This window comes from Bacillus cereus group sp. N24, assembly GCF_016483345.1.
Lineage (GTDB): Bacteria > Bacillota > Bacilli > Bacillales > Bacillaceae_G > Bacillus_A > Bacillus_A toyonensis.
The window spans coordinates 1-57,671 of record NZ_JAEHCA010000027.1 but is presented as its reverse complement, the minus strand read 5'-3'; the positions used below and the strand labels follow the sequence as shown (position 1 = coordinate 57,671).

The window sequence follows — 57,671 nt, the reverse complement described above, 5'->3', positions numbered from 1 at the left end:
TCGTCTTTATGGAATTGGAGGAGAAAGCGTCATGGATAAGTTAATGGAGAATCATTGGTTTTTAAAAGGAATCTCATTACTATTGGCGTGTATGCTTTTTATGTCCGCAACTTTAACTGAAAAGAATACGACATCGGGTATATTACCTTTCGCAAATGATACGAAAGAAACATTAACTAATCATGCTATTAACCTTAAGTATGATGAAGATAAATATATTGTAAGTGGTATTCCGGCAGAGGGCGTTAAGGTGAAGTTAGAAGGCCCAAAAGCAGCAGTTGCTACAGCAAAAGCAAAAAAACAATTTGATATAACGGTTGATTTGCGAGATAGTCCAAAAGGGACTTATGAAGTTTCTTTGAAAACGAACGGGCTTCCAGATGATGTGAAGGGAACAGTTCAGCCATCAACAATTAAAGTTACTCTTCATGAAAAAGCGAGAAAATATGTTCATGTAGACTTAAAATTATCAAATGAGGATCAGATGCCAGCTGGTGCTACTCTCGAAAAATCAAACATTAAACCTGATACTGTTGAGGTAGTTGGGACGAAAGAAGAAATCGAAAGTATTTCATCTGCTAAGGCGTATATTGATTTAAAAGGTGTTAATAAAACTGTTACAAAAACAGCTGAAGTTACATTATACAATAAAGAAGGAAAACGTTTAAATGTAAGAACAAGTCCATCTAAAATTAGTGTAACATTGAATGTGGCGACGCAAGCTACGGCCAATAATACGGAAAAAACTGTTCCTGTAACGTATACGAAAAAGGGGAGTTTACCAGAAGGATTGGCCGTTACAAATATTAGCGTTGAACCGAGAGAAGTAACGATAGCGGGTCCAAAAGATATTTTGGATAATATACAATCGATAGAGGGGGTCGAAGTAGATCTTAGTCAATTGACTGAGTCTACAACATTCGATACCTCTGTTTTATTGCCAAAGGGTGTAACGAGTTCTAAACCAAATCAAGTGAAGGTTTCCGTAGGGGTACAAAAAGTAAAACAAACGAAAACTAGAACAATTGAAGGTGTCTCGATTCAAAAAAATGGAGTTTCTAAAGATGTCACTGCTCAGCTACTTTCGCCACAGGATGGAAAGATAAGCGTTGATATTTCAGGAGAAGCAAGTATAGTAGATAAAATAACAGCTGCTCAAATAACAGCGGTAATTAATTTGCAAAATGTATCGCCAGGGACGAAGGATGTTTCGATTCAAGTGAGCGGTCCTGGTAATATTTCAATAGAGCCAAAACAAAAAAGTGCTAAAGTTACTATTGTGAAGAAAGAAAAGCCAGATCAAGAAGTACAGGGTAATGGTGAACAACCCGATTCAAATAATAATCAAGATAATCAAACTGAAAAACCAAAAGATCCTGAAACTAATCCAGAAAAAGACCAGGACAAAGAAAAAGAAAAAGACAAAGATAAAGATAAAGAACTTAGTCAAGAACCAACAGTAGATAATCAAAAAGAGCAAGAAAAAGGAGCGAATCATAATGGGTAAATATTTTGGTACAGATGGAGTACGTGGAGTTGCGAATGAGGAATTAACACCTGAATTAGCTTTCAAAATTGGACGTTTTGGTGGTTATGTATTAACAAAAGATACAGATCGTCCAAAAGTAATTATCGGTCGTGATACACGTGTATCTGGTCATATGTTAGAAGGAGCTTTAGTAGCAGGTCTATTATCAACTGGAGCAGAAGTAATGCGCCTTGGTGTTATTTCTACACCGGGTGTTGCTTATTTAACAAAGGCGTTAGGTGCACAAGCGGGTGTGATGATTTCTGCATCTCATAATCCGGTACAAGATAACGGAATCAAATTCTTCGGTTCAGACGGTTTTAAATTAACAGATGAGCAAGAAGCAGAAATCGAAGCTTTATTAGACAAAGAAGTTGATGAATTGCCACGTCCAACAGGTACTAACCTTGGACAAGTGAGCGATTACTTTGAAGGTGGACAAAAATATTTACAATACATTAAACAAACTGTAGAAGAAGATTTCTCTGGTTTACATATCGCTTTAGATTGTGCACATGGTGCAACGTCTTCTTTAGCGCCGTACTTATTTGCGGATTTAGAAGCTGATATTTCAACAATGGGAACTTCACCGAATGGTATGAATATTAACGCTGGAGTAGGTTCTACGCATCCTGAAGGCCTAGCAGAATTAGTGAAAGAAAAAGGTGCTGATATCGGTCTTGCTTTTGATGGTGATGGTGACCGTTTAATCGCTGTAGATGAAAAAGGAAACATCGTTGATGGCGATCAAATTATGTTTATTTGCGCGAAGTACATGAAAGAAACTGGCCAACTAAAGCACAATACAGTTGTTTCAACTGTTATGAGTAACTTAGGTTTCTACAAAGCACTTGAAGCAAACAATATTACAAGTGACAAAACTGCAGTTGGTGATCGCTACGTAATGGAAGAAATGAAACGCGGTGGTTACAACTTAGGCGGAGAACAATCAGGTCACATTATCTTACTTGATTACATTACAACTGGTGATGGAATGTTAAGTGCACTTCAACTTGTAAACATCATGAAAATGACGAAAAAGCCATTATCTGAGCTTGCAGGAGAAATGACTAAATTCCCACAATTACTAGTAAATGTTCGTGTAACAGATAAAAAATTAGCATTAGAAAATGAAAAAATTAAAGAAATTATTCGTGTTGTAGAAGAAGAAATGAACGGTGATGGCCGCATTCTTGTTCGTCCATCTGGAACAGAACCGCTTATTCGTGTAATGGCAGAAGCACCGACACAAGAAGTTTGTAATGCATATGTACATCGTATTGTAGAAGTTGTTAAAGCTGAAGTTGGCGCTTAATAATTTGTTGAATTTATTTTAAAAGGAGCACAAGAAGTGCTCCTTTTTCATATGTTTTAAAGACGATGAAAAAAATTTCATTGACGGTTTATAATGTTTGTTATAAGATTGTCTTGTTCTTTTTCTCAAAGTAAATGTTGTAAATTATAAAAGCGCCAGAACTACAAGTAGTGTAGTTGACGAGGTGGAGTTTTATCGAGATTTCGGCGGATGACTCCCGGTTGTTCATCATAACCGCAAGCTTTTACTTAAATCATTAAGGTGACTTAATGGACAAAGGTGAAAGTGTGATGAGAGAAAAGGAACGGATGAAAACTAGCTGTATAAGTATATACGGACTTAAACCCAATCGAGAGGAAGGTGAAAGCCGTTACAAGCTTACAGGGCTAGCAATATGTAATCCGTTTTTTAGTATAAATAAAAATGGTATCGGACTATGTCGTTACATGTTCGCAGAGCAGTGTAAGCATTTGTAACGGCGACTAAACATGTGTGGAATCGTAGGATTTATTGGAGAACAAGATGCAAAGGAAATTTTATTAAAAGGTTTAGAAAAACTAGAATATCGTGGATATGATTCAGCAGGTATTGCAGTACAAGCAGAGAACGGTGTTGTTGTGTACAAAGAAAAAGGCCGTATTGCAAAACTTCGCGAAATCGTAGATGAGAACGTAGCAGCAAGCGTAGGTATCGGACATACACGCTGGGCTACACACGGTGTTCCAAGTAAGGTAAACGCGCATCCGCATCAAAGTACATCAAAGCGCTTTACACTAGTTCATAACGGTGTAATTGAAAACTATGAATTAGTGAAAAAGGAATATTTACAAGATGTAACGTTCGTAAGTGAAACAGATACAGAAATTATCGTACAGCTTATGGAACAACAAGTGAGCACAGGATTAAGTGTAGAAGAAGCGTTCCGTAATACGCTATCTCTTTTACATGGCTCTTATGCAATCGGATTACTTGATGCTGAAAATCCAAACATGATTTATGTTGCTAAAAACAAAAGCCCGCTATTAGTAGGTGTTGGTGACAACTTTAATGTTGTGGCGAGCGACGCTATGGCGATGTTACAAGTTACAGATCAATTTATTGAGTTAATGGATAAAGAAATCGTAATCGTAACGAAAGAAAGCATTACAATTAAAAACTTACAAGGTGAAACGATTGAACGTGCACCGTTTACAGCGGAATTAGATGCAAGTGACATTGAAAAGGGAACATACCCTCATTTCATGCTTAAAGAAATTGATGAGCAACCACTTGTAATCCGTAATATTATTCAAAAGTATCAAGATGAAAATGGCGAAATTGAATTAGATCAAGATATCCGCAACGCGATTTTAGATAGCGATCGTATTTACATCATTGCATGTGGAACGAGTTATCATGCAGGTCTTGTTGGAAAACAATTTATCGAGAAGTTTGCAAAAACACCAGTTGAAGTACACGTAGCAAGTGAATTCTCTTACAACATGCCATTATTAACAGAAAGACCATTCTTCATTTACATTTCACAAAGTGGTGAAACAGCTGATAGCCGTGCAGTACTTGTGCAAACAAATGAAATGGGTCATAAAGCATTAACAATTACAAACGTACCTGGTTCTACGCTTTCTCGTGAAGCTGACTATACACTTCCACTATACGCTGGACCAGAAATTGCGGTTGCATCAACGAAAGCTTACACAGCACAGCTTGCAGTACTTTCAATCTTAGCGGCTGACATTGCTAAAGCGAAAGGTGAAGTTCTTGATTTCGACTTAACACACGAACTAGGAATTGTAGCAAATGCAATGATAGAACTTTGTGATCAAAAAGAAGAAATGGATGCATTAGCAAAACAATTTTTAGCAACAACGCGTAACTGTTTCTTCATCGGACGTAGCGTAGACTTCTACGTAGGATTAGAAGGTGCGTTAAAACTAAAAGAAATCTCTTACATCCAAGCAGAAGGATTTGCTGGAGGAGAATTAAAACACGGTACAATCGCTTTAATCGAAAATGGTACACCAGTTATCGCACTTGCTACACAAGAGCACGTAAACCTTGGAATTCGCGGTAACGTGAAAGAAGTAGTAGCACGCGGAGCTAACCCATGTATCATCTCAATGAAAGGCTTAGAAATGGAAGGAGACAGCTTCGTATTACCAGCTGTACACGAAGCACTAGCACCGCTAGTAGCAGTTATTCCATTACAACTTATCTCATACTACGCAGCACTTCACCGCGAGTGTGACGTTGATAAGCCACGTAACTTAGCTAAATCTGTTACGGTTGAGTAGGAGATTGGTAGATTGGAAATAAATTTGTGAAGCCTCACCCCTTTGGATATTTTTATCTAAAGGGGTGTTTTTGTGTCCAAAAGAAAGAGAACATTTAAAATCGATAAGTGGATTAAAGAGGAGAAAGGAACTAGCAGTGGGAATGGACAGAAGCCCTACTGATTAAAGGTTCACTTTATCGGATTTGGAACGAAATCACTTTTGTTTATCTGAATTTTCTAGTAATATTTTAAGTATTCATGAACAGTTTTCTTTATTACTACAAGAAAAGACGATTGTTATTGCTGAAGAGCTTGGGATGAAACACCTAGCTGATCCAATTGAACGGGAATCTTGGGAGTGTAGATGCATTAATTGACTAGACATGACGAGGGGGGGTTATTAATGAAAGTGAAAGAAAAAACATATTTAAGTATAGAAGAGATTATTTCATTACCGGCCTTATCAAGTACAAATATAAGTGATGATGGCAAAAATGTAGCGTTTGTTAAAAAGACAGCTAACTGGAAAGACAATACATATAGAAATCATGTATGGATATATGAAAAGGAAAAGGGGAAGAGTTACCCATTAACAATTGGAGATATAGATAGTACATATCCATTATGGTCTCCAGATTCTAAGGGTATCGCATATCTTAGCCCTGTTGGAGATGGGAAAAATCAGATCTTTTTTAAGTCACTAGACGGCTATAGTGAGGTTCAAATTACTGATGAGAAAGAAGGAGTCAGTAATTTCAAATGGGAGCCTACTGGTAAAGGTTTTTATTATATTGCACAGTCAAAAGAATGTGAGGAGATAAAGAAACGTAAGGAACGATATGGAGATTTCCATCATGTAGGTAAGGAACATCAGAATAATTGTTTATACTACATTGAAATAGAAAAAGTGAAACAAAATGATAAACAGGAACAGAAGGTTAGCGGTGTTTATCAACTAACGGACGGTAAGGATTTTTATATACATAACTTTGATATTTCAAATGATGGGAAAAAGGTTGTATGTATGGCTACACCAAGCCTAAACGATTATATGAATGGTGATCTATATATATTAGATGTTGAAGCTGGGGAACTACAAAAGATGAATATAGATACGTTGTTAGGAGCGAGCATCTGCTTTTCTCCTGAGGGCGATAAAATATGTTACTCAGCAAGCATAAGAGAGAAGGATTACTATAGAAATCATATACAAGATAATACATTAGAGATATATGATATGAATACTGGAGAGGTAATTCAGCCTCTAACAAACTTTGATAGTACGGTTACGCCATTACAGTGGACAGCTAAAGGAATTTTAATTAGATGGCAGGATAAAACGAATTATCGTATTGGATTACTAGCTGAAGATGGCACTGTGGAAGCATTAAGCGACAAGGTAGATGGCTTTATAATGGATGCCTCTATAACAAAGGATGGAAATCATATAACCTATAATAAGGCTATAACAAATGAAACCTTTGAAATCTATTTGGATGATAAAAGAATAACGGATGAAAATAGCTTTTTCGAAGACAAGCTTAAAAGTAATAGGGAAATCATCTCATGGAAAAGTAGTGATGGCCTTGAAATTGAGGGTGTGTTATCAACCCCAGCAGAGTTTGACTCAAATAAAAAATATCCCTTATTAGTGGTAATTCATGGTGGTCCAGCTTGGGCATCCTTTCCGATATTTTCAGACTGTTTTAATGAGAAATATCCGATTGAACAGTTTATCGAAAAAGGCTTTATCGTTTTAGAACCAAACTATAGAGGAAGTTCTGGTTATGGTAATGAATTTTTAAAAGCAAACTATAGAAAACAGGGAATTGCTGATTATGATGATGTTATATCTGGAGTAGATGCACTAGTTGAAAAAGGGATTGTAGATAAAGATAGAGTAGGAGTTATGGGATGGAGTAACGGAGGATATATATCAGCTTTCTGTTCTACATTTAGTAGTAGATTTAAAGCTATTTCAGTTGGAGGTGGAATTACGAACTGGAGTACTCATTATGTAAATATAGATATCCCTTACTTTATTAGAATGTATTTAGGAAATGCGCCATGGAATGATCCAGAGATATATAAGAAGACATCACCAATGACATATATTAAATCAGCCTGTACGCCTACCTTAATTCAACATGGGGAAAAGGATGTAAGGATTCCAATTACAAATGCATATGAGCTATATGAAGGGTTAAGAGATATGGAAGTTGATACAGAGTTAATTATATTTAAAGGAATGGCATATAGTCCTAATCAGCCAGGAGTGAATGTAGCTATTATGAAGCAGAACTTGATGTGGTTTTCACATTATATTCTTGGGGAAAGTATGGATGGATTTCGTACTATATAATGGATATTCGTACAGGGATTTTTCGTTGTGCAATCGGGTCATATTGTTGAAAAAGAGATACAACAAATTATATAATTTGTTGTAAACTGCATGCAAATCATTATGATTATAAGGAAATGTAATTCGGAGGACTAATATGACAGAAAATAAAAATGTGTTACCAGTAGAACAGCGTGAAGAATTATTCAAAGTATTGAAAGCTCGTTTTGAGAAGAATATGAATCGTCATGAAGGTCTTGAATGGGCTAAAGTTGAAGCGAAGCTGGATGTTAATGCTGAGAAATTATGGTCACTTAATGAAATGGAAGTAACTGGCGGTGAGCCGGATGTTGTTGGTTATGATAAAGAGAAGGACGAGTATACTTTCTATGATTGTTCAAAGGAGAGTCCTAAAGGCCGCAGAAGTCTTTGTTATGATCTTGAAGCGTTAGAAGCAAGAAAGAAGCATAAACCAGAAAATAATGCTATTGATGTGGCAGCCGCTATGGGTATTGAACTATTAACGGAAGAACAATATCGAGAGTTACAACAACTTGGAGATTTTGATATGAAATCATCGAGTTGGGTACAAACACCTTCAGACATTAGAGAACTTGGTGGTGCTCTATTTTGCGATTACCGCTTCGGACACGTTTTCGTGTACCACAATGGAGCAGATTCCTATTATGCTGCTAGAGGGTTTCGCGGTTCGTTAAGAGTTTAAATTTGGAGTAAGTAAGAAAAGAGCCTATACTTAGGCTCTTTTCTTACTTATATTTTAAAAGTAAACTGTTACTACGCAGTTTTACTTAATTTATATGTTTCGTGGTTGTTTTTCCGGAAAAGTTTAGGGAAAACATAACCGTCTAATCCAATACGTCCAGCATTATGACCTGCAATTAAAATGAACATAGTTAAAACAAGCATGTTTGGGTTTACACTAACAGTTCCACTTAATAAGAATGAAAGATTCATTATGATTCCAAAGAATGCAGCAGTTTTTGTTAATCCACCTAAAATTAAACCTAAACCTACTAAGATTTCTCCCCATTGTACGAAAAAGCTAAATAAGTCTGCGTGCGGAAGAACAAAGTTTTGAAGGAAATCCGCCCACCAGCCTTGTACTGCGGGGTGATCGCCTGATGCTTGGGCGATGGCGCCTTTGAGGAAACCGCTGGCATCAAAAGATTGTCCTAAAACTTTCCCTATTCCAGCAGTAATCCAAGAATATCCTATGTAAAGACGTAAAAGTAATAATATGAAAGTAGCACGTTTATCAGTTCTTAAAAAATTGATAACCATTGAAATCCCTCCAATATTGTATTTACATGTTTATTATATATCCATTGTGAATAAATTCACAATGGAGGAAATGTGAACGAATATATGTTGTGAGTAATTGTTTTATTTTTTGTAACATTTCATCTTTTTTGATAGACTAATAATAGAGATATATCAAAAGGAGGCAAAGACTAGATATGTGGATGAACTTGTAATGATTAGCAATTGGATAGATTATTTTTCTCTCATAAGTGAGGGTTTATTTAGCTATCTGTAAGTCATTCAAGGACTGCATATTTGGCGTAGTCATTCCTTCGGTAAGGATAGGCCTATTATGTATCTATCTTTTTTGTGGGGAAATTTATATCTCTCATATAAAATATGCGTCCTTTAAAATTGGAGGAGTATATGATGAATCAATTAAAAAATAAAGTAGCAGTTGTTACAGGTGTAAGTCGTCTAGACGGTATAGGAGCAGCTATTTGCACAGAGTTAGCAGAGGCTGGATACGATATATTTTTTACGTATTGGACAGCTTACGATAAAGAGATGCCTTGGGGCGTTGAGCAAAATGAACAAATACAATTAAAAGAAGAGCTAATACAAAAAGGTGTTAAAGTATCGAGCATGGAGTTAGATTTAACTCAAAATGATGCACCGAAAGAGCTTATAAATAGGGTTACTGAACAACTAGGCTACCCTCATATATTAATTAATAATGCAGCGTATTCTACGAATAATGATTTCTCTAATTTGTCTGCTGAAGAGTTGGATAAGCATTACATGGTAAATGTTCGTGCGACTACATTGTTAAGTAGTCAATTTGCCCGAGGATTTGATAAGAAATTTGGTGGTAGAATTGTGAATATGACTTCGGGGCAATTTCAAGGGCCTATGGCAGGAGAACTGGCGTATGCAACAACGAAAGGAGCTATTGATGCTCTTACTAGTACGTTGTCAGCAGAAGTAGCCCATTTAGGAATAACAGTGAATGCAATTAACCCAGGTCCAACTAGTACAGGATGGATGACTGAAGAGATAAAGCAAGGATTAAAGCCGATGTTTCCTTTTGGCAGGATTGGTGAGCCAAAGGATGCAGCTAGACTCATAAAGTTTTTAGTAAGTGAAGAAGCAGAGTGGATTACGGGACAAGTGATTCATTCGGAAGGTGGATTTAAAAGGTAAAAAGAAGGCATCTCCTTCCGGTGAGATGCCTTCTTTCTAATCTTTCTTCAATCTTCGTGCAACACCATTCCCTAAAGATTGTAATCCTTGAACGAGGATAATTAAAATAAAGACGGTTGCATACATTACTTCAGGTTCATAGCGTAAATGTCCGAAGCGATATGCCAAGTCCCCTAGCCCGCCAGCGCCTACAAGACCAGCCATCGCTGTTGCGCCAATTAAGCCGATTGTTGCGATCGTTAATCCGAGCACAAGAGATGGGCGTGCTTCTTTAACCATGACGTGCCAAATGATTTTTATAGTAGAGACTCCCATTGCTTGGTAAGCTTCAATAACACCACGATCCACTTCTAGTAAAGCTGTCTCCATTAAGCGTGCAATATAAGGAGCTGTGAAGACGACAAGTGGTACGATAACACCTTGTACGCCAATGGATGTTCCCATTAGGAACTTCGTAAAAGGTAAAATGAAGAATAATAGAATGATAAATGGAAGAGAGCGAATGACATTAATAACTGTATTAAGAATAGGATAGATAAGTTTATTTTCTCGCTGTCCACCGGGTCTCGTCAAAACAAGTGTAACGCCGAGCGGTAATGCGATAAGGATAGAGATAAGTAATGAAATAGATGTCATTTGAAATGTTTGAATTGTTGCTTCCCATATGACTTCACCCCATTCATCCAAAAAGGACTTGTTTTCCATAGTCTGTTTTCCCTCCCTCTACGATGATACCTTTCTCTTGTAAGAATGCTAAAGCACGGTTTACTTCATTTTTTTCACCTTGCATATGAACGACAAGTTTCCCATATGCCTCATGTTTTAACTGCGTAATATTACCGGATAAAATATTTGGATATACTTGGTAACGTTTTGTAGCGACAGCTAGTGCTGGTTCTCCTGAAGAACTTCCTATAAAAGAAAGTGTTACAATTTCTCCAGTACCTTGTAGTTCTTTCTGTACCTCTTCTGGAATTTTAGCTGCAAATGCGCTATTTACAAACTTCTTCGTTGTTACATGTTGTGGGTTTGTGAAAATATCTTTTACAGTCCCACTTTCGACTACAGATCCATGCTCCATAACGGCAACCTGGTCACAAATACGCTGGATGACATTCATTTCATGTGTAATGAGTAAAATCGTGATGCCAATTTCTTCATTAATTTTTAGTAATAAATCAAGAATAGAATCAGTTGTTTCTGGATCTAATGCGCTCGTTGCTTCATCACTTAATAAAACCTCTGGTTCATGTGATAGTGCACGAGCGATGGCAACACGTTGTTTCTGGCCGCCAGAAAGTTCGCTTGGATAAGCATCTTTACGGTTAAAAAGATCCACGATGCGTAAATATTTTTCTACTCTTTTTTCAATTTCCGCTTTTGGAATGCCAGCAAGGCGTAACGGCAATGCGATATTTTCATAAACGGTAACAGTTTTAAGTAAATTGAATCCTTGAAAAATCATTCCGATTTTTTGCCTCGCTTTTGCTAGTTCTTTTGTTGATAAAGTGGTTAAGTCTTGGTTGTTTACGATGATGTTTCCTGTCGTTGGTTTTTCTAATAAATTTACACAGCGAATTAATGTGCTTTTACCAGCGCCGCTATACCCAATGATTCCAAATACCTCGCCTTTTTCTACTTTAAGGGAAGTAGACTTAAGAGCCTCAACAGTCCCTTTTTTTGTTGTAAATACTTTGGAGACGTTTTTTAATTCAATCATTATCGTCAGCTCCTACCAAGATGGTAAAACTGAACCATCAAATTTTTTCTCGATAAATTCTTTTACTTCTTTAGATTGATAAGCTTTCTTTAATTTACTTACAACGGCATCATCTTTATTTTCAGTACGAACAACGACCCAGTTCACGTATGGTGAATCTTTTCCTTCGCGGAAAATGGAATCTTTCGCTGGATTTAGTTTTGCACCTAATGCAAAGTTTGTGTTAATTGCAGCTGCTTTCACTTCACTTAATTGCGTTGGTAATTGAGAAGCTTCTAATTCAACAATCTTTAAATTTTTCGGGTTTTCAATTACATCCTTTGCAGTCGCTTTTTCTGTAGCCTTTGGATCAACTTTTAAAACCCCTGCTTTTTCAAATAATTTTAAAGCTCGAAGTTCATTCGTTGGGTCATTTGGTACAGCGATTGCATCGCCCTCTTTTAATTCTTTTACATCTTTTAAGCTTTTAGAATATACGCCCATTGGGAATGTTACTGTTGAAAATACTTCAGTTAATTTCATATTGCGTTCGGCTTTAAATACATCTAAATATGATTTCGTTTGATAGCTATTTACATCAAGACTTTTTTCATCTAACGAAACGTTTGGTGCTACGTAATCATTAAATATTTTTATATCAATGTCGAGACCGTCTTTTGCCGCAACTTCTTTAACCTTCTCAAAAATTTGTTCATGTGGTCCACCTGTTACACCGACAGTAATCTTTTTCTCGTCTAATATTTTTACATCTTTATCTGAATTTGCGCCACATGCGCCTAATAATAGTACTGCTCCACTTACAATGCTCAATAATACTTTCTTCATCTATAATTCCCCCTTAATATACGTTCCAAAATAAAAAGCACCTCTCAAAATAAGAGAGGTGCCGAATAGACGAAATAGGTTCCTCTCTTATCTTCCAAAACGAAAACTCGTTTTGCAGGAATTAGCACCTTAGCTTATACGTTATAAGCTCGGTTGCCGGGCATCATCGGGCCAGTCCCTCCGCCACTCTTGATAAGAGTATGTATATGTAGTTTTTAAATATGGTACTAATAGTAAATCTAACAAAAGGAATTGTCAACTTTATTTTCTGAATATATTTTATTTTAAGATAATCGAAACATTTCCTTTCTTATGGCCCATTTCTACATACGTATGGGCTTCTGCAACTTCTTCTAATCGGTAAGTTCTATCAATAACAGGTTTTAGCTTTTCTGTTTCAACTAGTTGTTTTAGTAGGTTCATATCTTCTTTACTGACCTTTGCCATCATTCCGTTAACAGATACATATTTTCCATTAGGCATTAATGCGTCTGTACAAAGAGACTTTTTATACTTTCCAACTGCATCAAATATAATATCGTAGTGCTCGCCCTGCTTAGTAAAATCTTCTTTCGTATAATCAATTACTTTATCAGCCCCTAAAGATTGCACTAGTTCAAAATTTGAATTACTACAAACAGCTGTAACGGTCGCGCCGAAATATTTAGCAAGTTGTACAGCAGCTGTTCCTACTGATCCAGAGGCGCCGTATATGAGCACTTGTTGCCCTTTTTTTATACGGCCCTTCCTCAGAAAATGCAATGCTGAAGTTCCGCCAAAAGGAATAACGGCAGCTTCTTCATATGTCACATTGGTAGGTTTTAATGCTATTAATCCACTTTCATGCACGCATGTGTATTCGGCATAACCACCAAGGTTTAGTTCTGTTAATGCAAAAACTGGGTCTCCTTTTTTAAATTGAGTTACATCTGTTCCAATTTCTTCGATTTCACCGGATAACTCTACGCCGAGTATAGGTTTTCTCGGTTTTCTAAAACCTAATATGATCCGCATAGGAACCCAAAATAAGAGGGGACTATTAAAGCCACGTATTCTACAATCTCCAGTCGATACACTTGTTGCGCGAATTTTAACTAATACTTCGTTCTTTTTAGGTTTAGGTTTTTCTACATTTTGAAGCTGGAGAACGTTTGGTGGTCCATATTGTGTACAAATAATCGCCTTCATAATAACCTCCTGAAATGAGTTGTTATTATTTACATCATATTTAAGATCTTCATTAAACATGTCGCTATATAGAGAATATAGATTAAAAATTATATAGATTTCATAGGAAAAGAGGTGATATTATTTTGGGAAAGGGGGCGACATTATGAAAAAAATTATTTTTGTTTCAAGTTTAGTACTTGCAATCAGTCTAGGGGTAGGGTGTAGTAATGAGAAAACAGCAAAGACGGATGAACCGAAAAAAGAATCAGTTCAAAAAGAAAAGGAATTAGCAGCGAAGGATGTTTTCAAGAAAACGAACGAAGCTTTTAAAAATGAAGAGCATGTAACGATGACATATGGTGTAGGGGTAAAAGCTGAGGGAACAGAGATGGATATATTAAAGGCTAAGATGCAATTAGAGCCAAAGACAAAGAATTCTCGTTCTGAAATGAATATTTCCGGTACAGATGTTGTAGTGTATACTGTGGATGGTAAAGTTGCTGGTGAGGTAAAAAACCCTAATACAGGAGAAGTTATAACCGTACCAGAGGAGCAATTAAACGCTGGTGGAATGAAAGCGACTCAAGATATTATAGATAAGTTAGAAGTACCAGCAGTAGTTTTAGATAAAATGAAGATGGAGAAAAGCGGAGATAAATATAAACTGAAATTTACATTAAAAGGGCAAGAAACAGAAAGTATGTTAACTAGCATGGATGAAACACAGAAGAAAATGTTACAAGCACAAAATGCGAAGATAGAAGAAGTGGATGCAGAGTATATCATTACAAAAGATTTTAAATATGAATCAGCAAAGATAGACATGATTATGAGTAGTAACGGCAAGGATAAAGCACACATTATTACGAACGCAAAATATACGTCGTACGAAAAGTTTGATCCAATACAATTGCCGGCAGCAAAGTAATAGTTTCGATGAGGGGGGACCTAAAATAAGGTGCCCTCTTTTTTGTATACTTTCTTCATAGGAAAATAGGTACAATATGAAGAGGGAAAACTGTAGAAGAGGAGAGTGTCATTTGAAAAAAAGAAAGATAGCGGTGGTCATTGTGGCTTATACAGTGTTGCTTGCAACATCTGTAAATACATATAAAGAGCAACTAAAGCACCCTATTATGAGCGATGTAGGAAAGTTGCTTCCAACGAAAATTAAACGTGTTGAACATGCTGAGGATGAACGTTCATTAAAACAGGTAGTGAAAGATGCAAATACTTCCGGAGAGAAAATTTCTATTGCAGGTATGCAACATAGCCAAGGCGGACAGACGTACTATCCGAACGGTACGATGCTTGATATGAAAGAGTATAATAAAATATTAGCATTCGATCCAGAGAAGAAGCGGATTACAGTTCAAAGTGGTGTCACGTGGAATGATATCCAGAAGAAAATTAATCCATACGGTCTTGCAGTTCAAGTGATGCAATCTCAAAACATTTTTACTGTTGGTGGTTCATTAAGTGTAAATGTACATGGGCGTGATATTCGTCATGAAGCATTGATTGATACAGTAGAGTCATTCAGATTGTTAATGGCAGATGGCACGGTACGTAATATAAGTAGAGAAGAAAATGCAGAGTTATTTCCATATGTCATAGGTGGTTACGGGTTATTTGGTGTCATTTTAGATGTGACATTAAAGCTAACTGATGATGAATTATATGAAATGCATACGAGAATGATAGACTATAAAGAATACACGTCTTACTTCAAAGAGAAAGTGAAAAAAGATGAAAATGTTCGTATGCACTTAGCACGTATTTCTGTTGCTCCAAACTCATTTTTAAAAGAGATGTATGTGACGGATTATGCATTGGCACAAAATCAAAATATGAGAGAAGAGTACAGTGAATTAAAAGAAGAAAATATTATAGCTGCGCCGAAATTTTTGCTTGGATTATCACGTTATAGTGATTGGGGAAAGAATACATTTTGGGATATACAAAGAAGTTATTTTGAACGTACAGATGGACAGTTTGAGACGCGAAATAATGTTATGAGATCAGATAGTGCTTTTATGGAATATGAAAATCCGAACCTTACAGAAGTGCTACAAGAATACTTTGTGCCTATAGATTCCTTCACGGAATATATAGATGATTTACGTGCCGTATTAAGTGAAGAAGAACTGAACTTGCTCAATATTACGATTCGTTACGTGGAAAAGAATGAAAATGCAGTTTTATCCTATGCAAAAGATGATATGTTTGCACTGGTGCTTTTAATTAACCAAGGACGCTCCGAGAGTGAGGTGAAGAAAACAGAGGATGTCATTCGGAAGATGATTGATGTTACTTTAAAACATAGCGGTAGTTATTATTTACCGTATTATTCTTATCCAACGAAAGAACAGCTAAAGAAAGCATATCCTCGTATAGAAGAATTTCTTCAGAAGAAGAAGGAAGTGGATCCAGAAGAGAGATTTGTGAATTTATTTTATAGGGAGTATACGAAATGACATATAGAAGATTTGTAGCCTCACAAAGCATCATTATGATGGCAGGAAGTATGGTATTTCCTTTTTACATTCTATTGCTTCGGAATGTTGGAAATAGCTTCTCACAGTTTGGGTGGGCTTATGGCTTATTTGCTTTAACTTCAGCACTTGTATATCCGTTAGTAGGGAAGGCGTCTGATAGAGTAGGTGATCGAAAATTATTAATACTATACGCTTGGTCCATGGCGATATTAATGCTTTGTTTTCCAATTGCCACGGAAGTCTGGCATGTGTATATTCTTCAAGTTGTAATGGGAGTTTTAGGTGCTGTGCAGCGTAATACGGAGAAAACGTCATTAGCACGAAAGGTTGTGCAGGAAAAGGCTGGTTATGAGATTGGAAAATACCATGTGTGGACATCAATTGGAGGCGCAGTAGCGGTTATTGTAACGGGGTATTTAGTAGATTTCTTTACGATTGGTACGATTTTTTATATTGCATCTATCTTATATGTAGTAAGTGGAGTTGTATTAAGTAGTAAAAAAATATAACCATTCCTATTTTTACCTAAATACCCTTTGTTTGTTATACTAAAGGGGAAGACAAAAGAAAAGGGGACATTGCCTTTGATGAAATTTTTAGTTTTAGCTATTCTCACTTTGTTTTTGATTCCATGGACAAGAAGCGGTAGTAAACTTCGAGCAGTGGATAAGAAGGGGGATGAGAAGGTTGTAAAGGGTAAGAAATCATCCATTTTAGTTATTCCTGTTTTATTTTGGATAGGTATTGTAATCTATGAATATTTTTGGCTAATTGATGATCGAGCAGATTCGATTCTTACTCATTATTCTGTTGCAGTAGCAATTTTAATTGGGCTTGTTTTATTTTCACAAGATCAGATAGGGAAATTAGAAGGTACATTAAAAGGGCTTCTAATGTTTGTTTTACTTGCAAGTTACGGCTATTTTGGTTATTTGCACGATATAGTAATTACGCAAAAGAAATATGATTCTGTTGTTAAGGTAGAAAAAGATATTTCAGAGCCATTTACTGAAAATGATCAACCGTTTACAGTGCCACCAAAGACTGCAGAAAATAAGATGAAAAAAGTATTTGGGGATATTCCGAAAGTAGCATATTTTGAGCTAGGTGAATTAACGCCACAAATGGTAAATGGTGAGGCTTTATATGTAGCGCCAATTGAAGTTTCAGGCTTCTTTAAAGCTCGAAAAGCTGAGACGATTCCAGGTTATGTAACGATGTCAGGTACGAATCCTGACGCAGAGGCGAAACTGCACCTCGGTTATAAGATGAAATATGTGCCGAGTATGTTTTTCGGGAATAAATTAGAGCGTGTTGTACGAAAAGCAGAACCAAATTTAATCTTTAAAGGGAAACCTAAATTTGAAGTTGATGATAAAGGGAAACCGTATTATACAATGACGTATGGTGAATTTATTTCAGGGAGATCTGGATTTGAGGTAGAGGGTGTTGTTGTAGTAGATGCACAAACAGGTGAAGTGAAAAGATATGATAAAGGAAAGGCACCTAAATTTGTTGATGGTGTATTGAATCATGAGACCGCATCTACGCTAAATACGTATTTCGGTAAATATATTCACGGATTTTGGAATACAAAATTCTCGCAAACTGATATGAAGATTCCTACTGAGTGGGGGACGAAAGAAGGAGTGACACCAATCTTTGGTAAGGATGGAACGCTATATTACTTTACTGATTTCACCTCTCCAAAAGAAGGAGTAGATTCTGCGTTAGGTTATTCACTTATTGATGCACGTACAGGTAAGTTGTATTACTATAACGGAAAAGAAGTAAAGGGAATTATGGATGGTTCAGCTGCTTCAGAAGTGGTGGATAATTCCTTTAAAAGAGAGAAATGGCATGGAACGATGCCGGTTATTTATAACGTGTACGGTAAACCTTCTTGGATTGTACCTGTTATTGATGACGGGGGATTAGTACGTGCTCATACTGTCATCTATGCTTCTAATGCAAAAATATTTGCAACAGGTTCGACGCAAAAAGAAGCTCTTGAGAATTATAAAAATGCGCTAAGCGGGAGTGGAGATTCATTTAGGCCAACTTCGAGTGGAAAAGAAGCGCAAAAAGAAGGTATTGTACAGCGAGTATATAAAGAAAAATCAGGTGAAAATACAATTGTGTACGTACTGTTAGAAAATGAACAAAAAGTATTTATGATACCTGCGAAAAAATTCCCATATGCTATGTTTACAGAAGTGGGAGATCCAATTCAAATCACATACCTAGATACAGGAGAGGCGATGTCTTCCGTATCTAAATTTACAAATAGCAACTTGAAAAAGTAAAGCGATAGAATTTCTATCGCTTTTTTTACATTATGACAGAGGAAAATGCGCTATACTTGACGTATGTTTATGTTGTAACTATAATTGTTACGATTCAGTATGTATACGAAAGGGTGAATGGAAAAAGTGAATGAAGTTAATCACGAAATATATAAACCTGTAAAGATGAACAGGTTATGGATGATTCTTGTATTAGGAACACTTACGGCGATTGGGCCGTTATCTATTGATATGTATTTGCCTTCGTTACCGAAATTAACGGATGATTTACAAACGGGTGCATCCCTTGCGCAGCTTACGTTGACAGCATGTTTACTTGGGCTTTCAGTAGGACAATTATTTGTCGGTTCAATTAGTGATATTTACGGAAGGCGCAAACCTCTTATTATTGCTCTTATTATTTATGTTGCTTCTTCATTACTTTGTGCTGTAGCACCGTCTATTTGGACTTTAGTGCTTTTACGTTTCTTACAAGGCGCTTCGGGCTCTGCTGGTATCGTTATATCCCGTGCAATGGTAAGAGATATGTACTCAGGTTCTGAAATGACGAAGTTTTTCTCACTACTTATGTTAGTAAACGGAGCAGCACCTATTTTGGCCCCGATTATCGGGGGGCAATTATTACAGTTTACAACGTGGCGTGGTGTTTTTATCGTTCTTGGAGCAATTAGTGTATTTATGTTAATCTCGGCTACTTTCGTATTACGTGAAACATTACCTCCTGAAGAAAGAGAGACAGGTGGTTTGTCAGGAACATTGGCGACATACGGAAAGCTTCTGAAAGATCGCTTGTTTATGGGATATGCATTGTCACAAGGATTAGTAACAGCGGCAATGTTTGCCTACATTTCGGGATCACCATTTGTGTTGCAAAATATATACGGGGCATCACCACAGCAGTTTAGTTTATTCTTTGCGATTAACGGTATCGGTATTATTATTGCCAGCCAAGTTACTGGTCGTTTAGCAGGAAAAGTGAATGAGAAAACATTATTTGTTTCCGGTATTATTATCGCCGCTGTTGGTGGCTTATCTCTACTACTTACAATCGTATTAGGAATAGGTTTCATTGGTGTTTTATGCTCGTTATTCCTTGTTGTATCAAGTGTTGGGGTTGTATCGACAACCGGCTTCTCGTTAGCAATGAGAAATCAAAAACAAGCGGCAGGAACAGCATCAGCTTTACTAGGCTTATTACAGTTTATTTCAGGGGCACTTGTTGCACCATTAGTAGGTATTGGTGGAAGTAATACGGCATTGCCGATGGGTATTGTTATTGCGCTTTGTGAAGTGGGAGCCGTGTTATGTTACCTATTTATGGCGAAACGAAGTGAAAAACAATTTGATTTGCAAAAAGGGTCAAATATAGAAGTATAGAAAAGTAAAAAGCGATGACACTTTGTCATTGCTTTTTATTTTAGGGTTATAAATCCGATTATTCTGTAATTTTATTGTTTTCAGTTTATTATTTACTTATAATGGATATTGGGCCTGTCTTATATTCTCTAAAGAGTATAGGATGGTACAGATAATAGAATGGTATCAATAATAGGGGAGGAATATTTTTTATGTTTAAAAAGGTAAGTGCAATAACTCTTGTATCACTTTTAGCTTTATCTCCTGTTGTAGCGTTAGCGGCACCGGAAGGTAATAATGTGAAACAAGGAAATGTGGAAAAAGTAGATAAGGAAGCTGGAACTGAGAATAAAGATGCGAAATTAAAAGAATTAGAACAAAAGAAAGATCAGAATCAAGGAAATAAAGAAGTTTCTAAAGAAATAGGGCAGACAATAAAGCCGGAAGAAAAGAAAGAAATAAAAGAACCAAAACCTAATGTAGAAAAGAAACTGGAACTAGTAGAAGAAAATAAACAAGAGCAAAAGAAAGAGAATGTAGGACCAAAAAATGTAACACCTGCAAAACCGGTAACACCGTCAGAGCCGGTGACTAATAAACCGTTAGCGCCATCTTCTTCAAAAGTAGATGAAGAGGAGGCAATAGATGTATCTAATTTTAGTGGGAATGTAGTAGGGAAAGCGAAATGGAATTCTAAAGAAAATCATTATGTATTAGATATAACAGTATCTGTAACAAATAATTCTAAGGAAAAAGCAAGTGATCTTTATCTAGGTATAGCTATACCAAAGGGATTAGATGGAGATTTTAAAAATGTCCATGGAGTAGAACTTGAGGACGGTTCTGAGGCGATTGCAATTCAATTGCCAGAAATGGATGCAGGCAAAACAGTTACAAAAAATATTAAGATTCCTGTTCTTGGCAATGTAGCAGGTGAAAAAGTAAGTAAAGATATTGAATTATATTTAATTGATCATACGAATAATGAATATGAGCCGCTTGGAAAAATTACAGGAAGTGCCAATATTGACTTCTCAGAAATGAACAAAGATATACGTTTTGATGGGAAAGTAAAGGCAACAACATGTGTACCAAATTTAAAGGAAAATCAATTTACGCTAGATTTCTTATTAACAACTCAGAATTTAACAATTGAGGAATTAAAGGGATTTGATGTGGAAATTGATGTTCCAAAAGATATTAAATTAACAATTCCTGATTATTATAAGCAAGCGGAAATTCCTGATTATTTAAAAGATGCTTCTTTACAAGAAGGGCTTCATGAAGGGGCAATGAATCTAGATATTAAATGGAACGGAAATACAGCGACAATCCCAGTACAAGCAATGATAGCAGGAGAAGGATCTGTATTGTACTTCCAAATTGTTGGTGAAACAGTTAAAGATTTAAAAGATCTAAAAGTTACGTTTACTGCAAAACGTGGAGATCAAACTGTAAAGAAACAAGTAGCGATTGAAAAAATAGAAAATAAAGACTGTAAAAAACAAGATGATAAAAATACGGCAGGAAATAATAATGGTGAGGGGAAAGGAACTGGAAATAATACATCTAATACAAAAGGAACAAATTCAAATCAAGTAGTTAATAAACCGAACCAAGTTACACCGACACCAGTTACGCCAACAAAAGTAACTCCAACACCAGTAAAAGTGAGTGATAAAGTATCTTTACCAAAAACCGGTGCTTCACAAACTGATAATTTACTTACATTAGTGGGTGTTGTTATGCTGGCGGGAAGTGTTCTCGTATATAAGCGTAGTCGTATGAATGTGAATAAATAAAAAAACGGTAAAGATACATAGTAAATTTTCCGTTTGAAAAGACCTGGTAAAGTTATTACCAGGTCTTTTTATTATGCTTACAGTTTTTGTAATGTGGTGTAGTAAGGTGATGCAAAAGTTATTTGCATAAAGTGACGATACTGTGACAAAAATGTTGGTATGTATATTAAGATATCGTCTTAAGTGTAAAAAGTAGGGCGTTCTCGGTATAATAACAAGTGGAGATAAAAGAAACTATAATTAGTAGTAGCTGTAGATAAAAGGAGAATTCGAGATGAAGAAGGTTTTGGGTATTGCTGTAATGGGAAGTATGATCCTTCTAGCAGGATGTAATGGAAATAAAGATACGAAAGAACCGAAAGAAAAGGTAGAGCAATCTACAGAACAAACAGAAGAAATGAAAGAATACAGCGCAGTACATGAAAAATATGATATAAAAATGAATAAAGAAATCAATAAAGCACTGCAGTTATTTGAAGTGGCAAAGGAAAAGGGCGGTAAGGAAATAACGAATGCTGCATATAAAGAAGATGTGCAAAAAGTAACAACGAGCATGTTAGAAGATATTGATAATATACGTAAAGAAATTCATGTTCCGAAGTCGAAAGAGCAAGAACATGAGGTATATGTTGGTTTCTTGAATGAATCGGAACAAGCGATGAAAAAATTACAGAAGTTAGCTAAAGAAGAAGATTCATCATTAATTCGTGATATAGAAATTAATTTTGCAACAGCATCGACATACTATAAACGTTTTCAAACAGAAACGAAAAAATAACCTTGCACATGCAAGGTTATTTTTTCCTCTTACTACCGCCTACTTCTTTATTTTATTTCTCGTTTATATTCTTTTTTCGTTCCGTCAGAGAAGACAACTTCTAAATCGAATTTTTGATAGTCTTTATCAAGTTTGAACACATTTACTACTTGATCGATTACTTCTTGGTCAGGAGTATCTTTATCAAATTTTAATTCTTGTAGAAGTGGGCTTAATTTTGTAATAGCCTCGTCACCTGTCAACTTCGCATTTGATTTATGGTCTTCAAGTTTTGCTTCCATTTTCTTATCAGCTGCTACATTTTTGTAATCAGCTTCGTAGTCTTTCTTCGTATCTTGATAGTCTGCATCCAAACTAAATTCATTAAAGTTAAGTTTTAAATCTGCAGGAGCTTCATTTTTTGCTTCTTCAGTCGTCTTTTTATTAGAAGTTGCATCTTCTTTTGCAGGAGCTTTACATCCTGTTAATGCAGGTACTAGCATAAGAGCTAATAAAATTGATAGTAAAATTCTCATTATAAATTCCTCCTTATGTACATTTGTTCTATACAAGTTTTTCCCAAAATCATGTAATTATGTATGTGTTGAAAATAAATTATTATCTTATAGTCACAAGGGTTAATCCGCAATTTAAATCAAAAATAATTTGTATGTATATGGTAAATTGAAGTTGTGAGGAGGTACTAACATGCATGAAGAATATAAAGAGATAATAAAAAAGGCAATTGAATATATAGAGGATCACTTACATGAGGAGCTTACAACAGAAGGGGTGGCATCTCGCAGTGCAGTATCGATGTACCACTTTCATCGTATTTTTCAAAGGTATATTGGGATGAGTGTAACGGATTATATTCGAAAGAGAAGATTAACTCATGCTGCACAGGCTTTAGTATCGACTGAAAGAGCTGTTATTGATATTGCAGTGCAATACGGTTTTTCCTCACAAGAGGCATTTACTAGAGCTTTTAAAAAAATGTTTCAATTGCCACCAAAGAAATATCGAAAGTACTTCCAGTCATTTTATATAGAAAGAGAGGGTGTTTCAATGCAAAAAGGTATACCGAAAGGATGGATCTTAAGTGGAAGTCATCCTGCTGAATATGAGATGGGTTTAGATTATGAAGTTGTTCATCAAGGAAAAGTATCTGCATACATAAAAGCAAAAGAGAATGTTACGCACGGAGGATTTTCAACATTAATGCAAATGTTCCGAGCGGATAAATATGTAGGAAAGAGATTACGTTTAACAGCATTTATTAAGAGTGAGAATGTAAAAGATTGGGCAGGATTGTGGATGAGAGTAGATGGAAAACATACAGAGCCGATTGCTATGGATAACATGCAAAATCGTCCAATTAAAAATACGAATAACTGGCAATCGTACTCGGTTGTACTAGATATAAAAGAAGAAGCACTTGGTATTGCATTTGGTGTTTTATTATCAGGAGAAGGTTGTGTCTGGCTAGATAGTATTCGATTTGATGAGGTGGATGAAAAAATTCCTGTAACGGATTTGGCAGAAAGCTTTTATGAAACTCTTCTAGGAGAGCCAGTGAACCTACAGTTTGAAGAAATGGAAAAAGAATGAGGTAAGGAGAAAATGTATGCTCAAATATGTAAAACTAATAAGTATTAGTTTAGTAGCTTCATCTTGTATTATGGGAATTAACTATTTAATTAGCTATCTTTGGTCAGGGCATATACCTTCTTTAACGTGGAAAACATATTTGATGTTTGCATTTATATTTATGATGAGTTTTAGTTCAATCCAAAAAGATGGGAAAGAGGATTATTGACCGCAACATGTGTAGCGAATGGCTATTATAAAATAATATTCGTCGGAGTTAATTTAGAGAAAATATTATCTTATTATTGTTTATTAGACTAGTTACACAATTGGTAGTGGGGCTCACTATAGGTATAAAAGAAATGATAAAGGGAAGAGACCCTGTAATTAATGAAGTATACAGTAAAAAAGGTATCCTTTAATTGGATACCTTTTCATGGTACTTATTATTTTGCAACTTCTGTCCACTTGTAGTTAAATTCACCGCCGAAGTCAGTTGTTACAAGTCCTTTAATGAAAGAGCGTTGTAAGTAAGAGCGACCTTGTTGGTACAAAGGAGCGACAGCGCCATCTTGTAATAAGATTTTTTCAGCTTGTTTCATTGCTTCCCAGCGCGCCTTTTCATCGCCAGCTAAATCTGTTTTCACTTTATGAATTAGCTCGTCGTACTCTTTGTTAGAGTATTTATCAAAGTTATAAGCACTATCTGTTGTGAATAAATCTAAGAATGTAATAGGATCAGCGAAGTCAGGGCCCCAGCCATCAATTCCGATTTCATAATCACCACTTAATAATAATTTCAACTGTTGTTTACGTGGTTGTGGTTTTAAATTCACTGTTAATCCATCTAGATTCTTTTCCAGTTCACCTTTTAAATATTCGCCAGTCTTTTTAGCTAAAGCATTATCACTTGTTAATAGTTCAAGTGTTACTTTGTCAGTACCAAGTTCTTGCTTCGCTTTTTTCCAGTTTTCTTTCGCCGATTTCACATCATCTTTGACTAGGTTTCCGTTTTCTTTGCGGAAGTCAGTGCCCTCTGGGCTCTTTGCAAATTTCGCAGGAACCATTCCTTCAGCTGGAACAGCACCGTTATTTAAAATTGTTTCTACGTATGCTTTTTTATTCATTGCGCCGTTAATAGCAAGGCGTGCATGTTGATTTTTTAATACTTCATTTTTTTGATTGAGTCGTAAAAATTGAATGCCGACTTCAGCACGTTCTTTGAAGTTTGGATCGCCCTTATATTTATCAACAAACTCCGCAGTTAAAGCAACACGGTCAATTTGTCCTGAATCATATAAGTTAACTTCTGTAGACTTATCTTTAACGACATTGAAGTTGATTTCTTCTAATTTTACTGTTTTAGCATCCCAATAGTTAGGATTCTTCTTTAATTGGAAGCCTTGTTCGTGCTTCCAGTTATCTAATGTGAAAGCACCGTTGTAGATTAAATGATTTGTTTCTAAACCGTATTTATCACCTTGCGATTTTAAGTAATCTTCATTAATTGGTAAGAATGTTGCAAATGTCGTTAAGCTTAAGAAGTAGGGAACAGGACGGTCTAGTTGTACTTCTAAAGTTTTGTCATCAAGGGCTTTGACACCTAATTGATCAAGTGGTAATTGTTTTTGATTTATTTGTTTTGCATTCTTTATATCGAAGAATAAGAATGCGTATTCGGCAGCTGTTTCAGGATTTACGGCACGTTGCCAAGCGAAGGCGAAGTCTTTTGCTGTAACAGGAGTACCGTTTGACCATTTCGAATCACGAAGATGGAATGTATATTTTGTTTTATCAGGACTAACGTCAACCGACTCAGCGACACCAGGAATTGGTTTATTATCTTCGCCCATTGCATATAAACCTTCAAAAACATTTCGCATTACGTTCATGGATTCCCCATCCGTTGCTTTTGCAACATCCATTGTTGGAATTTCTGAAGCAAATGATAAGTTAATTGCTTGTTTATCAGGTGCTTTATCGTTTGCTTTTGCTCCGCTTGCATTATTTTTATTTCCCCCACAAGCAGTTAGTAGTAGACTTGCCCCTAAAACAGATGCAACAACAGGTACAACTTTTTTCTTCATTGTTCGTTCCTCCCTAAATGTGTTGTTCATAACGTCATAATGTCCATGTCTTGAAGTAGCTATAGAAAGAGATAAAACCTAGTATAAATATTTGTTTATAGGTAATCATGTGTTCTATATGTATATACATGTTGAACTATAATGTATCGTTATATGTTTCAACGTAGTAGACATTATATTTTGATGGTTAAATATTTCGTTTCTTTGATTATTTAGAATATTAACACCAGAAAGAACTATATGTCAATAATAAAAACAAAGTGTTAATTTCTTGGAATAATATATTAAAAAAGTAGATTCACTCATATTAAGGAATCTACTTTTAATATATTTTTCCAAAAAAACAATGGGGTTGGTGGAAATACGATATTTAAAGTTGCATTTTATCCCGCATTAATGGGCAGTAAGATCCCCACCTCAAAATTCAGTGAAAGCAAAGAAGTTAGGTGGGGGCTGATTAAAGTTTCACTTTATTTTTCAATTTTTGCCCATTTGAAGTTTAATTGACCTGCAAAGTCTACTTGTACAATGCCTTTCACATAAGATTTCTCTAAATAAGATTCGCCCTTTTGGTAAAGAGGAGCAATAACAGAGTCTTTGAATAATATTTTCTCTGAAGCTAGTAATGCATCAAAGCGGGCTTTTTCATCACCAGCTAAAGTAGTTTTCACTTTTTCAATTGTTTCGTCGAACTCTTTATTAGAGTAATGATCTAAGTTGTAAGGGTTATTCGTTGTAAACAATTCAAGGAATGTAATTGGGTCAGCAAAGTCAGGGCTCCAACCATCAATTCCGATTTCATAGTCACCCTTTAATAAGAGTGAAACTTGTTGTTTACGTGGTTGCGGTTTTATATTTACTGTTAAGCCCTCTAAATTCTTTTCTAATTGTCCTTTTAGGAACTCACCAGTTTTCTTCTCAAGGTCACCGTCACTTATTAATAATTCTAATGTTATCTTTTCAGAACCTAGTTCTTTTTTTGCTTTTTTCCATAATTTTTGTGCAGATTTCGTATCGACTTTTGTTAAATCGCCGTTTGTAGTACGGAAGTCTTTTCCATCAGGACCTTTTGCAAAGTTTTTTGGAACGAGACCAAAGATTGGTGTAGAGCCATCATTTAATAACGTATTTACAAAGGACTTTCGATCAATCGTTTGATCAATTGCTTGGCGTGCAGAAACGTTTTGAAGTACTTTGTTTTGTTGATTCATACGTAAAAATTGTACGCCTACGTTCGGACGTTCTTTAAAATTAGCATCTTTTTTATATTTATCAACGAAGTCAGATGTTAGTTTTATACGGTCTAATTGTTTAGATTCGAATAAATTTACTTCTGTTGATTTTTCTTTTACGATGTTGAAATTGATTTCTTCGATCTTGACAGTATCTTTATCCCAGTAGGTAGGGTTTTTCTTAAATTTAAAGCTTTGTTCATGCTTCCAATCACTTAGTGTAAAAGCTCCGTTATACAAAATTGTATTATCTTCTAAAGCATACTTATCACCTTGTGCTTTAAAGAATTCCTCATTAATTGGTAGAAATGTTGGGAACGCCGTTAAGCTAATAAAGTACGGAACAGGACGCTCTAATTCTACCTCAAACGTATGGTCATCAACTGCTTTTACACCAAGTTGATCGGCTGGAAGCTCTTTGTTGTTAATTTGTTTTGCATTTTTAATATCAAAGAATAAAAATGCATATTCAGAGGCTGTTGCTGGATCAACAGCTCTTTGCCAGGCGAAGACGAAATCTTTCGCTGTAACAGGAGTACCGTTTGACCATTTTGAATCTCGTAAATGGAATGTGTACTTCGTTTTATCGCCACTTACTTCATGGGATTTTGCAACGCCAGGGACAGGTTTGTTACCTTCACCAAGATTATACAAACCTTCAAATACGTTTCTCATTACTTGACCGGAATCAGTATCTGTAGCACGAGCTGTATCCATTGTTCGTATTTCAGAAGGTGAAGATAAGTTTAAAACCTGTTTACTAGATGCCTCGTCTTTTGCATTTGCTCCGCTAGCTTCGTTTTTATAACTACCGCAACCAGTTAATAAAATACTTACTCCTACAACTGATGCGATACCGGGTACAAACTTCTTTTTCATTTGATTTTCCTCCTAAATAATTAAGTTTGGATGATGATGAGGGAAATGAAAAATAAAAAAATCCCTCTTTTCTGATTGAGAAAGAGGGATTTTCACATACAAGTTATGTACCCGTATATAAACGAAGTCCCTCATTCTATCTTTCAAGCATAAAGCTTGCAGGAAGTGGCACAGTATTCAAAATGAACCTGCTGCCGAGGTTTCAAAGGGCCAGTCCCTCCACCTCTCTTGATACAATGAGTAAACGAATGAATTTTATTAATTTTTTTGTTTCTTTGATAATTCAAAATCTTACACCTTGGATAATGAAGTGTCAATCAAATGAAACATAGTTTAAATTTTCAGTTTTTTTAAAGTGAAAAAAACCACTGCACATGGCAGTGGTTTTTCTGCTAGAAGTTAAAGTTATCTGGATCTGGACCAACGCGATGATTTTCATTCAAAGCTTGAATTGCTTTCATATCATCCGAGCTTAATTCAAAATCAAAGATGTTTGCATTTTCAATAATGCGGTGCTCTTTAATTGATTTAGGAATCGTTACAACTTCATTTTGTAAATCCCAGCGTAAAATAACTTGTGCAGTTGATTTACTATATTTTGTCGCAATTTCTTGTAATATTGGATGATCCAGTAGTTGCCCTTGCATTAATGGTGACCAAGCCTCGAGCTGGATGTTATGTTCTTTACAGAAAGCATGTAATTCTTCTTGTGCTAAACGAGGGTGGTATTCCACTTGGTTGACCATTGGCTTAATTTCAGCAATTTCAAATACGTCTTGTAAGTGGTGAATGTGGAAATTACTCACACCGATAGCACGAACACGACCATCTTTATAAAGCTTTTCTAACGCTTTCCATGATTCAGTATATTTCTCTTTTACAGGCCAATGTACTAAATATAAATCTAAATATTCTAGGCCTAATTTCTCTAATGTAGTTTCAAATGCTTGAAGTGTTGTTTCATAACCTTGATCGCTATTCCATACTTTTGAAGTGATAAATAGCTCTTCACGAGGAATACCAGATTCGCGAATTGCTTGACCAACGCCTTCTTCATTTTGATAGATTGCTGCAGTATCGATGCTGCGGTATCCGTTTTTAATAGCTGCTTTTACAGAATCAATTACTTCTGATCCGTCCTCTACTTTAAACACACCTAAACCGAACCAAGGCATTTTTACACCATTATGTAATGTTGTATAGTCTTTTAAACTTGTTAAATTCATATTATTTCCCCCTAGCTTTTTTATTTGTTGCTTCAACTGCTTGTTGAATGACTTCTGAAAAATTATTTTCATATAGAACTTTTAAGCCTTCAGCAGTTGAACCTCCTGGTGTTGTTACTTGTTCTCGGAGCATAGCTGGATCTTCGTTTTGTTGGAGCATAGCGGCAGAACCAGCAATCATTTGAATGACAAGGTGGTTTGCCGTTTTCTCATCAATTCCATAGTTTTTCGTCGCTTCAATTAAACCTTCAGCAAAGTGATAGAGAAAAGCAGGTGCACTACCAGTAATGGCGGTAAGTTGATGAACTTCCTCTTCAGTACAAAACTGTGAGGTACCAATACCTTTTAAAAGGAGTTGTAGCGTTTCTTGATGCGTTTCACCTACGGAATGTCCCGTCGTATATAAGGAGATGGACTTTCCGATTTCGGCAGCTGTATTTGGCATAATCCAGGCAACAGGTGTCCCTTGAGGAAGCCGTTTTTCTAAATAAGATGGTCCAATTCCGGCAGCAATGGTCACAACGAATTGCTCAGTTAGAAGAGGAGATAACTCCTGTAATAACTGTTCATGTGCAGCTGGTGGCACTGCTAAAACAATCGTATCAACGGATGTAATATGCTGCTTCCAGTCTGTAGTGATGGACACATTATATCGCCCTTGTAATTGTTCTAGTTTTTCTATGTTGCTTCGGTTGGAAACGATAATTTCTTCGATATATTCTTTACTCGTTTTAAGTAACCCGGAGAAGATAGCTTCTGCCATACGACCGGCACCAATAAATAAAATTCGATGTTTAGTAAGCATATCCTTTATTCCCTTCTAGTAGAGATATGTTATAAAAAACGATACCATTTTTAAGAGAATTTTGTAAAAAGAAAAGACTTACCGTATATGGGATAGATAATGAGGGGGTTTTTGAATAAGGGAATTCATGATAAAAATAAGAGGAGTTCCTTATACTGGTGATATGGAATTTATTAAACATCTGGGGAGAGATAAATATGGTTAGAAGTCCACTTTTTTTACTCATTTCTAGTATTATTTGCGTATTGGTTGGATTTTACATTCAATCGAGTTATATTGAAATTTTCGCATCGGTTATGGGGATTGTTAATGTTTGGTTATTAGCAAGAGAAAAAGTATCCAACTTTTTATTTGGTATGATTACCGTTACGTTATTTCTGTATATTTTCATTATACAAGATTTATATGCAATGGCAGTATTAGCAGTCTTTCAATTTATATTTAATGTATATGGTTGGTATTATTGGATTGCACGTAGTGGGGAAGAAGAGGTAAAAGCAACTATTCGTTTAGATTTAAAGGGGTGGACCTTTTATATAATTTTTATTTTAGTTGCTTGGGTTGGTTGGGGCTATTATCAAGTCCGTTATTTAGAATCAACAAGTCCATATTTAGACGCTTTAAATGCTGTATTAGGATTAGTAGCTCAATTTATGCTAAGTCGAAAAATCTTAGAGAACTGGCATTTATGGATTTTGTATAACGTAGTTAGCATTGTAATTTATATTTCCACTGGTTTATATGTCATGCTAATACTAGCTGTTATTAATCTCTTTATATGTGTAGCTGGTTTGCTAGAGTGGAAGAAGAACTATAAAGGACAAGTGCGTGTAAATAATTATATTTAGAAAATAATTAAAATCGAAAAAACCCCTGGGACACATATGCCTCAGGGGTTTTTAATAGAATATAAGTTTATGCTTTTGTTAGACCAAGTAATACAGCGCCGCCGATAATTAAAACACTACCTAGTGCAATAAAGATCAATTGACGTTTTGTTTTCTTTTCACCTAAGAAGACAATCGCACCGAATGTTGAGATAACGATTCCAGTTTGAGATAATGGGAAGCTTGTCGCTACTCCGACACGTGGTAATGAAAGAAGTAAGAATAAGTTTCCTGTTCCCCAAAGTAAACCAGATAAAGCATTACGAATTGCATATTTGTTAAATGGCTTATGTTTAGATGTCAGTACAACCGCACCGACAAACATACCAACTGCTTGTGGTAAAATAGCAGACCAACCATCAATGTTATACCAACGAATAATAATTACATATACAAGATAGCCGAAAGTAGAAACAATTAAAGTAAGAAGTCCTTTTTTCAATTGTCCTGGTGGCTGTGCATTTTCTTTATCATCTAATGATGTGAATACAACGCCAACTACGATTAATAGGATTGCAATCGTTCCCATAATGATCGTTGTTGTAGTAGTCCACTCGCGGAAAGCGATAACTCCAAAGATAGAAGTTGCAACAAGTTGCATACCAGTAGAAATCGTTACAGTAGTAGAAACACCTAACTTTTCAACTGTTTTTAATTGGTTTACTTGTCCTAAAGCCCAGAATAAACCTGAAATAAAACCAACAATCAAGATTGTCATTGTTAAAGCTGGTTGAGTAAATACATACATAACTGTTGCGAAGAATAGAGCACCGATTGTCATACCTACCGTTTGGCTATATGCACCACCGCCCATTTTTACGCTTACTAATAAGATGTTTCCCCATGCAATTGCAGGAAGAAGCGCTAATAAAATGTCCATTACAAGACTCCCTTCGGTTTGCTATACCAATATAATTACATATCGTTCTAACGATCGGTAATGCCCCACTAATAGAGTAGAAGATTACCGATCGCTAAAACAGGATGAAGAATTCACGATATAAATGCGTTTTCATTTCTTCATTTTTTCAAACACCTCCATATAATAACAGGAAATTGCCTATTTTAGAAAGTAAATTCAAATAGAATGTATATTTAAATAAAAGGTAAAATTCAGTCACTTTATATAGTATTTTTTATTTCCTAAGAAATAAAAAAGCAGCTTTTGTCGAAAGCTGCTTTAAGAATTAGTAATTCTTTTATTAATGAGCTGAATACATAGGAGAAATATGAGTGACATACTGATAGTGATAATTACAAGTGTCCAAGCGAGTTGCATATTACTTGCATCAATGGCCATATAAATTGCTGTTGGGATTGTCTGTGTTTTGCCAGGAATATTCCCAGCAAACATGAGTGTAGCACCAAATTCTCCTAGTGCACGAACAAAGCTTAAGATCATACCGCTTAGTAATGCAGGAAATGCAAGCGGTAGTGTAACGTGTAGAAAAACTTGATATTCACTGGCGCCGAGATCGCGAGCGCCCTCTTCAATTTGTACATTTGCGATCGAAAATCCTGTTTTTGCTGATTGATACATGAGCGGAAATGCGACAACTGTAGAAGCAATGATAGCAGCAGTAGATGTGAACATAATGGACTGCTGAAATACCGATTCTATCCACTTTCCAATGGGGCTGTTATTTCCAAAAATAATAATGAGAAAAAAGCCGATTACAGTTGGTGGAAGTACCATTGGTAATAAGAAAATAGTTTCTAGTATTACTTTATATCTCCATGAGGAGCGTGCTAGTGACCGACCGATAATCGTTCCTAAAATTGTGACGATAATGGTGGCGTATGCAGCTACTCGTAAAGATAAAAAGACAGGTGACAAAATATCATCAAAGCTCATGGCAATTATGATAGGACTGTAAATCCATATTTCTTAAAGATAGATTGTGCATCTTTTGACTGCAAATATTCATAAAATGAAGTCGCCTCTTTCTTATGCTTCGATTCTTTTATAACGCCTAAAGGATAGTGGATTGGTTCATGAGAAGTAGCTGCTGCCGTCTCGCCAATTTTTACTTTGTCTGAAATGAGAGCATCTGTTTTGTATACAATACCAGCATCGACATTACCTGTTTCTACATATGTTAACACTTGGCGAACATCTTTTGTAAATACGATTTTATTTTGAATGTCATTCCAAAGATTTTCATGTGTGAGAGAAGCTTTTGCATATTTCCCAGCGGGTACAGATTCAGGTGTACCAAGTGCGATTTTTTTGATTTTCTCATCTTTTAAATCTTGAATTTTTGTAAGAGAGCTATCTTTTGGGACGACTAGAACTAGTTCATTTCCAAGAAGGTTTTTTCCTTCTTTTTCATTAATGAATCCTTTTTTAACAAGTGTTTGGAATTTATCTTCTGCTGCAGAGAAGAATAAATCAGCAGGCGCACCTTGTTCGATTTGTTGTTGAAGTGCACCAGAAGCACCGAAGTTAAAAGAAAGTTTAATATTAGGCTTTTTCTCTTTATATTGTTTTTCAATTTCTTTTAATGCATCTTGTAAGCTAGCAGCAGCTGATATAGTCAGTTCGACTGTTTTTATCTCTTTAGCAACTGACTTCTCTTTCTTTTCCACGCTTGTACAAGCAGCACTAAATATAAGAAGGAAAGAAAGTATAAGTGCCCCAATAGATCGTAATGTGAATTTGTTCATAAAAAAATCCCCTTTCGTTTTGATATAATTAATTATAACTAAATATAACTAATTATAACTAGTTATAATTGAATATAATTTGAACAATATGGTTGTTTTTAAAAAATAGGAGAAATATTCTTTTCTTTGTTACAATGAAGGAAGAAAGTGAGGAATCGTCTATGGATCATCATTCCTACACAACGGAAGAAGTAGCGAAGCGATTAAAAGTATCAAAACTAACTGTATACGACTTAATTAAAAAAGGAGAACTTCCTTCTTATAGAGTTGGTAGACAGATGCGCATTGATACAGCGGATTTAGAACAATATATAAAGCAAATGAAAACAGGAAAGATACAAGTTACTTCTGTAAAGAATGACGATAGTAGTATCTTGAATACATGCATCATTAGCGGGCAAGAACTAACGTTAGATATGTTGGCAAAACGTATAGAAAATCGATTGCTAAATTCTAATGTATTAAGAGCGTATCAAGGTAGTTTAACAAGTTTAGTGAAGATGTACCAAGGAGAAGGAAGTGTAGTTAGTTTACACTTATTTGATGGTGAAACGGGTACTTATAATGTTCCTTACGTAAAACGTATTTTAGTTGGACAACCGTGTATTATGATCAATTTATTGGCAAGAAATGTGGGGTTTTATGTTCAAAAAGGAAACCCAAAGAAAATAAAGACATGGGCTGACATATCCGGGTCCTCTATAAAATTTGTAAATCGAGAAAAAGGCTCTGGTATTAGGGTGCTAGTGGATGAACAATTACGAATTCAAAAGTTAAATAAAGAACATATTAGTGGATATGAATGGGAAGAATCGAGTCATCTTGGTGTTGCCACGCAAGTTGCGAACGGAAAAGCTGATGTTGGGGTAGGATCGGAAAAGGTTTCGCAAATTGTAAATGTAGACTTTATTCCGATAATGAAAGAACAGTATGATTTAGTAATTTTGAAGAATAAAGACAATGAAGAACTTATTGAAGTTATGAAAGACATTCTGCAATCGGAAGAATTTCATAATGAGTTAAAAGCGATTGGCGGATACGATATTATGAAAACAGGCCAAATTATATATGAAACAAACTAAAAAGCTGCTTGTCTATAAGACGAGCAGCTTTTTCTATATATAAAGGGGTTTGGGGAAACGAATTGTTAAACAAGACTTTGAGCAAGTGTGTAAATGAAAGCTGTAAGAAGAGTCGCTCCACTTGCAAGTCCGATAAAGTCTGATTTGTTGAAAGTAATGTTGTTCATTATAATCTCTCCTTATTTGTTTAATGTAGTTGCAACTGCTTTTGCATCGACAAGTGCGGATAGCACCATGCCCATTGTGTTAAAAAAATTGTTTGATTTCATTTTGTTCATCATGCGTATCCGCTCCTTTTCGAATTGTTGTTGCCCTGCTTTATGTCTTAATTATAGGGAAAATGATGAACTACAACTATCGAATTATCTTACGGGAGACTTACACTTTTGTAAGAAAAAAAGACATTCGTGTAAGAATGTCTTTTAAAGCATATTGATGTGATGGTGCTCTTCAATTGTTTTTAAAAAGCTACGCATTGAATTGGTCATGTAGCTATCTTTGCGGCGTATGAAAACAGTTGAAATACTACCGTATTTCTCGGGAATCGGATGACAGTGTACTTTACCTGCTGTAGAAAGATGTTGTACCGCGGACTGGGGCACGAGTGTAATCCCAAGACCGAGTGCTACACTATTTAATATTGTTTCTAATATGTTAAATTCCATAATTCTTTTTGGTAGCAAACCTTCATCTTTAAGCCATCGTTCTAGTTTGGAACGGTATCCACACCCTTGATTAAAAACGAGTAAGGGCGTCGTAGTAAATTCTTCTATATGAAAAGCTTTATTTTGTGTCACGAGCATTAATTTTTCTGTACTAACATCGTATTGTTCAATTAGTGGATGCTTAATAGGACCTGATATAAAGGCGCCATCTAATTGATGGTCAAGGACTTCTCTAATAAGTTCTTCGGTTAGACCAGCTTGTAATGATAAATCAACGTTTGGATAGCTTTTATAGTAAGAAGACAAAATGGTAGGCAATGTACTTACTGTTTCGACTGTACCGATTTTTAATATACCAGATGGTGTTTCACTATCTAGAAACACTTGTTTTAGCTCTTCAACATCTTGCAAAATTTTATTAACATAAACGAGCATTTTTCTTCCTTCAGCTGTTAAAGTCATGCCTCGTTTATGACGGTAAAAGAGCGGTGTTTTTAGCTCGTTTTCTAATTGTTTAATACGTGCGGTTACATTTGATTGTACATAATTTAATTCCTTTGCTGCGCCGCTTACACTACCGCGGTCGGCAACACTTTGGAAGATTTGTAAGTCTCGTAATTCCATTGTATGCTCCCCCTTGATGTTAACTATCATTATAAATGATAGTTAACATCATTTTGAATCGTTTTACGTGATATGTTTTTTCTTTTACAATTTTCTTTGTGCAAATAGAAAGAAGCGGGGGATTATGGTGAGAAGAGGTCAAATAGTAATAGGAGCTTTGGCATGTTTAATTGCAAGTATGTCATGGGGAGCGATGTTTCCGGTTGCTGATCATGCGCTAGAATACATAGATCCATTTTATTTTTCACTTATTCGTTATGGAGCAGTGGCGATAGTACTGATTGTATTATTGTTAATGAAAGAAGGAAAAAAGGCATTTCGTTTAGAAGGAAGGGGAAAGTTACTCGTCTTTTTTGGAACGATGGCGTTTACTGTATATAATGTACTCATATTTTTAGGTCAAATGTTAATGGGGAAATCAGGTGTAATGGTAGCCTCCATTATGGAAGCACTCATGCCGATGATTTCCATTTGTATTTTATGGGGATATAAGCATATAAAACCGAAAAAATATATGATAACGAGCATGATTATCGCTTTTGTAGGAGCTGTGTTTGTTATTACGAAAGGTGATATGAGTTTCTTTTTAACATTGAAAGATAACATGTTTTCACTAGCGTTTATATTTGTTGGTGTTGTAGGTTGGGTTATTTATACGATGGGTGGTCAAACTTGTAGCGATTGGTCAACATTACGCTATTCTACATTGACGTGTGTATTTGGTACGACTGTCACAGGAATTATAACTGTAATGATTACGGTGCTTGGGTATGTTCCAGTCCCAAGTATGGGAACGATTTCTATCGTGAAGTATGATTTGTTATTTATGATGACATTACCAGGAATCGTAGCGCTACTCGCTTGGAATTACGGTGTGAAAATCTTATCATCGATTAACGGCATTTTATTTATTAATTTTGTACCCATTACGACTTTGATTATTATGATGATACAAGGGTATCAAATAACAATGTTTGATATTGTAGGAACTTTACTTGTTATTGCAGCACTTATTCGCAATAACGTTTGTCAGAGAAAAGAAGAAAATATAAATAAGCAAGTTTTACAAGAAGAGCAATTACGCCAAGCGGTTTAATAGGCAATTGGAGGATTTAACATGTTAGAAAGTTTATTGTTTTTCTTCGCCATCGGAGTTGCGTGCGAGCTTGCAGCAATTAATCGAAATGGTCGTAAGAAGGTAAAACAACAAGCTGAACTGATACAGCTTTTAAAAGAGTTAAAAGAAAGAAAAATTTAAAAAGACGACCGGGCATAGACGGTCGTCTTTTTCTATATATAAAGGGGAAAGGGGACACAAAGTTTATATAAGTGTAGCAGCGTAAATAAAAGCAGTAAGAAGAAGAGAGCCGCTAGCTAGTCCTAAAAAATCTAATTTGTTAAAGGTGATGTTATTCATAATATACTCTCCTTACTTGTTTAATGTAGAAGCAACAGATTTTGCATCGATAAGAGCGGACAATACCATGCCCATTGTATTCGTAAATTTGTTGTTCTTCATTTTGTTCATCATATCGATCCGCTCCTTTTCAAATGGTTGCCCTGTTTCTGACTTAATTGTATAAGATATTGGGGAGAGTCACTATCGAATTAGCTTACAAGAAAATTACACTTTTGTAAGAATTGAAATTTAACAATAAATACTTATTTTTATTACCAACTCCTAAAACTTAGTGTTATAATCATTGTAAGAAAATGATTATACTTCGGATATTTAGAAAGGAACGAAACAAATGTATAAACCAATTACATTTTCGTTGAAATATATATTTAAAATGGCTGGGAAAGTAGAAGTACAAGGGAGAGAGAAATTACCGGAAGGCGGCCCTTACGTTGTTGCGTGTACACATACGAGTTTTATGGACGTTTTAATGTTAGCAACTGGGATGTATCCAACCCAAATTCATTACATGGCCAAAAAAGAATTATTTGAAGGGAAATTCAAAAACTGGTTCTTTAAAAATGTAAATGCATTTCCGGTAGATCGTGCGAATCCAGGGCCGAGCACATTAAAAATTCCATCGCGTTTATTAAAAGAGGGAAAAGTAGTAGGGATTTTCCCAAGTGGAACGAGATCAACAGAAGACGTTTCATTAAAAGCGGGGGCTGTTACGATTGCACTGCGTTCTAACGTTCCATTAGTGCCGGCAGCTTATATTGGTCCATCAAGTGTAAAAGAATTAATAAAAGGAAAAAAAGCGCAATTAGTTTTTGGAGATCCGATTCAAATTGATGCCGGAGAACAAATAGATCGAAAAACGGCTATGAAAATGATGACAGATCAATTAAACGAAAAATTTGAAGAACTAAAGGAAACTTTGCAATCGAAACAAAAGTAAAAAAGACGACCGGGCATAGACGGTCGTCTTTTTCTATATATAAAGGGGAAAGGGGACACAAAGTTTATATAAGCGTAGCAGCGTAAATAAAAGCAGTAAGAAAAAGAGAGCCGCTAGCTAGTCCTAAAAAATCTAATTTGTTAAAAGTGATGTTATTCATAATATACTCTCCTTACTTGTTTAATGTAGAAGCAACAGATTTTGCATCGATAAGAGCGGACAATACCATGCCCATTGTATTCGTAAATTTGTTGTTCTTCATTTTGTTCATCATATTGATCCGCTCCTTTTCGAATAGTTGTTGCCCTGTTTCTGACTTAATTGTATAAGATATTGGGAAGAGTCACTATCGAATTAGCTTACAGGAAAATTACACTTTTGTAAGAAAAACGAATGAAGGTGTAATGATGAGAAGATTTGACATATGTTCATGGAATTCATTAAGTTAAAAGGAGAGGTGAGTGTATGGCTAATATTAAAGATATCGCAAAGATGGCCGGAGTTTCAGTTACGACCGTTTCGAGGGTGCTAAATGATCACCCATATGTAAGTGAAGAAAAAAGGAAAGTGGTTATTGAGATAGTTGAGAAGTTGAATTACTCACAAAACGCAAACGCTGTTCATTTATCCAAAGGGAAGACAAATATTGTTGGTGTAATTTTACCTTACATTAATCATCCGTGTTTTGATGCGATGGTAGGTGGAATGATGGAGGTGGCGTTAGCTCATAATTACAGGGTGTTACTTTGCCAAACGAATTACAATAAAAAAGAAGAAATGAAAAGTTTACATATGCTAAAAACAAAACAATTGGACGGCCTTATTATTTGCTCGCGTGCGAATGATTGGGAAACGATAGAACCGTATGCTTCTTACGGCACAATAATTGCTTGTGAAGATAATGATATTTCAAATATCTCAAGTGTATATACAAATCATTCGGCAGCCTTTCAGTTAGGAATGAATTATCTTATTGAAAAAGGTTATAAAAAAATTGGTTATTGTACGGGAAGGAAATTAGGGCCAAGTAGTCAAAAACGTTTTGATGTTTATAAACATCAATTACAATCCATAGATGAAGAGGTTAATGAAGAGTGGATTTTTACAGAATGTTTTACATTAGAAGATGGTGTGAGAGCGGCTCATAAGTTAAAGGAGATGCAGGTCCTCCCAGAAGCGTTAATAGTAGCAGGAGATGAAGTTGCGATTGGGATTATGACAGAAGTTGAAAAGTTAGGTATTCAAGTTCCTGAGGATTTGGCGATTATTGGTTTTGATAATCAACCTATTTCACAAGTGTTACAGTTGACAACGATTGATCAAAATTTAAAGGAGATAGGCAAAAACGCTTTTGAAATGTTTTATAGGCAAGTGAGCAACGAGAGTTATAAACAAGAAAAGGTGGAGATTCCGTATGAACTTGTGGAACGCTCTACAGTTTAGTCTTAATCCGTTATGTGTATAATCGCATAACGGATTATTTTTTGAAATGTCTTTGACAGGAAACGCGTTTCATACTTTATAAAAGAGTTAAACCGGTCTGTAATAATCCATGGATTCTTTTCAAGTATTAAAACAATGAATAGAATTTGGAGGAATATGCATGAATGAACTTTTATCGAGTATGAAAAAATATGTAGAGGATGACGAAAAGATTTTAGCTGTTGTGGTAGGGATATTTGAGAAGGATGATTTTACCGTAGCTTACCGGCAGGGGATTTTCGCTGCCACTACTAGACGTCTCCTTTTTTACGGGAAATTTTCGTGCTACCCTGCAATATTTGAAGAGTATCCGTATTTGCATATAGATGACATAGATCTCTGTCCATGTTTTGAATTTACTTGTAATCATGAAAGGGTTAGAGCTAGGTATATTCAGAAAGGGAATGTGGAGCGATTTGTTTGTGTAGTTAGAGAAAATATGAATAATTAATCAACCCTTTGTTTAAACATAATATCTCGATCTTTAAGAGGTAAAATGCGGAATAAAAACCACTTCTAAACCTCTAGGAGATAGTGATACAATGTCAAATGGGGGAGGGTATGAATTATGGTTAATCAACGTATAAAGGAAATAACACTAATTACAATTGGTTCATTATTATTCGCAATTGGTATTAATTACTTTGCAATTCCAAACCGTTTATCGGAAGGTGGAATTATTGGTTTAACGGTTGTTACGTACTACTTATTTGATTGGTCACCAGGGATTGTGAACTTTGCTATAAATGCAGTTTTACTAGCTATTGGTTATAAGTTTTTTGATAAAAAAACGATGGTTTATACGATTTTAGGGATTGTAGAAACATCCTTGTTTTTATATGTTACAGAACATATTGAATATCATGTAAATAGTGATACGCTATTAGCAGCTTTATTTGCTGGTTTGTTTGTAGGTATCGGATTAGGCTGTATGTTCAAAGCTGGAGGTACATCAGGAGGATCGGCAATTTTAGCACAGTTAGCAAATCAATATTTAGGGTGGAGCGTTGGTAAAGGCGTACTTATTATTGATATCGTTGTAATTGCTGGTTCTGTATTTATAATAGGACAAGAAAAAGCGATGTACACACTTGTTGCAGTATTCATCGGTGCGAAAGTGATTGATTTCATTGTAGAAGGAATGGATACAAAAACGGCTGTTACAATCATTTCAAATCAACCAGATTTAATACGTGAGGCTATTACGAAAAACATGACACGCGGTGTCACTGTATTAGAAGGACGCGGCGGATATACTGGAAAAAATAAAGAAGTTTTATATGTTGTTATTAATAAACAAGAGCTTGTTAAGTTAAAGCAAGTTATTAGCCGAGTAGATGAAGATGCTTTCGTTGTTATTCATGATGTGCGTGATGTGCTTGGTGGGGGCTTTAAAGCGAGCTAAAAGGTGAACGAGTAAAATCGTTCACCTTTTTTTATTCTTACAAAAATGTAAGTGTAATGTAATGAGATTCAATAGTAGATTTTATTGCTTCTTCTTAAAATGGATGTATATATATCCTGCAGAGGAGGAATGTTTATTATGAAGAAAAAAATGATCACTACTATAATAGCGATGCTAGTGATAGTAGTAATGTTACTGCCTACAAAACTTGGACCAGTTATTGATAAATATAATCCGCTTTATAAGACGAAAGAATACTATACGGTTGTGAATACAATTGGTCAGCATGTTGGTGATGAGTGGTATGAATATGAATTTATTGCATTTGACGAACGTGGAAGAGAACAAAAAATAAAGAAGACTGTTAAGCATATATTAAAGAGAGATGAAGCATTAAAAGTGTACGCAAAAGGACGCTACGGTGAGTCAATTGAAGAAATTGAAGCTGTAAATATTCCTATTAATGCGAAGAGTAAACTTTTAGCGATGAGATAGCGAATATACCCCTACCTATTTTTTGTCGAAAATCAAAATACTAGGTAGGGGTATTTTGAAGTTCATAAAAAAGCCTTAGTCCATATGGGCTAAGGCTTTTTTTATTATATAAAGGGGAAGGGGGTACATTGTAGTAGCATGAGTGAAAGGTATAAGAAGAGTAGCTACTAGCAATGTAATTTGGTTATGTGAGCGTTCTTCTTATTTGGCTTACTTTCTAACTGTATTGTACGAAATATAGATATGGAAAACTATCGAATTACATTACGCATGGCTTACAAACATGTAATCCTTCTGTAATGTAATTCGATAGTTAAAAGATAGTAAATTTAATATAGTATAAGTAGAAAGTCTAATGTATTACTTTCTGTTTGTAATGTAAGGAAGAATGAAAAACCAACTACTTTTTAATAACCCTCATCTGTATGTAGATGGGGCTCTTTTTATAAACCTTACAACATTGTAAGGTTTACGTAAGTTAATTCGATAGTAAATTTGTCATATTTTTTGCATAATAGATACAAATAGATGAAAATAATTAGGGATTTAGTAAGAAGGGAGAAAAATGGGATGCGTAAAGAAGAAGTAGTGAGGTTTCCAATTAAAGATTTCTGTAGCTACTTTACTGTTGCCGTAGTATGTATTGGATTATTTGATATCATAACAAACTTAATTGTTAAATAATATAGATGATAAAACAAGAAGGGGGTTCCTTTCTTGTTTTTTTTATGGAGGAATAAAGATGAAGTGGATTGATAGCCATATACATGTTGATCAATATAAGGATGAAGAGAAAAGTAGATTACTTAAAGATTTGGAAAATAGTAAAGAGGTAAAGGGGCTTATTGCGGTATCTATGAATTATCAATCATGTAAGGAAACTTTATCTTTAGGAAAGAAATTCCCTTTCATACACCCAGCAATAGGATTTCATCCGGAGCAACCGATTCATAAAGAAGAATGTGAGCGCATATTCAAATTAATTGAAGCTCATGCTGAGGAAATCATTGCGATTGGTGAAGTGGGCTTGCCGTATTATTTAACGAAAGAAGATGAAGGGGTTACTATAGATTCATACGTGGCGATATTGAGACGATTTATAGAACTAGCTAGTGAATATGATTTGCCCATTGTATTACACGCAGTTTATGAAGATGCCGATATTGTATGTGATTTACTTGAAGAATATAAAATTTCACGTGCACACTTCCATTGGTTTAAAGGAAATGAAGCGACAATGGGACGGATGGTGAGGAATGGTTATTATATTTCTATCACACCAGATGTTTTACATAAGGAGAAAATTAGAAAGATCGTTTCGTATTATCCACTGGAATATATGATGGTAGAAACGGATGGACCGTGGGAATTTCAAGAGAATACTATAACACACCCTTGTATGATTAAAGATGTATTAGAAGAAGTTAGTGTAATAAAAAAATTTCCAGTAGAGAAAGTTGCAGAACAAATATATAAGAATACAGTTCGCTTTTATCGATTGACTGAATCCTAAAAAACACCAAGCAGCTCGCTTAGTGTTTTTTATTAGGATTCTAATTTTTTCGCACGTCTTAATAATAATAGAAAGACAATGATAACGAACCCAAGTATAAGGAAGAATCCATATTGTTTTATATAATCAATTAAGTCATTTGCACTAGTTGATTTTTCAACGTGGATACCGTCTTTATTAGTAGTAATATGAATATCTTTCATTTTTACTTCATTCGTTTCTTTTTGTAAATCAATCCACTCTATGTTTGGAATACTCTCTAGATCTTTTAATACTTCTTTTAATGGTTTCACACCTAAGTAAGGATGATAGAATGCACCAATAACTCCATCGGATAATTTAGCAACAGATAAAGCACGCTCTTTCATTTGGGCAATAGCTCGTGGTTTATCTTCTTCAATAAATCCAACTGTTTCAGGCATTAATTTCATTCCATGTAGAAATGATGGTGTACTTCTATACGCTGGAGAGTGCATGGATTTCCAAGTTGTATCACTTAACTGCAGTTGACCTACATAAGTTGAAAAGTACTTTGATAAGATTTCATATCCTTTTTGAGACATTGTGTAATGAGGTGCTTCAAATGCGACAGGATATAGTTTAGCATCTACAAGTTCTTGGATACCTTTTTCAATATGATCTGTCGTATATTTTTCTTCAAATGCTTCACCTTTTTTTACATATTGGTTATATGCCTCTATATTTGGGAAATTATCTTTTGTTTTTGGCTTTTCATGCTTCGGTTGACGAATGGGTTGATCAGTTTTTACGTCCCAAAATTCAAACCCTTCACCAGTTTCACTGTCATAAAATTGGTGAGTATAGCCATGCATAATAATTGCTGCACCATCATCTTGCATAGAGCGTAAAAGATCGACTAGTTTGGGTTTATCTTTTAAATGTAGTGTTTTACCTGTCTCTGGATCTGTATATACAGGAATAACAGTTATCATATAAGGAATCTTTTTATTCTTTAATAATTCGGCAATATCCTGTAATTGATTTATATCTGCAGCTGGGTGAACATCTTCAAGGCGTAAATAGGCTAATTTTTTATTAGTTTCAGGTTTTTGTTGGAAATAAGAAAATAAGCTTTCGCCAATATAATAAGATATCCAATCAAAGAGGTTGGAAGTTGCAACGTAATACGAATTGTTTTGCTGTACAATTAATGGATAAGTATTATTGTCTCTTAAGGCATGGGCAAGAATTGTTCCATTTGTATCAAGTTGTTTAATCGATCTCTCTTCCTCTAATGTATTCTTTAGCTTACGTGTTGGATATTCAATTTTATCAGAGTTGATATCTTCGTTTTTAAGTGTGATGAACGAAAACCGATTAGATAACTGTTCTATGTTTTGACCTAAAACTAGTAGTGGTCCGGGGAAGCTTTCTAGAAATTCTTTTGCTTCAGTAGAAAGTTCTTCTTGTTTTTTACCCATGTAAATAACGTGTGTATACGAAGATTTATCAGTTGATTCAGATAACTGTTTTATATTTTTAATTGTTATATCATTAGTGAAATGTCCTACTTGTGTATTAAGTATTTGGATATCACTTGTAATTTGATCATCATTTGAACTGTATAAAATAAGGACTTTCGACTTTTCGGTTTTTTGTGCGGAAATAGGGACAGGGATTAATAGTAGTAAGCTGAATAAGAGTAATAGCCATTTTTTCATATTATTATTCTCCTAGTTTATATTTAGAATTCAATTTACAATTATATACAAAAAATAAGTTATAGTCTATGAAAGTTACATTTTTGCACGTATTTACCAAATGTTTTTTCACAAAATAGGCCTAAAGCATGATGATAATATGTATAGTTATTTGCTATGATAAAAGAGTAAGAGAATGATAGAACATAGGTAATTGTAAAGGGAAGGCTGAAAGGGGACAAATTTCAGCGGAGAAAGAGGTAGAGGTAGTGAAGAAATTCTTTGTAGGATTTTTAGTCGTTCTTGGGGTGTATTTATATTTCCAAGGAAAGTCTGAAGGAATGGATAAGCTAGTGAAAGAGACAAGCTATGTTGATTCAGAAGAAGCAAAACAGATGAAACAAATTATTATAGAGGAAGCAAAGAAAGTAAATCTTCCAGAATGGATACCTCTTACAATTGCCGAACATGAAAGTCGATTGAATCCAAGAAGTATTGGAGACAACGGAACTTCATTCGGATTGTTTCAATTGCACCGTGGTGGTGGACTTGCGCCAGATCATTTAACTGATGAAGAGTTGAAAGACCCACGTACAAATGCACAAATTGCAATGCCGTATTTGGTGAAGGGATATAAGCGCGGGGTGCAAAGAGGTTTGACTGATTTTGCATTATTGAAATATGTAGCGAATACATCGGGATGGCCAGGGAATTTAGGGCCAGAGTGGACGGATAACAATATGAAGTATAACGTTGGATTAGAGAACGTATACTATCGAAATAAAGATGTACTAAAAGAGTAGGTTTTCGATACCTACTCTATTTTTTTATGGATATTTTTGTCTTCCTGCCTTGTGAAGTATTGCGCTAGTTGTATGTTCACTTCTTCTAGTTTTGTAGAAACTTGTGGTATTTTATATCCTACATACAACGGTGAAACGACAAACCTAGGAACAACTTTACAAATAATTTTTCCGTTTAAGTGATAGAAGAATAAGTTATAACTGCTACACCCTTTATGGAAATCTGTCAGTATGTAACGTACAGTTTGCTGAATGTAATTTGCCATTTCATCTATACATGCAATATCATCAATGATTATATTGAATTCAGTAAAACCGATAATAGGACGCTCTGAAATATTGAGTTCAATACGTTCATTTTTTTGAACAATTATCCCTTGGAAATTTTCCTTCTCAATATTCTCGAGATAGTCTACATGTTTCATTCCGATAATTTGCATGTGTGCATGATGCAAACTTCCGCCTGAAAATGGACCATGATTTTTGTATAAAATTACAGATGAAAAGTCTTCGTTTTCCTGTAACTTTAACCAATGTTGAATAGAGAAATGAATTAGTTTTCGCATATGCTCTTCTGTATATGTTGCGATATGATCTTCACAATTATCCGTTTCGATTAACACGGTTTGAAATGTATCTTTTAATGTAGGGAATTTATTTTTCAACCAAATAATTGAGCCCTCAGTTTCTAAAATATCCGTTAAATTTTCTCTATCGCAAAATGGACATGCAGCGCTTCTGTTCCGAATGCTTTCTGATTTTTGTTTACCGATATCGTTTAAAAAATATAGTTGTTGTGTATCCATTTGTATATACTCCTTTAAAATATGTGTAAAAATCCCGCTTAATACATTCGGGGAAAGGAGAAGGAAATCCTTTAAAGTGAATAGGGAAAAATAAAAGACAAGATATCCTCATTACGATAGGGTATCTTGTCTTTTATTTTTTCTTTAATAATGTGTATGGATAATATAGAGTATTTTCACTATGTTTCGTTTTTCTATTTTTTATTGTGTATAAGGCGATTGCTGTACTTGCGATTATAATAATGGCTTTCTTCATATTCATATACCCCTTTTTATTGTTGGTTTAATTCTTGGCTAACTGCCTTTGCATCGACTAAAGCGTGTAAAATCATTTTCACCATGTTCATCATATTTCTTCACTCCTTTTTATAGTTCATTTAGTTCTTTTACAACTGCTTGTCCGTTCACTAATACCTCAAAGATTGCTTTTACGATTTCTTTCATCATGATTGTTTCCTCCTTTTGTTTGTCTCTCTTGTTTACATCTTTATTGTATAGGGAGGCATCTTTTCGTACTATCGCTTTCCATTACGTGAACATAACAGTTTTGTAAGATTTGATGTCACTTATTGAAATGTTTAGTCTATCTTCATTATTTTCAGAAAAATGACTATTCAAACATAAGATAGGGAAGTATAATAAAGAAGTAAGTATTAAATTCCGTACGAAAGGGGTGAATGAGATGAAACGTTCTTTAGCTGCGCGTGCCAAATTTTTAGATTTTATCTATTTTTGTCGTGCGATTTTTCATGATGTGGTTGTTAACGGGATACGTCTGCCCTTTTTTAACAATTGCATAGTAGCTATTGAACGATAGAAATCTCTTCACCCATTTTTAATAAACGTGTGAAAAGGGAGCTATTTGGCTTCCTTTTTCTATGTCGAAAACCATGGGGAATGTTTCTTTCCCATGGTTTTTTTATATTGAAAGGAGTACGGAAAATGACAATTTGTAGTGTAAATAATGTAACGAAATCTTTTGGTGGAAACATCATATTTGAAAATATATCGCTTGAAATAAAGAATGGTGAACGTGTTGGTTTAGTTGGCCGTAACGGTAGTGGGAAGACAACAATCTTTGGCCTTCTAACAGGAATGGAGAATGTGGATGCAGGAGCCGTTCATATGAAGAAAGGTACACGTATTGGTCATGTCGCACAAATTCCAAAGTTTGATGAGGGCATGACTGTATACGATGTATTGGGTTCCGCTTTTAAAGTAGAAAAGGAATTAGAAAAAGAAATGCGTGTTTTAGAAAAAAATATGACGGAGGAACGGGAAGCGTCTGCTTTGCAAAAATTGATGGAGAGGTACGGTGTAATTCAAGAAAAATTTACGTTTCTTGGTGGTTATGAAATAGAGGCAAATATTATGAAGGTAGCAAATGGCCTACAAGTGACGGAACTATTCCTCCGATCATTTCTAGAATTAAGTGGAGGAGAACAGACGAAGGTAAGCCTTGCGTATATGCTATTGCAGAAACCAGATTTACTTCTATTAGATGAACCGACAAATCATTTGGATTTATTTGCAGTCGAATGGTTAGAGCAATTTTTAAAAGAATACACCGGAACAGTTATGGTTATTTCACATGATCGCTATTTCCTTGATGAAGTTGTAACGAAAGTTTTTGATTTAGAAGATGGAGAAATTCACGTGTATCATACGAATTATTCTCAGTTTGTTGAGGAGAAGGAAGAAAGGTTGCTTCATGAGTTTCAGGCTTATCAAGAACAGCAAAAGAAAATAAAGAAAATGAAAGAAGCAATTAAGCGTCTACGTGAATGGGCAAATCAAGCGAATCCGCCGAATGAAGGACTGCATAAGAGAGCGAGAAATATGGAACGTGCGTTAGAACGTATGGAGAAGTTAAAGAGACCGATTTTAGAACGAAAACAGATGGGACTTCAGTTTGAAGGGCAAGAGAGAAGCGGGAAAGATGTTGTTGTAATGAAAGAAGTAAGTAAAGGTTTTTCTGACAAACCTTTATTTGAACAAGCGAATTTACATGTTCGTTTTCAGGAGCGTGCGGCTATCGTTGGTCGTAATGGCACAGGGAAGACTACGCTACTAAAATTACTATTAGAAGAAATAGAGCCAGATGCTGGTGAAATTCGGATGGGTAGTAGTGTCAAAATTGGTTATTTATCGCAGCATGCGTACGGAAATATAAAGAATAATGTATTGGAAGCTTTCAGAGAGTATGTAGCTGTAACAGAGGGAGAAGCAAGACATATATTAGCTAAGTTTTTATTTTATGGTCCAGCTGTGTTTAAGAATGTAACGCAACTGAGCGGTGGAGAAAAAATGAGGCTAAGACTGGCGCAACTTATGTATCAAGACATCAATTTTTTAATTTTAGATGAGCCGACAAACCATCTTGATATTGAATCAAGGGAAGTTTTAGAGGAAGCTCTTGAGCAATATAATGGAACGATTTTAGCTGTTTCACATGATCGTTATTTTTTAAATAAGTTATTTGAAAAGACGTATTGGATTGATGAACGCAAATTATTTGAGTTTGCAGGGAACTATGCATGGGCTCGTCAAAAGTGGGAGGAAAGGATTGAGAAGCAAGTAATAAAGCAGAAACCTCAAGGGAGAAAAAGTATTGAAACAGTCCCTGTAAAAAAGAAAGAAGCTAGGAATATTGAGGGGATTGAAACCGAGTTAATGCGTGTAGAAGAAGATATATATGCACTTGAATGTAAAATGGAACATGTAGCTGATGTTGAAATGCTTGAACAATTGTATGAAGAAAAAACGAAAAAAGAGTTGTTACGAGCGGAGTTATATAATGAGTTAGATAATATTGTGGGGTAAAGAGTAGAAAGCTAATTCCTTTCAGTTTTGTTGAAGGGATTAGCTTTCTTTTTTTATAACTATATTTTACTGTAAGAGATAAATGAAAAAGTGTGTTTCACGTGAAACAGTAACTTGGGTAAATCTTTGTTACGCATCTTGTATAGGTTGTGAAACATATGCAATGGTGAGGCAAAATATATATGTTATTAGTAGATTTTCGATAGGATTAATTACGAAAGTAAAGGCTAATTATTCCCCGAGACATAAGTATGTATGATGGAAATCTGAGATTGAAAATAAAAAAGAAAGCAGAGTCACAGCTTTACGCGCTGAACTCTGCTTTCTTTTTGTGTGGTATCTTCTTTTGTTGAAATGATAATAGCGATCCCGAGCATAATAAAAAAAGCTAAAAAGAGGACGAATTTTGGGAAGAAAGGGAATAGTAATAGCGCCCCGACTATCATAATTGTTAATAATACGTAGTGCAGGACATATTGGAATAGGTTGTCCATGTTTTCGCCCCCTTTTTGGTAATTGATTATTAGTATTCTATGTTTCATGCTGAAGGAATAGAAGTAGTTTTTATGTTTTTTAATATAAAATGTGGATGCATAAACTAAAAAACATTAGAAACGATACATATTGAAAACGAAAAGGGACTTATAAAAAAAGCTATAGTAGGGGTTGAGTGAAGATAACTACAACGATATGTAGTTTCCTAAATTAAATAGACAATATTTTTGAAAAAAACCATAAAAATATTTATTTAGAAAGAATTGACAAAATATATTGAAAGTTATAAGCTATTAACCATAAAGTCTACCGGAAAAGTCGGAATAAGATTGTTACCCCTCAAAAACATCTATTTTTTACGATTAAAACCGACTTTTCCGATTGGCTATAAATGTTGCTGCGGGAGGCATACATAAGGCAAGCAGTTCATAAGGTGTAATTATTAAAAAAAGTTAGGGTGGGGACAATGAAGAAAAAGACGAAAAAATGGGCTGGTGTATTTTCGGTATTAATGAGTAGTTCGCTTGTGCTATCTGCTTGTGGGGGACAGGAAGATAAGGCTTCTACAGAACCGGTTAAACAACAAGATTTAAAAAATATAAAAATTGAAAAGATCGCTGCGACAGATAAAACGAAAGTACCAGATAAAGCGAAGAATAGAAAAGATACGCTAGTAGTTGGTATTAGTAAACCTGGCGGCGTATTTTTACCATATTTCCAACAAAATGGTTGGGATGGAAACGTGACTTCAGTGATTTTTGCATCTCTTGTATCAACGGATAAACAAGGGAAACCAATTCCGGAATTAGCGGAGAAGTGGGACGTTTCTTCTGATCAGTTAACATATACATTCCATTTACGTAAAGACTTAAAATTTAGCGATGGATCGCCATTAACAGCAGATGATGTAGCGTTCACATTGACGCTTTTACATGATAAGGCATATGAAGGTGAAATAGATATCTCTCAATATGCGGTTAAAGGTGGTAAAGAATATAAAGAAGGAAAGGCAACTTCTATTGAAGGTATTCAAGTTGTTGATCCACAAACAATTAAAATTACCACTGAAAAAGTTAATTCACAAGCTATATTTGTTTTAGGCGGTACAGTATTATCAAAAGCTTATTACGGAAAAGATTACAAACAAAATACAAGTTTAGATTACTTAAAAGAGTTATATGGAAAACCGATAGCTGCGGGTCCATATAAATTTGAAAAGTATATCCCGGGGCAAGAAGTTCGATTTGTAGCAAATGAAAATTATTATGCGGGCAAACCCAAAATTCCAAACTTCATTTATAAAATTACTTCTGGCGATACGAAGCTTCAATTATTCCAAACAGGTGAGGTTGACTACACTGGCCTAGGTACTGGTGATGAAATTCTTGAACAGGCTAAGGGTTTAGAATTTGCGAATATCCAAATCGAAACAGCAGCGTCATTTAGTTATATTTATATGAATAATAATAAGCCGTACTTAAAGGATAAAAAGGTTCGCCAAGCACTTATTTACGGATTAGATCGTAAAAAATATGTTGATACAGCACTGAAAGGATACGGTACGGTAGCTAATGTACCAATTCATCCAACTTCTTGGGCTTATACGGAAGAAGGGGTTAATAAATATGAATACGACAAAGAAAAAGCGAAAAAATTATTAGATGAAGCAGGATGGAAAGTTGGTTCGGATGGAGTTCGTGAAAAAGATGGTCAAAAATTAAAGCTTTCTTATTTCGGCCCAAGTTCGGCTAAAGATAGTGATTTATTAATTCCAATTGCGAAAGAGAATTATAAAGAAATAGGTGTAGAATTTAATCCAGAATTTATGGACTTTAATACTATGCTTTCGAAGGTAAATAAAGGTGACTATGATTTAGCTTCTGTTTCGACACCGATTACAAGTGATCCGAGTGAAACAGCTGGTGAATATTTGTCTGGTGTCAATGATAAGAGTCTTGGTTATAAAAATGCGAAAGTAGATGAGTTAATTAAAAAAGGTATTGAGACAGTTGATATTGAAAAACGTAAACCTATTTATAAAGAATTATATAAAGAGTTAAGTGATGACCCACCAGTAATTCTATTAAACTACCGTAGAACAATTACTGGTTATAACGGGAATATAAAAGGAATTGACTCTGAAAAATACAATAGTATTAGCGCAAACTTACCGGTTTTATCATTTGAAAAATAACGATAAGGATGTATAAATAGAAGACATTTTTTCATTCGGTTAGTAATGTACCGCTTTGAAAAAATGTTCTTCTATTTTAGGCATAAGATTGGAGAGAAAAAGGGTGAAAACATATATCGTTCGTAGGTTGTTACAAATGATTCCTACACTGTTCGGAACATCAATTATTATTTTCTTCCTGTTTGCGCTTCTTCCAGGAGACTATATTGATTCAAATCCAAAAATTACACCTGAAAGGGCAGCTGAACTTAGGGAATTATATGGATTAAATAAGCCAATCGTTGAGCGTTATTTTCATTGGTTAGGTAATGCATTGCAAGGGGATTTTGGTTTTTCGCTTCAATATCAGGAACCTGTAACGTCATTATTAAATAAATTTATTTGGAATTCTTTTAGTGTAGCTGTTATTGCATTGTTTTTTATTTGGCTAATTGCACTTATTATCGGCGTATTCTCAGCGACGAAGCAACATTCTTTATTCGATAAACTTGTAACAATTGGTGTCTTTGCAGCAATGTCATTTCCTTCATTTTTTATCGGTTTGTTTTTAATTAAGGTGTTCGCGGTGGACTTTAAGTTATTACCGATAGGCGGAATGATTGATGTCGGGAGTAATTCGACTGGATTAGCTTACGTAATAGAAGTTGCCAAGCATATGGTTTTACCAGTATTTATTTTGACTCTTCTTGGTGTGGGTTCATTAACTCGTTACTTTAGAACAAGCATGTTAGAGGTTGTAAGGCAAGATTACATACGAACAGCACGGGCGAAAGGTTTAAAGGAGAAGACTGTTATTTATAAGCATGCGTTAAAAAATGCAATATTACCGGCGATTACGTTATTAGCATTTGAATTACCAGGTTTATTTTCGGGAGCAATTATTATTGAACAAATTTTTAACTGGCCAGGGATTGGTAATATTCAATTAGAAGCACTAAATTTTCGTGATTATACAGTATTAATGGCATTTACGATGTTTCTTTCTTGTTTAACAATTGTTTCAAACTTTTTCGCTGATATCGTATATGCAGTTGTTGATCCACGTATTCGGTTGAAGTAAGGGGGGATTAGATGGAAACTGTTACAGCAATTACAGAGAAAAAAGAAAAAAAGAGAAGAAATGAATCATCACCATGGCGACAGGCTCTTAAAAAAATAAAGAGAAATAAGATGGCACTCGTGGGGTTTTATGCACTAATGTTTATGTTTTTATTTTGTTTTGTCGGTCCGCTCTTTTCGCCATATGCATCAGGGAAAATACAAGTTGCTTTAATTAACAAACCACCTAGTTTTTCACATTGGCTCGGTACAGATCAATTGGGAAGAGATATTTTAACAAGACTTATGCAAGCAGGACGCATTTCATTAACAATTGGATTAGCTTCAATGGTCTTATCGGTTATACTTGGAGCTTTATTAGGAGCTATTGCAGGTTTTTATCGCGGGATTGTCGACAATATTATTATGCGTCTTGCAGATATTTTAATGTCGATGCCGGGATTGCCGTTGCTTATTATAATGGGAGCTATTTTATCAGAATGGAAAGTACCATCTGATTATCGTCTTTATGTCATTATGATTATTTTAAGTTTAGTAGGTTGGCCAGGACTTGCACGTCTTGTAAGAGGTCAAATTTTATCACTCAGGGAGCAAGCATTTATGCAAGCTGCTGATGTGTTAGGAATAAAAGATTACCGGAAAATTATATATCATTTAATCCCTAATGTTTTACCGATCTTAATTGTTGTATCCACATTAGGTGTTGCAGGCTCTATTTTAGGGGAATCCGCACTAAGCTACTTAGGTCTCGGAGTCGTCCCGCCTACACCATCATGGGGAAATATGATTAGTGCAGCTAACTCATTAATCGATTTCCAAAAGCGTCCGTGGTTATGGATTCCGCCCGGTTTTGCAATTTTTATAACAGTTGTATCAATTAATTTACTTGGTGATGCACTTCGTGATGCGTTAGATCCAAAGATGAGACGGTAGGTGAGGGAATATGAGTAAAGCGGTAGTAGAGCTGAAAGGTTTGCAAACACATTTTCAGACAGAAGAAGGAACAGTAAAGGCTGTTAATCATGTTAGCTTTGCAGTTCGAGAAGGTGAAACAGTTTGTGTTGTAGGTGAATCGGGTTGCGGAAAGAGTGTAACGGCGCTATCGATTATGGGACTTATTGCTGAATCAGGAAGTGTAGTAGGTGGAGACATTTTATATGAAGGAAAAAGTCTTTTAGGTATGAAAGAGAAAGAGCTTCGTAGTTTACGAGGAAATGATATTGCGATGATATTCCAAGAGCCGATGACATCGCTGAATCCCGTCTTCACTGTAGGAGAACAAATTGTAGAAACGTTAAGAGAGCATGAATTACTTAGTAAAAATGAGGCGTATAAAAAGGCAATCGAATTAATTCGTAAAGTTGGTATAGCTCGTGCGGATGAAATTGTCCATTCGTATCCACATGAACTAAGTGGGGGCATGTTACAACGCATTATGATTGCTGTTGCGCTTAGTTGTAATCCTAAGTTATTAATTGCTGATGAGCCGACAACAGCTCTTGATGTTACGATTCAAGCCCAAATATTAGACTTATTAAGGCAAATAAAAGAGGAATTTAAAACATCCATTTTATTAATTACACATGATTTAGGCGTTGTAGCAGAAATGGCTGATTACGTTGTCGTTATGTATGGCGGGAAAGTTATTGAAGAAGCACCGGTACTAGAGATATTCCAAAATCCGAAACACCCATATACGAAAGGGTTGTTGAAATCAAAACCAGTGATGGGAAAACGAATAGATAAACTATATTCTATTCCTGGGCAAGTTCCTAATTTAGTTGGTTTGGATGAGTTTTGCTATTTTAGTGGTCGTTGTGAGCATTGTATGGAAATATGTAAAGAAGAGGCACCAAATTTGAATGTGCACGATGAGAACCATAAAGTAGCTTGCTGGTTATATGAGGAGCGTGCGGAACAATGAGTGAACCATTATTAGAAGTGAAAAACTTAAAGACGTATTTTCCAATTAAGGGCGGCATATTTAGTAGAACGATTGGACATGTAAAGGCAGTTGATGGAGTAAGTTTTACTATTAATAAAGGTGAAGTGTTTGGCCTAGTTGGAGAATCAGGAAGTGGAAAAACAACGATAGGAAAAACAATTTTACGTCTCGTCCAAAAAACGGAGGGAGAAGTAAAGTTTAAAGGGCACGATGTTTATTCCTTATCCAAGGAGGAATTGAGAAAACATCGCCCTAATATGCAACTTGTTTTTCAAGATCCATTTAGTTCATTAAACCCAAGAATGAGAATTGGAGAAGCACTTGGTGAGCCGATGTTGGCTCACGGACTAGCGACGAAAGAAAATGTTCGTGCAAAGGTGATAGAAGTATTGGAGTTATGTGGTTTAGCTCCGTATCATATTGACCGGTATCCTCATGAGTTTTCTGGTGGGCAACGTCAGCGTATCGTTATCGCAAGAGCTATGGTATTAAATCCAGAATTCATTGTAGCTGACGAACCTGTGGCAGCACTAGATGTATCTATTCAAGCACAAATCATTAATTTATTTAGTGAGTTACAGGAGAAAAAGGGATTATCTTATTTATTCATTTCACATGATTTAAGTGTTGTGGAACATTTATGTACAAAAATAGGAATTATGTATTTAGGAACGATTGTAGAAACGGCACCGCGTGATGAGTTATTTACGAATCCACTTCATCCGTATACAAAAGCATTGTTATCAGCTGTGCCAATACCAGATCCAACAGTGAAGCGGGAGCGAATTATACTAGAGGGGGATATTCCCAGTCCAGCAAATCCACCTTCAGGTTGTCGTTTTCATACACGCTGCCCGTTTGCGACAGATGTTTGTACACAAACGGTACCAGAGTTTCGTAATGTTGGTGAAGATCATTTTGTTGCTTGTCATCATGTATAAAAGAGAAGGACCCTTTCAGAAGTTGAAAGGGTCTTTTTTTATTTACTAGATAAAGTTTGTTTTAAAACAAATTGCTCGATTGCATGGGCAACACCATGTTCATTGTTTGTTAATGTTACAACGTCACATAATTTTTTTACATCTTCTTCAGCATTTCCCATTGCAACAGATAAACCAGCAACTTCTAACATTGGTACATCATTAAAATTATCACCAATAGCAATTGTATCTTCAATTGGGATATTAAAATGAGCTGCCATCTGCTGTAGCCCATTTCCTTTATGGCCATTCTTATCCATAATTTCTAAATTAGTAGGAGCAGATGCTGTAACCATAATAGCAGTATCTTCTTGTAACATACTTAATAACTGGGCGCGATGACCTGCATTGAACGTTAAAATGAAGAATTTAGATATTTCGAGTTCTTGATTGTTTACAACATCTTCGATTTTTTGGAAATCAGTAATTAGGTTTGATTTCTTTTGTTTTTCTGTAATTCTTTCGAGTTCTTCTAATGTAACATCTAGCGCATGCTTGTTTTCTTCGAATGCCTGCATCACTTGATCTTGCCATGTAGAAGGAGAGTAAACCCCTTTATTTGTATATAGCTTATATGGAAAACCTTCAGCTTCTAGTAATTTTGCAAGTTTGTATACTTTATCGTTTTGTAAACAACGCGAGTTAATTACTTTTCCATCCACGTAAACAATTGCCCCATTGCTTGCTCCAACTGGAAGAGATAATTGGTATTCTTCCAATAGTTTTAAAGCATCCTCTTTTGCGCGGCCAGAACAAATCATTACAATATGTCCAGCTTCTTGTGCAGTTTGGATTGCTTGTAAGTTCTCTTTGGAGATTTCAAGATTAGATGATAGTAGTGTACCATCCATATCTAATGCGATTAATTTCAAAATGACCACCTCTTTGTTTTTATTATACATAGTTATATAGAGGAAACATATAAACTTATCTTGGAAAGATAGTATTTTGTCCTATAGTGTACCATCCAGTGAAAACCTAGTAGATTCAACCTTACTTATTAAAGATTCACCTTGATTTGTAACAAAAGTAGAGAGGAATATAGTTATATTTAGGTTTATGACTGTAATGTTACACGAATGTTACAAACATGAATGTAGTGGAAAATGCATTAAAACAGTGTTTTTAAGGGTGTTTATAAAAAAACATAAAAAAAATGTAATAAAATTTACGTAATCATATTGCAACGTAATAATTGTTATGTTACATTAATGTTACAAACGTTACGTTATCAAATTCAATGTAACGATAACATAAAAACTATGAAAAAAACATTTCTTAGAAATTACATATAGAAAACTTATTCAAAGGGAGGATAAATGATATGAAAGAGCAAGTATTACAAGTAACAAAAGGTGACTTCGTAGGATCAGCAAGTGGAGCGGTAGTATTAACAGCATTAATCGTATTTCTATCAAGCGTATTAGTATAATAGAAGTTTTGTAACAAAAGATAAATGAAGGGAGAATGAAAGACATGAAAGAGCAAGTATTACAAGTAACAAAAGGTGACTTCGTAGGATCAGCAAGTGGAGCGGTAGTATTAACAGCATT

General features: G+C 35.2%; 59 protein-coding genes and 2 riboswitches (1 of these 61 running past the window's edge). Of the genes, 37 read left to right on the top strand and 22 right to left on the bottom strand.

Going from position 1 to position 57,671, the window contains the following annotated elements; translation table 11 throughout:
- The 7 genes from cdaA to JDS95_RS25535 form a co-directional block, all read left to right on the top strand.
- Positions 1-39, top strand: partial view of a diadenylate cyclase CdaA gene (gene cdaA, locus JDS95_RS25565; protein ID WP_001115710.1) — the 3' end only. The gene continues 783 nt to the left of window position 1, outside the view; the window shows 39 of its 822 coding nt (coding positions 784-822); its start codon lies off the left edge, out of view; the stop codon is at positions 37-39.
- Positions 32-1,507: a CdaR family protein gene (locus tag JDS95_RS25560; RefSeq protein WP_000359587.1), complete on the top strand. Its 1,476-nt coding sequence runs from the start codon at positions 32-34 to the stop codon at positions 1,505-1,507. The genes cdaA and JDS95_RS25560 overlap by 8 nt, the downstream gene beginning before the upstream one ends.
- Positions 1,500-2,843 carry a phosphoglucosamine mutase gene (glmM, locus tag JDS95_RS25555; protein ID WP_000521472.1) on the top strand — a complete coding sequence of 448 codons (1,344 nt, stop codon included), beginning with the start codon at positions 1,500-1,502 and terminating at the stop codon, positions 2,841-2,843. Before JDS95_RS25560 ends, glmM begins: the two co-directional genes overlap by 8 nt.
- Positions 2,844-3,133: 290 nt before the next feature.
- Positions 3,134-3,319 carry a hypothetical protein gene (locus tag JDS95_RS25550; RefSeq protein WP_033659100.1) on the top strand — a complete coding sequence of 62 codons (186 nt, stop codon included), beginning with the start codon at positions 3,134-3,136 and terminating at the stop codon, positions 3,317-3,319.
- A 12-nt stretch (positions 3,320-3,331) separates the two neighbouring features.
- Complete coding sequence (gene glmS / locus JDS95_RS25545) at positions 3,332-5,134, top strand: glutamine--fructose-6-phosphate transaminase (isomerizing) (protein ID WP_000334150.1); 1,803 nt, start codon at positions 3,332-3,334, stop codon at positions 5,132-5,134.
- A 384-nt stretch (positions 5,135-5,518) separates the two neighbouring features.
- The gene (locus JDS95_RS25540; RefSeq protein ID WP_199690869.1) at positions 5,519-7,477 is read left to right on the top strand and encodes a S9 family peptidase; all 1,959 of its coding nucleotides are present in this window, start codon (positions 5,519-5,521) and stop codon (positions 7,475-7,477) included.
- A gap of 136 nt (positions 7,478-7,613) precedes the next feature.
- Entirely contained in the window at positions 7,614-8,180 is a 567-nt protein-coding gene (locus JDS95_RS25535; RefSeq protein WP_085451152.1) for a DUF4256 domain-containing protein, read from the top strand.
- Between the two features lie 71 nt (positions 8,181-8,251).
- Here JDS95_RS25535 and JDS95_RS25530 read toward each other — a convergent pair whose 3' ends face one another.
- Positions 8,252-8,758, bottom strand: coding sequence for a DoxX family membrane protein (locus tag JDS95_RS25530; RefSeq protein WP_000236354.1), 507 nt, complete (start codon positions 8,756-8,758; stop codon positions 8,252-8,254).
- A gap of 387 nt (positions 8,759-9,145) precedes the next feature.
- Here JDS95_RS25530 and JDS95_RS25525 point away from each other — a divergent pair, with 387 nt between their 5' ends.
- Positions 9,146-9,922, top strand: coding sequence for an SDR family oxidoreductase (locus JDS95_RS25525; protein ID WP_033660254.1), 777 nt, complete (start codon positions 9,146-9,148; stop codon positions 9,920-9,922).
- A 36-nt stretch (positions 9,923-9,958) separates the two neighbouring features.
- Here the strand turns inward: JDS95_RS25525 and JDS95_RS25520 are convergent, their stop codons facing one another.
- The 4 genes from JDS95_RS25520 to JDS95_RS25505 all read right to left on the bottom strand — a co-directional run bounded on the left by JDS95_RS25520 (position 9,959) and on the right by JDS95_RS25505 (position 13,655).
- On the bottom strand, positions 9,959-10,627 hold the full coding sequence (locus JDS95_RS25520) for a methionine ABC transporter permease (protein ID WP_000428866.1): 669 nt from the start codon (positions 10,625-10,627) through the stop codon (positions 9,959-9,961).
- Positions 10,602-11,642: a methionine ABC transporter ATP-binding protein gene (locus tag JDS95_RS25515; RefSeq protein ID WP_000571366.1), complete on the bottom strand. Its 1,041-nt coding sequence runs from the start codon at positions 11,640-11,642 to the stop codon at positions 10,602-10,604. Before JDS95_RS25515 ends, JDS95_RS25520 begins: the two co-directional genes overlap by 26 nt.
- Positions 11,643-11,654: 12 nt before the next feature.
- Positions 11,655-12,467 carry a MetQ/NlpA family ABC transporter substrate-binding protein gene (locus JDS95_RS25510; RefSeq protein WP_000756964.1) on the bottom strand — a complete coding sequence of 271 codons (813 nt, stop codon included), beginning with the start codon at positions 12,465-12,467 and terminating at the stop codon, positions 11,655-11,657.
- Between the two features lie 84 nt (positions 12,468-12,551).
- Positions 12,552-12,666: riboswitch (SAM riboswitch) on the bottom strand.
- Between the two features lie 80 nt (positions 12,667-12,746).
- Positions 12,747-13,655, bottom strand: coding sequence for an NAD(P)-dependent alcohol dehydrogenase (locus tag JDS95_RS25505; protein ID WP_085451151.1), 909 nt, complete (start codon positions 13,653-13,655; stop codon positions 12,747-12,749).
- Positions 13,656-13,800: 145 nt separating this feature from the next.
- On the opposite strand from JDS95_RS25505, the gene JDS95_RS25500 reads away from it, so the two are divergent.
- From JDS95_RS25500 to JDS95_RS25470, 7 genes are all read left to right on the top strand, one after another.
- On the top strand, positions 13,801-14,565 hold the full coding sequence (locus tag JDS95_RS25500) for a hypothetical protein (protein WP_000720089.1): 765 nt from the start codon (positions 13,801-13,803) through the stop codon (positions 14,563-14,565).
- A gap of 112 nt (positions 14,566-14,677) precedes the next feature.
- Positions 14,678-16,114 carry an FAD-binding oxidoreductase gene (locus JDS95_RS25495; protein ID WP_000746289.1) on the top strand — a complete coding sequence of 479 codons (1,437 nt, stop codon included), beginning with the start codon at positions 14,678-14,680 and terminating at the stop codon, positions 16,112-16,114.
- Positions 16,111-16,644 (top strand): MFS transporter, encoded by a 534-nt coding sequence (locus JDS95_RS25490; protein WP_000222359.1) that lies wholly within the window; start codon positions 16,111-16,113, stop codon positions 16,642-16,644. Before JDS95_RS25495 ends, JDS95_RS25490 begins: the two co-directional genes overlap by 4 nt.
- A 78-nt stretch (positions 16,645-16,722) precedes the next feature.
- Positions 16,723-18,441, top strand: coding sequence for a DUF3981 domain-containing protein (locus tag JDS95_RS25485; protein ID WP_085451150.1), 1,719 nt, complete (start codon positions 16,723-16,725; stop codon positions 18,439-18,441).
- A gap of 117 nt (positions 18,442-18,558) precedes the next feature.
- Positions 18,559-19,818: a multidrug effflux MFS transporter gene (locus JDS95_RS25480; protein WP_000416909.1), complete on the top strand. Its 1,260-nt coding sequence runs from the start codon at positions 18,559-18,561 to the stop codon at positions 19,816-19,818.
- A gap of 191 nt (positions 19,819-20,009) precedes the next feature.
- Positions 20,010-21,599, top strand: a complete 1,590-nt coding sequence (locus JDS95_RS25475) for an LPXTG cell wall anchor domain-containing protein (protein WP_199690868.1) — start codon at positions 20,010-20,012, stop codon at positions 21,597-21,599.
- A 274-nt stretch (positions 21,600-21,873) separates the two neighbouring features.
- Entirely contained in the window at positions 21,874-22,377 is a 504-nt protein-coding gene (locus JDS95_RS25470; RefSeq protein WP_000756534.1) for a hypothetical protein, read from the top strand.
- Between the two features lie 47 nt (positions 22,378-22,424).
- Here JDS95_RS25470 and JDS95_RS25465 read toward each other — a convergent pair whose 3' ends face one another.
- Complete coding sequence (locus JDS95_RS25465; protein ID WP_001221529.1) at positions 22,425-22,892, bottom strand: YusW family protein; 468 nt, start codon at positions 22,890-22,892, stop codon at positions 22,425-22,427.
- A 172-nt stretch (positions 22,893-23,064) separates the two neighbouring features.
- On the opposite strand from JDS95_RS25465, the gene JDS95_RS25460 reads away from it, so the two are divergent.
- Positions 23,065-23,967, top strand: coding sequence for a helix-turn-helix transcriptional regulator (locus JDS95_RS25460; protein WP_199690867.1), 903 nt, complete (start codon positions 23,065-23,067; stop codon positions 23,965-23,967).
- Between the two features lie 16 nt (positions 23,968-23,983).
- The gene (locus tag JDS95_RS25455) at positions 23,984-24,175 is read left to right on the top strand and encodes a hypothetical protein (RefSeq protein ID WP_000922535.1); all 192 of its coding nucleotides are present in this window, start codon (positions 23,984-23,986) and stop codon (positions 24,173-24,175) included.
- Positions 24,176-24,392: 217 nt separating this feature from the next.
- Here JDS95_RS25455 and JDS95_RS25450 read toward each other — a convergent pair whose 3' ends face one another.
- The 4 genes from JDS95_RS25450 to proC all read right to left on the bottom strand — a co-directional run bounded on the left by JDS95_RS25450 (position 24,393) and on the right by proC (position 30,175).
- Positions 24,393-26,033 carry a peptide ABC transporter substrate-binding protein gene (locus JDS95_RS25450; RefSeq protein ID WP_199690866.1) on the bottom strand — a complete coding sequence of 547 codons (1,641 nt, stop codon included), beginning with the start codon at positions 26,031-26,033 and terminating at the stop codon, positions 24,393-24,395.
- A 470-nt stretch (positions 26,034-26,503) separates the two neighbouring features.
- Positions 26,504-28,144 (bottom strand): peptide ABC transporter substrate-binding protein, encoded by a 1,641-nt coding sequence (locus JDS95_RS25445; protein WP_199690865.1) that lies wholly within the window; start codon positions 28,142-28,144, stop codon positions 26,504-26,506.
- 133 nt (positions 28,145-28,277) lie between these two features.
- Positions 28,278-28,382, bottom strand: a riboswitch (SAM riboswitch).
- 154 nt (positions 28,383-28,536) lie between these two features.
- Complete coding sequence (locus JDS95_RS25440) at positions 28,537-29,370, bottom strand: aldo/keto reductase (protein WP_199690864.1); 834 nt, start codon at positions 29,368-29,370, stop codon at positions 28,537-28,539.
- A gap of 1 nt (position 29,371) precedes the next feature.
- Complete coding sequence (gene proC, locus JDS95_RS25435) at positions 29,372-30,175, bottom strand: pyrroline-5-carboxylate reductase (protein ID WP_199690863.1); 804 nt, start codon at positions 30,173-30,175, stop codon at positions 29,372-29,374.
- A gap of 197 nt (positions 30,176-30,372) precedes the next feature.
- Between proC and pnuC the strand changes: the two genes are divergently transcribed.
- On the top strand, positions 30,373-31,023 hold the full coding sequence (gene pnuC / locus JDS95_RS25430) for a nicotinamide riboside transporter PnuC (protein WP_000252474.1): 651 nt from the start codon (positions 30,373-30,375) through the stop codon (positions 31,021-31,023).
- A 67-nt stretch (positions 31,024-31,090) separates the two neighbouring features.
- Here pnuC and JDS95_RS25425 read toward each other — a convergent pair whose 3' ends face one another.
- From JDS95_RS25425 to modA, 3 genes are all read right to left on the bottom strand, one after another.
- Complete coding sequence (locus JDS95_RS25425) at positions 31,091-31,942, bottom strand: GRP family sugar transporter (RefSeq protein WP_000353551.1); 852 nt, start codon at positions 31,940-31,942, stop codon at positions 31,091-31,093.
- Between the two features lie 300 nt (positions 31,943-32,242).
- Positions 32,243-32,917 carry a molybdate ABC transporter permease subunit gene (modB, locus tag JDS95_RS25420; protein ID WP_002037814.1) on the bottom strand — a complete coding sequence of 225 codons (675 nt, stop codon included), beginning with the start codon at positions 32,915-32,917 and terminating at the stop codon, positions 32,243-32,245.
- Positions 32,918-32,922: 5 nt separating this feature from the next.
- On the bottom strand, positions 32,923-33,729 hold the full coding sequence (gene modA, locus JDS95_RS25415) for a molybdate ABC transporter substrate-binding protein (protein ID WP_199690862.1): 807 nt from the start codon (positions 33,727-33,729) through the stop codon (positions 32,923-32,925).
- A 134-nt stretch (positions 33,730-33,863) separates the two neighbouring features.
- On the opposite strand from modA, the gene JDS95_RS25410 reads away from it, so the two are divergent.
- Positions 33,864-34,811, top strand: coding sequence for a helix-turn-helix transcriptional regulator (locus tag JDS95_RS25410; protein WP_000657124.1), 948 nt, complete (start codon positions 33,864-33,866; stop codon positions 34,809-34,811).
- Between the two features lie 65 nt (positions 34,812-34,876).
- Here JDS95_RS25410 and JDS95_RS25405 read toward each other — a convergent pair whose 3' ends face one another.
- Complete coding sequence (locus JDS95_RS25405) at positions 34,877-34,978, bottom strand: DUF3948 family protein (RefSeq protein WP_001060020.1); 102 nt, start codon at positions 34,976-34,978, stop codon at positions 34,877-34,879.
- A gap of 255 nt (positions 34,979-35,233) precedes the next feature.
- The gene (locus tag JDS95_RS25400; RefSeq protein ID WP_000423063.1) at positions 35,234-36,100 is read right to left on the bottom strand and encodes a LysR family transcriptional regulator; all 867 of its coding nucleotides are present in this window, start codon (positions 36,098-36,100) and stop codon (positions 35,234-35,236) included.
- A 127-nt stretch (positions 36,101-36,227) separates the two neighbouring features.
- On the opposite strand from JDS95_RS25400, the gene JDS95_RS25395 reads away from it, so the two are divergent.
- Positions 36,228-37,196 carry a DMT family transporter gene (locus JDS95_RS25395; RefSeq protein WP_001252497.1) on the top strand — a complete coding sequence of 323 codons (969 nt, stop codon included), beginning with the start codon at positions 36,228-36,230 and terminating at the stop codon, positions 37,194-37,196.
- Between the two features lie 21 nt (positions 37,197-37,217).
- A complete protein-coding gene (locus tag JDS95_RS25390) occupies positions 37,218-37,358 on the top strand; it encodes a YrzO family protein (protein WP_000894062.1) in 141 nt (46 codons plus the stop codon).
- A 63-nt stretch (positions 37,359-37,421) separates the two neighbouring features.
- Here JDS95_RS25390 and JDS95_RS25385 read toward each other — a convergent pair whose 3' ends face one another.
- Positions 37,422-37,517 carry a DUF3948 family protein gene (locus JDS95_RS25385; protein ID WP_001060006.1) on the bottom strand — a complete coding sequence of 32 codons (96 nt, stop codon included), beginning with the start codon at positions 37,515-37,517 and terminating at the stop codon, positions 37,422-37,424.
- 334 nt (positions 37,518-37,851) lie between these two features.
- Between JDS95_RS25385 and JDS95_RS25380 the strand changes: the two genes are divergently transcribed.
- Positions 37,852-38,457: a lysophospholipid acyltransferase family protein gene (locus tag JDS95_RS25380; RefSeq protein ID WP_000277795.1), complete on the top strand. Its 606-nt coding sequence runs from the start codon at positions 37,852-37,854 to the stop codon at positions 38,455-38,457.
- A 64-nt stretch (positions 38,458-38,521) separates the two neighbouring features.
- On the opposite strand, the gene JDS95_RS25375 is transcribed toward JDS95_RS25380, so the two are convergent.
- Complete coding sequence (locus JDS95_RS25375) at positions 38,522-38,617, bottom strand: DUF3948 family protein (protein ID WP_001060005.1); 96 nt, start codon at positions 38,615-38,617, stop codon at positions 38,522-38,524.
- Positions 38,618-38,922: 305 nt separating this feature from the next.
- Between JDS95_RS25375 and JDS95_RS25370 the strand changes: the two genes are divergently transcribed.
- The 5 genes from JDS95_RS25370 to JDS95_RS25350 all read left to right on the top strand — a co-directional run bounded on the left by JDS95_RS25370 (position 38,923) and on the right by JDS95_RS25350 (position 43,352).
- Positions 38,923-39,900, top strand: a complete 978-nt coding sequence (locus JDS95_RS25370) for a LacI family DNA-binding transcriptional regulator (protein WP_085451145.1) — start codon at positions 38,923-38,925, stop codon at positions 39,898-39,900.
- Between the two features lie 160 nt (positions 39,901-40,060).
- Positions 40,061-40,390 (top strand): PH domain-containing protein, encoded by a 330-nt coding sequence (locus tag JDS95_RS25365; protein ID WP_001004255.1) that lies wholly within the window; start codon positions 40,061-40,063, stop codon positions 40,388-40,390.
- A gap of 117 nt (positions 40,391-40,507) precedes the next feature.
- Positions 40,508-41,344, top strand: a complete 837-nt coding sequence (locus JDS95_RS25360) for a YitT family protein (protein ID WP_000248049.1) — start codon at positions 40,508-40,510, stop codon at positions 41,342-41,344.
- Between the two features lie 138 nt (positions 41,345-41,482).
- The gene (locus JDS95_RS25355) at positions 41,483-41,839 is read left to right on the top strand and encodes a YxeA family protein (protein WP_000728435.1); all 357 of its coding nucleotides are present in this window, start codon (positions 41,483-41,485) and stop codon (positions 41,837-41,839) included.
- Positions 41,840-42,581: 742 nt separating this feature from the next.
- Positions 42,582-43,352 (top strand): TatD family hydrolase, encoded by a 771-nt coding sequence (locus JDS95_RS25350; RefSeq protein WP_002042516.1) that lies wholly within the window; start codon positions 42,582-42,584, stop codon positions 43,350-43,352.
- A 32-nt stretch (positions 43,353-43,384) separates the two neighbouring features.
- Here the strand turns inward: JDS95_RS25350 and JDS95_RS25345 are convergent, their stop codons facing one another.
- Positions 43,385-45,034 (bottom strand): DUF2334 domain-containing protein, encoded by a 1,650-nt coding sequence (locus JDS95_RS25345; RefSeq protein WP_199690861.1) that lies wholly within the window; start codon positions 45,032-45,034, stop codon positions 43,385-43,387.
- Between the two features lie 248 nt (positions 45,035-45,282).
- Here JDS95_RS25345 and JDS95_RS25340 point away from each other — a divergent pair, with 248 nt between their 5' ends.
- Complete coding sequence (locus tag JDS95_RS25340) at positions 45,283-45,816, top strand: transglycosylase SLT domain-containing protein (protein ID WP_098825099.1); 534 nt, start codon at positions 45,283-45,285, stop codon at positions 45,814-45,816.
- An 11-nt stretch (positions 45,817-45,827) separates the two neighbouring features.
- Here JDS95_RS25340 and JDS95_RS25335 read toward each other — a convergent pair whose 3' ends face one another.
- Both JDS95_RS25335 and JDS95_RS25330 read right to left on the bottom strand, forming a co-directional pair.
- Positions 45,828-46,622, bottom strand: coding sequence for a DUF4931 domain-containing protein (locus JDS95_RS25335; RefSeq protein ID WP_199690860.1), 795 nt, complete (start codon positions 46,620-46,622; stop codon positions 45,828-45,830).
- A gap of 133 nt (positions 46,623-46,755) precedes the next feature.
- Positions 46,756-46,884: a hypothetical protein gene (locus JDS95_RS25330; protein ID WP_002042521.1), complete on the bottom strand. Its 129-nt coding sequence runs from the start codon at positions 46,882-46,884 to the stop codon at positions 46,756-46,758.
- A gap of 420 nt (positions 46,885-47,304) precedes the next feature.
- On the opposite strand from JDS95_RS25330, the gene JDS95_RS31615 reads away from it, so the two are divergent.
- Both JDS95_RS31615 and abc-f read left to right on the top strand, forming a co-directional pair.
- The gene (locus JDS95_RS31615; RefSeq protein ID WP_000830641.1) at positions 47,305-47,439 is read left to right on the top strand and encodes an RAxF-45 family protein; all 135 of its coding nucleotides are present in this window, start codon (positions 47,305-47,307) and stop codon (positions 47,437-47,439) included.
- Between the two features lie 125 nt (positions 47,440-47,564).
- The gene (gene abc-f, locus JDS95_RS25325; RefSeq protein ID WP_199690859.1) at positions 47,565-49,445 is read left to right on the top strand and encodes a ribosomal protection-like ABC-F family protein; all 1,881 of its coding nucleotides are present in this window, start codon (positions 47,565-47,567) and stop codon (positions 49,443-49,445) included.
- Positions 49,446-49,741: 296 nt separating this feature from the next.
- Here the strand turns inward: abc-f and JDS95_RS25320 are convergent, their stop codons facing one another.
- Entirely contained in the window at positions 49,742-49,939 is a 198-nt protein-coding gene (locus JDS95_RS25320) for a hypothetical protein (protein WP_000369250.1), read from the bottom strand.
- A gap of 467 nt (positions 49,940-50,406) precedes the next feature.
- Between JDS95_RS25320 and JDS95_RS25315 the strand changes: the two genes are divergently transcribed.
- The 5 genes from JDS95_RS25315 to JDS95_RS25295 all read left to right on the top strand — a co-directional run bounded on the left by JDS95_RS25315 (position 50,407) and on the right by JDS95_RS25295 (position 56,079).
- Complete coding sequence (locus JDS95_RS25315) at positions 50,407-52,134, top strand: ABC transporter substrate-binding protein (RefSeq protein ID WP_000730694.1); 1,728 nt, start codon at positions 50,407-50,409, stop codon at positions 52,132-52,134.
- 103 nt (positions 52,135-52,237) lie between these two features.
- A complete protein-coding gene (locus JDS95_RS25310) occupies positions 52,238-53,194 on the top strand; it encodes an ABC transporter permease (RefSeq protein WP_000860741.1) in 957 nt (318 codons plus the stop codon).
- An 11-nt stretch (positions 53,195-53,205) separates the two neighbouring features.
- Positions 53,206-54,126, top strand: coding sequence for an oligopeptide ABC transporter permease (opp4C, locus tag JDS95_RS25305; protein WP_000451062.1), 921 nt, complete (start codon positions 53,206-53,208; stop codon positions 54,124-54,126).
- 10 nt (positions 54,127-54,136) lie between these two features.
- Positions 54,137-55,117: an ABC transporter ATP-binding protein gene (locus JDS95_RS25300; RefSeq protein WP_199690858.1), complete on the top strand. Its 981-nt coding sequence runs from the start codon at positions 54,137-54,139 to the stop codon at positions 55,115-55,117.
- Positions 55,114-56,079 carry an ABC transporter ATP-binding protein gene (locus tag JDS95_RS25295; protein WP_001294496.1) on the top strand — a complete coding sequence of 322 codons (966 nt, stop codon included), beginning with the start codon at positions 55,114-55,116 and terminating at the stop codon, positions 56,077-56,079. The genes JDS95_RS25300 and JDS95_RS25295 overlap by 4 nt, the downstream gene beginning before the upstream one ends.
- Before the next feature lie 38 nt (positions 56,080-56,117).
- Here the strand turns inward: JDS95_RS25295 and JDS95_RS25290 are convergent, their stop codons facing one another.
- On the bottom strand, positions 56,118-56,990 hold the full coding sequence (locus JDS95_RS25290; protein WP_000766432.1) for a Cof-type HAD-IIB family hydrolase: 873 nt from the start codon (positions 56,988-56,990) through the stop codon (positions 56,118-56,120).
- Between the two features lie 452 nt (positions 56,991-57,442).
- Between JDS95_RS25290 and JDS95_RS25285 the strand changes: the two genes are divergently transcribed.
- On the top strand, positions 57,443-57,550 hold the full coding sequence (locus tag JDS95_RS25285; protein ID WP_000664237.1) for a DUF3948 family protein: 108 nt from the start codon (positions 57,443-57,445) through the stop codon (positions 57,548-57,550).
- 35 nt (positions 57,551-57,585) lie between these two features.
- On the top strand, positions 57,586-57,671 hold an 86-nt coding region (locus tag JDS95_RS25280; RefSeq protein ID WP_057526933.1), incomplete at its 3' end, for a DUF3948 family protein.

Coding starts and splice junctions, on each gene's coding strand:
- JDS95_RS25560 (WP_000359587.1), top strand. CDS start 32: ATGGATAAGTTAATGGAGAATCATTGGTTTTTAAAAGGAATCTCATTA.
- glmM (WP_000521472.1), top strand. CDS start 1,500: ATGGGTAAATATTTTGGTACAGATGGAGTACGTGGAGTTGCGAATGAG.
- JDS95_RS25550 (WP_033659100.1), top strand. CDS start 3,134: ATGAGAGAAAAGGAACGGATGAAAACTAGCTGTATAAGTATATACGGA.
- glmS (WP_000334150.1), top strand. CDS start 3,332: ATGTGTGGAATCGTAGGATTTATTGGAGAACAAGATGCAAAGGAAATT.
- JDS95_RS25540 (WP_199690869.1), top strand. CDS start 5,519: ATGAAAGTGAAAGAAAAAACATATTTAAGTATAGAAGAGATTATTTCA.
- JDS95_RS25535 (WP_085451152.1), top strand. CDS start 7,614: ATGACAGAAAATAAAAATGTGTTACCAGTAGAACAGCGTGAAGAATTA.
- JDS95_RS25530 (WP_000236354.1), bottom strand. CDS start 8,758: ATGGTTATCAATTTTTTAAGAACTGATAAACGTGCTACTTTCATATTA.
- JDS95_RS25525 (WP_033660254.1), top strand. CDS start 9,146: ATGATGAATCAATTAAAAAATAAAGTAGCAGTTGTTACAGGTGTAAGT.
- JDS95_RS25520 (WP_000428866.1), bottom strand. CDS start 10,627: ATGGAAAACAAGTCCTTTTTGGATGAATGGGGTGAAGTCATATGGGAA.
- JDS95_RS25515 (WP_000571366.1), bottom strand. CDS start 11,642: ATGATTGAATTAAAAAACGTCTCCAAAGTATTTACAACAAAAAAAGGG.
- JDS95_RS25510 (WP_000756964.1), bottom strand. CDS start 12,467: ATGAAGAAAGTATTATTGAGCATTGTAAGTGGAGCAGTACTATTATTA.
- JDS95_RS25505 (WP_085451151.1), bottom strand. CDS start 13,655: ATGAAGGCGATTATTTGTACACAATATGGACCACCAAACGTTCTCCAG.
- JDS95_RS25500 (WP_000720089.1), top strand. CDS start 13,801: ATGAAAAAAATTATTTTTGTTTCAAGTTTAGTACTTGCAATCAGTCTA.
- JDS95_RS25490 (WP_000222359.1), top strand. CDS start 16,111: ATGACATATAGAAGATTTGTAGCCTCACAAAGCATCATTATGATGGCA.
- JDS95_RS25485 (WP_085451150.1), top strand. CDS start 16,723: ATGAAATTTTTAGTTTTAGCTATTCTCACTTTGTTTTTGATTCCATGG.
- JDS95_RS25480 (WP_000416909.1), top strand. CDS start 18,559: ATGGAAAAAGTGAATGAAGTTAATCACGAAATATATAAACCTGTAAAG.
- JDS95_RS25475 (WP_199690868.1), top strand. CDS start 20,010: ATGTTTAAAAAGGTAAGTGCAATAACTCTTGTATCACTTTTAGCTTTA.
- JDS95_RS25470 (WP_000756534.1), top strand. CDS start 21,874: ATGAAGAAGGTTTTGGGTATTGCTGTAATGGGAAGTATGATCCTTCTA.
- JDS95_RS25465 (WP_001221529.1), bottom strand. CDS start 22,892: ATGAGAATTTTACTATCAATTTTATTAGCTCTTATGCTAGTACCTGCA.
- JDS95_RS25460 (WP_199690867.1), top strand. CDS start 23,065: ATGCATGAAGAATATAAAGAGATAATAAAAAAGGCAATTGAATATATA.
- JDS95_RS25455 (WP_000922535.1), top strand. CDS start 23,984: ATGCTCAAATATGTAAAACTAATAAGTATTAGTTTAGTAGCTTCATCT.
- JDS95_RS25450 (WP_199690866.1), bottom strand. CDS start 26,033: ATGAAGAAAAAAGTTGTACCTGTTGTTGCATCTGTTTTAGGGGCAAGT.
- JDS95_RS25445 (WP_199690865.1), bottom strand. CDS start 28,144: ATGAAAAAGAAGTTTGTACCCGGTATCGCATCAGTTGTAGGAGTAAGT.
- JDS95_RS25440 (WP_199690864.1), bottom strand. CDS start 29,370: ATGAATTTAACAAGTTTAAAAGACTATACAACATTACATAATGGTGTA.
- proC (WP_199690863.1), bottom strand. CDS start 30,175: ATGCTTACTAAACATCGAATTTTATTTATTGGTGCCGGTCGTATGGCA.
- pnuC (WP_000252474.1), top strand. CDS start 30,373: ATGGTTAGAAGTCCACTTTTTTTACTCATTTCTAGTATTATTTGCGTA.
- JDS95_RS25425 (WP_000353551.1), bottom strand. CDS start 31,942: ATGGACATTTTATTAGCGCTTCTTCCTGCAATTGCATGGGGAAACATC.
- modB (WP_002037814.1), bottom strand. CDS start 32,917: ATGAGCTTTGATGATATTTTGTCACCTGTCTTTTTATCTTTACGAGTA.
- modA (WP_199690862.1), bottom strand. CDS start 33,729: ATGAACAAATTCACATTACGATCTATTGGGGCACTTATACTTTCTTTC.
- JDS95_RS25410 (WP_000657124.1), top strand. CDS start 33,864: ATGAAGGAAGAAAGTGAGGAATCGTCTATGGATCATCATTCCTACACA.
- JDS95_RS25405 (WP_001060020.1), bottom strand. CDS start 34,978: ATGAACAACATTACTTTCAACAAATCAGACTTTATCGGACTTGCAAGT.
- JDS95_RS25400 (WP_000423063.1), bottom strand. CDS start 36,100: ATGGAATTACGAGACTTACAAATCTTCCAAAGTGTTGCCGACCGCGGT.
- JDS95_RS25390 (WP_000894062.1), top strand. CDS start 37,218: ATGTTAGAAAGTTTATTGTTTTTCTTCGCCATCGGAGTTGCGTGCGAG.
- JDS95_RS25385 (WP_001060006.1), bottom strand. CDS start 37,517: ATGAATAACATCACCTTTAACAAATTAGATTTTTTAGGACTAGCTAGC.
- JDS95_RS25380 (WP_000277795.1), top strand. CDS start 37,852: ATGTATAAACCAATTACATTTTCGTTGAAATATATATTTAAAATGGCT.
- JDS95_RS25375 (WP_001060005.1), bottom strand. CDS start 38,617: ATGAATAACATCACTTTTAACAAATTAGATTTTTTAGGACTAGCTAGC.
- JDS95_RS25370 (WP_085451145.1), top strand. CDS start 38,923: ATGGCTAATATTAAAGATATCGCAAAGATGGCCGGAGTTTCAGTTACG.
- JDS95_RS25365 (WP_001004255.1), top strand. CDS start 40,061: ATGAATGAACTTTTATCGAGTATGAAAAAATATGTAGAGGATGACGAA.
- JDS95_RS25360 (WP_000248049.1), top strand. CDS start 40,508: ATGGTTAATCAACGTATAAAGGAAATAACACTAATTACAATTGGTTCA.
- JDS95_RS25355 (WP_000728435.1), top strand. CDS start 41,483: ATGAAGAAAAAAATGATCACTACTATAATAGCGATGCTAGTGATAGTA.
- JDS95_RS25350 (WP_002042516.1), top strand. CDS start 42,582: ATGAAGTGGATTGATAGCCATATACATGTTGATCAATATAAGGATGAA.
- JDS95_RS25345 (WP_199690861.1), bottom strand. CDS start 45,034: ATGAAAAAATGGCTATTACTCTTATTCAGCTTACTACTATTAATCCCT.
- JDS95_RS25335 (WP_199690860.1), bottom strand. CDS start 46,622: ATGGATACACAACAACTATATTTTTTAAACGATATCGGTAAACAAAAA.
- JDS95_RS25330 (WP_002042521.1), bottom strand. CDS start 46,884: ATGAATATGAAGAAAGCCATTATTATAATCGCAAGTACAGCAATCGCC.
- JDS95_RS31615 (WP_000830641.1), top strand. CDS start 47,305: ATGAAACGTTCTTTAGCTGCGCGTGCCAAATTTTTAGATTTTATCTAT.
- abc-f (WP_199690859.1), top strand. CDS start 47,565: ATGACAATTTGTAGTGTAAATAATGTAACGAAATCTTTTGGTGGAAAC.
- JDS95_RS25320 (WP_000369250.1), bottom strand. CDS start 49,939: ATGGACAACCTATTCCAATATGTCCTGCACTACGTATTATTAACAATT.
- JDS95_RS25315 (WP_000730694.1), top strand. CDS start 50,407: ATGAAGAAAAAGACGAAAAAATGGGCTGGTGTATTTTCGGTATTAATG.
- opp4C (WP_000451062.1), top strand. CDS start 53,206: ATGGAAACTGTTACAGCAATTACAGAGAAAAAAGAAAAAAAGAGAAGA.
- JDS95_RS25300 (WP_199690858.1), top strand. CDS start 54,137: ATGAGTAAAGCGGTAGTAGAGCTGAAAGGTTTGCAAACACATTTTCAG.
- JDS95_RS25295 (WP_001294496.1), top strand. CDS start 55,114: ATGAGTGAACCATTATTAGAAGTGAAAAACTTAAAGACGTATTTTCCA.
- JDS95_RS25285 (WP_000664237.1), top strand. CDS start 57,443: ATGAAAGAGCAAGTATTACAAGTAACAAAAGGTGACTTCGTAGGATCA.